45 protein-coding genes and 1 riboswitch (2 of these 46 cut by a window edge) are annotated in these 57,671 nt (G+C 60.4%); of the genes, 32 read left to right on the forward strand and 13 right to left on the reverse strand.

The features are described from left to right. The 7 genes from waaF to ABDX87_RS16300 all read left to right on the forward strand — a co-directional run. A protein-coding gene (gene waaF, locus ABDX87_RS16270) for a lipopolysaccharide heptosyltransferase II (protein ID WP_346828810.1) crosses the window boundary here: on the forward strand, window positions 1-538 show its 3' portion. It extends 497 nt beyond the left edge of the window; the window shows 538 of its 1,035 coding nt (coding positions 498-1,035); its start codon lies off the left edge, out of view; it ends in the stop codon at window positions 536-538. 1 nt (window position 539) lies between these two features. Continuing rightward, window positions 540-1,604 carry a lipopolysaccharide heptosyltransferase I gene (gene waaC, locus ABDX87_RS16275; protein ID WP_346828811.1) on the forward strand — a complete coding sequence of 355 codons (1,065 nt, stop codon included), beginning with the start codon at window positions 540-542 and terminating at the stop codon, window positions 1,602-1,604. Beyond that, window positions 1,604-2,728, forward strand: coding sequence for a glycosyltransferase family 4 protein (locus ABDX87_RS16280; protein ID WP_346828812.1), 1,125 nt, complete (start codon window positions 1,604-1,606; stop codon window positions 2,726-2,728). Before waaC ends, ABDX87_RS16280 begins: the two co-directional genes overlap by 1 nt. Continuing rightward, window positions 2,725-3,531, forward strand: coding sequence for a lipopolysaccharide core heptose(I) kinase RfaP (gene rfaP, locus ABDX87_RS16285; RefSeq protein ID WP_346828813.1), 807 nt, complete (start codon window positions 2,725-2,727; stop codon window positions 3,529-3,531). The genes ABDX87_RS16280 and rfaP overlap by 4 nt, the downstream gene beginning before the upstream one ends. After that, window positions 3,531-4,265 carry a lipopolysaccharide kinase InaA family protein gene (locus ABDX87_RS16290; protein WP_346828814.1) on the forward strand — a complete coding sequence of 245 codons (735 nt, stop codon included), beginning with the start codon at window positions 3,531-3,533 and terminating at the stop codon, window positions 4,263-4,265. Before rfaP ends, ABDX87_RS16290 begins: the two co-directional genes overlap by 1 nt. Then, the gene (locus ABDX87_RS16295; protein ID WP_346828815.1) at window positions 4,262-5,017 is read left to right on the forward strand and encodes a lipopolysaccharide kinase InaA family protein; all 756 of its coding nucleotides are present in this window, start codon (window positions 4,262-4,264) and stop codon (window positions 5,015-5,017) included. The genes ABDX87_RS16290 and ABDX87_RS16295 overlap by 4 nt, the downstream gene beginning before the upstream one ends. A gap of 77 nt (window positions 5,018-5,094) precedes the next feature. Further along, on the forward strand, window positions 5,095-6,534 hold the full coding sequence (locus tag ABDX87_RS16300) for a lipopolysaccharide kinase InaA family protein (RefSeq protein ID WP_346828816.1): 1,440 nt from the start codon (window positions 5,095-5,097) through the stop codon (window positions 6,532-6,534). A gap of 57 nt (window positions 6,535-6,591) precedes the next feature. On the opposite strand, the gene ABDX87_RS16305 is transcribed toward ABDX87_RS16300, so the two are convergent. Further along, window positions 6,592-12,501, reverse strand: a complete 5,910-nt coding sequence (locus tag ABDX87_RS16305; protein ID WP_346828817.1) for a membrane-targeted effector domain-containing toxin — start codon at window positions 12,499-12,501, stop codon at window positions 6,592-6,594. A gap of 241 nt (window positions 12,502-12,742) precedes the next feature. Between ABDX87_RS16305 and ABDX87_RS16310 the strand changes: the two genes are divergently transcribed. The 7 genes from ABDX87_RS16310 (at window position 12,743) to ABDX87_RS16340 (ending at window position 21,191) form a co-directional block, all read left to right on the forward strand. Then, entirely contained in the window at window positions 12,743-14,500 is a 1,758-nt protein-coding gene (locus ABDX87_RS16310; RefSeq protein ID WP_346828818.1) for a carbamoyltransferase family protein, read from the forward strand. Next, complete coding sequence (locus tag ABDX87_RS16315) at window positions 14,484-15,614, forward strand: glycosyltransferase (protein ID WP_346828819.1); 1,131 nt, start codon at window positions 14,484-14,486, stop codon at window positions 15,612-15,614. The genes ABDX87_RS16310 and ABDX87_RS16315 overlap by 17 nt, the downstream gene beginning before the upstream one ends. Continuing rightward, window positions 15,614-16,510, forward strand: a complete 897-nt coding sequence (locus ABDX87_RS16320; protein ID WP_346828820.1) for an antimicrobial resistance protein Mig-14 — start codon at window positions 15,614-15,616, stop codon at window positions 16,508-16,510. Before ABDX87_RS16315 ends, ABDX87_RS16320 begins: the two co-directional genes overlap by 1 nt. Continuing rightward, on the forward strand, window positions 16,507-17,916 hold the full coding sequence (locus ABDX87_RS16325) for a PIG-L deacetylase family protein (RefSeq protein WP_346833537.1): 1,410 nt from the start codon (window positions 16,507-16,509) through the stop codon (window positions 17,914-17,916). Before ABDX87_RS16320 ends, ABDX87_RS16325 begins: the two co-directional genes overlap by 4 nt. Window positions 17,917-17,982: 66 nt before the next feature. Beyond that, complete coding sequence (locus tag ABDX87_RS16330) at window positions 17,983-18,939, forward strand: glycosyltransferase family protein (protein ID WP_346828821.1); 957 nt, start codon at window positions 17,983-17,985, stop codon at window positions 18,937-18,939. A gap of 156 nt (window positions 18,940-19,095) precedes the next feature. After that, window positions 19,096-19,980, forward strand: coding sequence for a glycosyltransferase (locus ABDX87_RS16335; RefSeq protein WP_346828822.1), 885 nt, complete (start codon window positions 19,096-19,098; stop codon window positions 19,978-19,980). Window positions 19,981-20,003: 23 nt separating this feature from the next. Next, window positions 20,004-21,191 (forward strand): O-antigen ligase family protein, encoded by a 1,188-nt coding sequence (locus ABDX87_RS16340; RefSeq protein ID WP_346828823.1) that lies wholly within the window; start codon window positions 20,004-20,006, stop codon window positions 21,189-21,191. Between the two features lie 3 nt (window positions 21,192-21,194). On the opposite strand, the gene ABDX87_RS16345 is transcribed toward ABDX87_RS16340, so the two are convergent. Beyond that, window positions 21,195-21,857, reverse strand: a complete 663-nt coding sequence (locus ABDX87_RS16345) for a phosphotransferase (RefSeq protein ID WP_346828824.1) — start codon at window positions 21,855-21,857, stop codon at window positions 21,195-21,197. Window positions 21,858-21,963: 106 nt separating this feature from the next. Between ABDX87_RS16345 and msbA the strand changes: the two genes are divergently transcribed. Together msbA and hldE are read left to right on the forward strand one after the other, a co-directional pair. Beyond that, window positions 21,964-23,766 carry a lipid A export permease/ATP-binding protein MsbA gene (gene msbA, locus ABDX87_RS16350; protein WP_346828825.1) on the forward strand — a complete coding sequence of 601 codons (1,803 nt, stop codon included), beginning with the start codon at window positions 21,964-21,966 and terminating at the stop codon, window positions 23,764-23,766. A 310-nt stretch (window positions 23,767-24,076) separates the two neighbouring features. Continuing rightward, the gene (gene hldE / locus ABDX87_RS16355) at window positions 24,077-25,498 is read left to right on the forward strand and encodes a bifunctional D-glycero-beta-D-manno-heptose-7-phosphate kinase/D-glycero-beta-D-manno-heptose 1-phosphate adenylyltransferase HldE (RefSeq protein WP_346828826.1); all 1,422 of its coding nucleotides are present in this window, start codon (window positions 24,077-24,079) and stop codon (window positions 25,496-25,498) included. A 127-nt stretch (window positions 25,499-25,625) separates the two neighbouring features. On the opposite strand, the gene ABDX87_RS16360 is transcribed toward hldE, so the two are convergent. From ABDX87_RS16360 to ABDX87_RS16375, 4 genes are all read right to left on the reverse strand, one after another. Beyond that, entirely contained in the window at window positions 25,626-26,597 is a 972-nt protein-coding gene (locus tag ABDX87_RS16360) for a metal ABC transporter ATPase (RefSeq protein ID WP_346828827.1), read from the reverse strand. Between the two features lie 36 nt (window positions 26,598-26,633). Further along, window positions 26,634-27,443 carry an aldo/keto reductase gene (locus ABDX87_RS16365; protein WP_346828828.1) on the reverse strand — a complete coding sequence of 270 codons (810 nt, stop codon included), beginning with the start codon at window positions 27,441-27,443 and terminating at the stop codon, window positions 26,634-26,636. After that, the gene (locus ABDX87_RS16370) at window positions 27,440-28,615 is read right to left on the reverse strand and encodes an NAD(P)/FAD-dependent oxidoreductase (RefSeq protein WP_346828829.1); all 1,176 of its coding nucleotides are present in this window, start codon (window positions 28,613-28,615) and stop codon (window positions 27,440-27,442) included. The genes ABDX87_RS16365 and ABDX87_RS16370 overlap by 4 nt, the downstream gene beginning before the upstream one ends. A 65-nt stretch (window positions 28,616-28,680) precedes the next feature. Continuing rightward, entirely contained in the window at window positions 28,681-29,013 is a 333-nt protein-coding gene (locus ABDX87_RS16375; protein ID WP_346833538.1) for a DMT family transporter, read from the reverse strand. Window positions 29,014-29,107: 94 nt separating this feature from the next. Between ABDX87_RS16375 and ABDX87_RS16380 the strand changes: the two genes are divergently transcribed. Then, window positions 29,108-29,992: a LysR family transcriptional regulator gene (locus tag ABDX87_RS16380; RefSeq protein ID WP_346828830.1), complete on the forward strand. Its 885-nt coding sequence runs from the start codon at window positions 29,108-29,110 to the stop codon at window positions 29,990-29,992. 14 nt (window positions 29,993-30,006) lie between these two features. Beyond that, a complete protein-coding gene (waaA, locus tag ABDX87_RS16385) occupies window positions 30,007-31,284 on the forward strand; it encodes a lipid IV(A) 3-deoxy-D-manno-octulosonic acid transferase (protein WP_346828831.1) in 1,278 nt (425 codons plus the stop codon). A gap of 146 nt (window positions 31,285-31,430) precedes the next feature. Here waaA and ABDX87_RS16390 read toward each other — a convergent pair whose 3' ends face one another. Continuing rightward, complete coding sequence (locus tag ABDX87_RS16390; RefSeq protein ID WP_346828832.1) at window positions 31,431-32,870, reverse strand: TolC family outer membrane protein; 1,440 nt, start codon at window positions 32,868-32,870, stop codon at window positions 31,431-31,433. A gap of 166 nt (window positions 32,871-33,036) precedes the next feature. Continuing rightward, window positions 33,037-33,141: riboswitch (TPP riboswitch) on the forward strand. Between the two features lie 170 nt (window positions 33,142-33,311). On the opposite strand from ABDX87_RS16390, the gene thiC reads away from it, so the two are divergent. Next, entirely contained in the window at window positions 33,312-35,198 is a 1,887-nt protein-coding gene (gene thiC / locus ABDX87_RS16395; protein WP_346828833.1) for a phosphomethylpyrimidine synthase ThiC, read from the forward strand. Window positions 35,199-35,727: 529 nt separating this feature from the next. Continuing rightward, window positions 35,728-37,017 carry a putative hydroxymethylpyrimidine transporter CytX gene (cytX, locus tag ABDX87_RS16400; protein ID WP_346828834.1) on the forward strand — a complete coding sequence of 430 codons (1,290 nt, stop codon included), beginning with the start codon at window positions 35,728-35,730 and terminating at the stop codon, window positions 37,015-37,017. Here the strand turns inward: cytX and ABDX87_RS16405 are convergent. Then, the gene (locus ABDX87_RS16405; RefSeq protein ID WP_346828835.1) at window positions 36,986-37,732 is read right to left on the reverse strand and encodes an RsiV family protein; all 747 of its coding nucleotides are present in this window, start codon (window positions 37,730-37,732) and stop codon (window positions 36,986-36,988) included. The genes cytX and ABDX87_RS16405 overlap by 32 nt on opposite strands. A 220-nt stretch (window positions 37,733-37,952) precedes the next feature. Here ABDX87_RS16405 and ABDX87_RS16410 point away from each other — a divergent pair, with 220 nt between their 5' ends. From ABDX87_RS16410 to ABDX87_RS16455, 10 genes are all read left to right on the forward strand, one after another. Beyond that, complete coding sequence (locus ABDX87_RS16410) at window positions 37,953-38,570, forward strand: NUDIX domain-containing protein (protein ID WP_346828836.1); 618 nt, start codon at window positions 37,953-37,955, stop codon at window positions 38,568-38,570. Next, entirely contained in the window at window positions 38,561-39,013 is a 453-nt protein-coding gene (locus ABDX87_RS16415; protein ID WP_074751781.1) for a DUF1249 domain-containing protein, read from the forward strand. The genes ABDX87_RS16410 and ABDX87_RS16415 overlap by 10 nt, the downstream gene beginning before the upstream one ends. Window positions 39,014-39,560: 547 nt before the next feature. After that, complete coding sequence (locus ABDX87_RS16420; protein WP_346828837.1) at window positions 39,561-39,947, forward strand: hypothetical protein; 387 nt, start codon at window positions 39,561-39,563, stop codon at window positions 39,945-39,947. Between the two features lie 80 nt (window positions 39,948-40,027). Next, entirely contained in the window at window positions 40,028-40,837 is an 810-nt protein-coding gene (gene cpdA / locus ABDX87_RS16425; RefSeq protein WP_346828838.1) for a 3',5'-cyclic-AMP phosphodiesterase, read from the forward strand. 111 nt (window positions 40,838-40,948) lie between these two features. After that, window positions 40,949-41,569, forward strand: a complete 621-nt coding sequence (locus ABDX87_RS16430; protein WP_431061155.1) for a YqiA/YcfP family alpha/beta fold hydrolase — start codon at window positions 40,949-40,951, stop codon at window positions 41,567-41,569. 89 nt (window positions 41,570-41,658) lie between these two features. Continuing rightward, window positions 41,659-43,563: a DNA topoisomerase IV subunit B gene (parE, locus tag ABDX87_RS16435; protein ID WP_346828839.1), complete on the forward strand. Its 1,905-nt coding sequence runs from the start codon at window positions 41,659-41,661 to the stop codon at window positions 43,561-43,563. Continuing rightward, on the forward strand, window positions 43,560-44,540 hold the full coding sequence (locus ABDX87_RS16440; RefSeq protein WP_431061156.1) for an esterase-like activity of phytase family protein: 981 nt from the start codon (window positions 43,560-43,562) through the stop codon (window positions 44,538-44,540). The genes parE and ABDX87_RS16440 overlap by 4 nt, the downstream gene beginning before the upstream one ends. Before the next feature lie 35 nt (window positions 44,541-44,575). Beyond that, window positions 44,576-45,058 (forward strand): retropepsin-like aspartic protease family protein, encoded by a 483-nt coding sequence (locus ABDX87_RS16445; protein ID WP_346833540.1) that lies wholly within the window; start codon window positions 44,576-44,578, stop codon window positions 45,056-45,058. 10 nt (window positions 45,059-45,068) lie between these two features. After that, entirely contained in the window at window positions 45,069-47,327 is a 2,259-nt protein-coding gene (gene parC, locus ABDX87_RS16450; protein WP_346828841.1) for a DNA topoisomerase IV subunit A, read from the forward strand. Between the two features lie 181 nt (window positions 47,328-47,508). Next, window positions 47,509-48,216, forward strand: coding sequence for a PqiC family protein (locus ABDX87_RS16455; RefSeq protein WP_346833541.1), 708 nt, complete (start codon window positions 47,509-47,511; stop codon window positions 48,214-48,216). 101 nt (window positions 48,217-48,317) lie between these two features. On the opposite strand, the gene ABDX87_RS16460 is transcribed toward ABDX87_RS16455, so the two are convergent. Further along, window positions 48,318-49,847: a histidine kinase gene (locus ABDX87_RS16460; protein WP_346828842.1), complete on the reverse strand. Its 1,530-nt coding sequence runs from the start codon at window positions 49,845-49,847 to the stop codon at window positions 48,318-48,320. 131 nt (window positions 49,848-49,978) lie between these two features. On the opposite strand from ABDX87_RS16460, the gene serB reads away from it, so the two are divergent. Then, the gene (serB, locus tag ABDX87_RS16465; RefSeq protein ID WP_346828843.1) at window positions 49,979-51,196 is read left to right on the forward strand and encodes a phosphoserine phosphatase SerB; all 1,218 of its coding nucleotides are present in this window, start codon (window positions 49,979-49,981) and stop codon (window positions 51,194-51,196) included. 135 nt (window positions 51,197-51,331) lie between these two features. Here the strand turns inward: serB and ABDX87_RS16470 are convergent, their stop codons facing one another. The 4 genes from ABDX87_RS16470 to ABDX87_RS16485 form a co-directional block, all read right to left on the reverse strand. Further along, window positions 51,332-53,116 (reverse strand): molecular chaperone, encoded by a 1,785-nt coding sequence (locus ABDX87_RS16470; protein ID WP_346828844.1) that lies wholly within the window; start codon window positions 53,114-53,116, stop codon window positions 51,332-51,334. Window positions 53,117-53,396: 280 nt separating this feature from the next. Next, a complete protein-coding gene (gene asd, locus ABDX87_RS16475; RefSeq protein ID WP_346833542.1) occupies window positions 53,397-54,266 on the reverse strand; it encodes an archaetidylserine decarboxylase in 870 nt (289 codons plus the stop codon). Between the two features lie 63 nt (window positions 54,267-54,329). Next, on the reverse strand, window positions 54,330-55,145 hold the full coding sequence (gene rhdA / locus ABDX87_RS16480; RefSeq protein WP_346828845.1) for a thiosulfate sulfurtransferase: 816 nt from the start codon (window positions 55,143-55,145) through the stop codon (window positions 54,330-54,332). Between the two features lie 45 nt (window positions 55,146-55,190). Beyond that, complete coding sequence (locus tag ABDX87_RS16485; RefSeq protein WP_346828846.1) at window positions 55,191-56,726, reverse strand: HDOD domain-containing protein; 1,536 nt, start codon at window positions 56,724-56,726, stop codon at window positions 55,191-55,193. 211 nt (window positions 56,727-56,937) lie between these two features. On the opposite strand from ABDX87_RS16485, the gene motA reads away from it, so the two are divergent. Further along, window positions 56,938-57,671 carry the 5' portion of a flagellar motor stator protein MotA gene (gene motA, locus ABDX87_RS16490; protein ID WP_093465081.1) on the forward strand. It continues 118 nt past the right edge of the window, so 734 of the gene's 852 nt are visible here — the first part of the coding sequence; the start codon lies at window positions 56,938-56,940; its stop codon lies beyond the right edge, outside the window.

Below are 57,671 nucleotides of genomic sequence, written 5' to 3' on the forward strand. Positions count from 1 at the left end.
CAAGTTCGGTCTGAGCCTGGATCGCCCGGTATTGGCGCTCTGCCCAGGCGCAGAGTTTGGCGAGTCCAAGCGCTGGCCTTCCGAACATTACGCCAAAGTCGCCGAAGCGAAGATTCGCGAAGGCTGGCAGGTCTGGCTGTTCGGCTCCAAGAACGATCATCCCGTGGGTGAAAGCATTCGCGAGCGGCTGATTCCCGGCCTGCGGGAAGAGTCGGTCAACCTCAGTGGCGGCACCTCGCTGGCTGAAGCCATTGACCTGCTGTCCTGCGCCGACGCGGTCGTGTCGAACGACTCCGGCCTGATGCACGTGGCCGCTGCGCTGAATCGCCCGCTGGTGGCAGTGTACGGTTCGACCTCGCCGGGCTTTACGCCGCCGCTGGCCGATCATGTGGAGATCGTTCAATTGGGCATCGAATGCAGTCCCTGCTTCGAGCGCACTTGCCGTTTCGGTCACTACAACTGCCTGCGCCTGCTGGAACCGGACTCGGTGATCCAGGCCCTGAGCCAGTTGGGCGGCACCCCGGTAGAGGTTGCCTGACTTGCGGGTATTGCTGATCAAGACCTCGTCGCTGGGTGACGTTATTCATACCCTGCCTGCGCTGACCGATGCCATGCGTGCCCTGCCGGGCATCCAGTTCGACTGGGTCGTCGAAGAAGGCTTCGCGGAGATACCGACCTGGCACCCGGCGGTTTCGGGCGTGATACCGGTCGCGATCCGCCGCTGGCGCAAGAACCTCTGGCAGACCTTCAAGAATGGCCAGTGGCGGCAGTTCAAACAGCGTTTGCGCGACACCCGTTACGATCTGGTGATTGACGCCCAGGGTCTGCTGAAAAGCGCCTGGCTGACCCGTTACGTCAAAGCGCCCATCGCCGGCCTGGACAGGAACTCCGCGCGCGAGCCATTGGCCGCCCGGTTTTACGACCGGGCGTACCCTGTGGCTCGCGGTCAACATGCGGTCGAGCGGTTGCGGCAGTTGTTCGCCCAGGCGCTGGGTTATGAAGTGCCCGCCGGCCTTGGCGATTACGGGCTGGACCGCAGTCGTTTGCTGCACGCCGGTACCGGCGCGCCGTTTGTCTTGTTCCTGCACGGCACGACCTGGGTGACCAAGCACTGGCCTGAGGTGTACTGGCGGCAATTGGCCGAGCGCATGATCGATCAGGGACTTGAGGTTCACTTGCCTTGGGGCAACCCGGCAGAGAAAGCCCGGGCCGAGCGAATTGCGTCAGGCCTTGATAAAGCCGTGGTGCTCCCCAAACTCAATCTCGCAGGCGTCGCCAAAGTGCTGGCCAGCGCACAAGGGTGCGTTGCCGTTGACACCGGCCTTGGGCATCTGGCGGCTGCGCTCGACGTGCCGACCCTGTCGTTGTTCGGCCCGACCAATCCGGGCCTGACCGGCGCGTACGGCAAGTCACAGGTTCATCTGGCCGGCGATTACCCGGCCTGTGCGCCGTGTCTGCAAAAGAAATGCACCTATCAACCCACGGCAGAAGACAAGCGCCAGGTTGATACCGAACGCGAGTGGCCCATGTGCTTCACTCGCCTGAATCCCGAGCGAGTGGCGAGCCAGTTGAGCGCGCTGTTGCCGGCAAAGGAACATCCGTAATGCAATTGGCATTCGTGCTTTATAAATACTTCCCCTTCGGCGGCCTGCAACGCGACTTCATGCGCATCGCCCTGGAGTGTCAGCAGCGTGGGCACACGATCCGTGTCTACACGCTGATCTGGGAAGGCGACGTGCCACCGGGCTTCGAAGTGCTGGTGGCGCCGGTCAAGGCGATCTTCAACCATCGCCGCAATGAGAAGCTCACCGACTGGATGAATGCCGATCTGGCCAAACGGCCTGTCGACCGTTTGATCGGCTTCAACAAAATGCCGGGCCTGGACGTGTATTACGCCGCCGACGGCTGCTACGAAGACAAAGCGCAGAACCTGCGCCATGGCTTGTACAAGTACTGGGGCCGCTATCGCCACTTCGCCGACTATGAGCGTGCAGTGTTCGCCAAGGATGCGAAGACAGAAGTGCTGATGATTTCCGAAGTGCAGCAGCCCTTGTTCATCAAGCATTACGACACCCCGCTCAAGCGTTTTCACCTGTTGCCGCCCGGTATCTCCCAGGATCGCCGCGCCCCGGACAACGCCGCAGAGATTCGTGCCGATTTCCGCCGCGAGTTCGAGTTGGGTGAAGAGGATCTGCTGCTGGTGCAGATTGGCTCCGGGTTCAAGACCAAGGGCGTCGATCGCAGCCTCAAGGCGCTGGCCGCGTTGCCGTCGGAACTGAGAAAACGCACGCGACTGTTTGTCATCGGTCAGGACGACCCCAAAGTATTTCAGCTGCAAAGCACGGCGCTGGGGTTGAGCGACAACGTGACGTTCATGAAAGGGCGCAGCGACATCCCGCGCTTCCTGTTGGGCGCCGACCTGTTGATCCACCCGGCCTACAACGAAAACACCGGCACGGTGCTGCTGGAGGCGCTGGTCGCCGGATTGCCGGTGCTGGTCAGCGCGGTGTGCGGCTACGCCCACTACATCGCCGAGGCCGACAGCGGTCTAGTGCTCGATGAGCCGTTCGAACAGAACCAGCTCAACCAATACCTGGCCCGCATGCTCAAGGACGATGCCGCGCGCGTCACCTGGGCGCGAAACGGTCTGGCATTCGCCGACACGGCTGACCTTTACAGCATGCCGCAGCACGCTGCGGATGTGATTCTGGCGGAGCACCACGGATGAAACTGATCCTTGCTGAACCCTTCAAGAGCCTCTGGGCCGGGCGTGATGCGTTCGAGGCCGTCGAGGCGCTGGACGGTCAGGTTTATCGCGAACTGGAAAACCGCCGTACCCTGCGCACCTCAGTCGACGGGCGTGGTTATTTCGTCAAGATTCATCGCGGTATCGGTTGGGGCGAAGTCGCCAAAAACCTGCTGACCGCCAAGCTGCCGGTGCTCGGTGCCGGTCAGGAGTGGGAGGCAATCAACCGATTGCATGAAGCCGGTGTGCCGACCATGACCGCGGTGGCGTATGGCGAGCGTGGCAGCAACCCGGCCGCGCAGCACTCGTTCATCGTGACCGAAGAACTGGCGCCGACCGAAAGCCTGGAAGACGTCAGCATCAATTGGGTGAAAGAGCCGCCCGAGCCGCGCATGAAACGTGCGTACATCGCTGAAGTGGCGAGGCTGGTCGGCATGATGCACCGCGCAGGCGTGAATCACCGCGATTGCTACATCTGTCATTTCCTGCTGCACACCGACAAGCCGGTCACCCCCGAGGACTTCAAGTTGTCGGTCATCGACCTGCACCGTGCCCAGACCCGCCCGGCGATTACCCAGCGTTGGCGCAACAAGGATCTGGCCGCGCTGTACTTTTCGGCGATGGACATCGGCCTGACGCGCCGCGACAAGCTGCGTTTCCTCAAGGGCTATTTCCAGCAACCGCTGCGCAAGATCCTGGCTGAAGAAGCGGCGCTGCTGAGCTGGCTGGAAGGCAAGGCCGAGAAGCTCTATCAGCGCAAATTGCGGTACGGGGATGCGCTCTGATGGCAGGTTGGAACCTTGAACCTGAATACGCTGCGCTGGGCGATGATTTCGGCTCGCTCGATGCTGTGTTTGCCTTGAAGGGCGAGCGGCTGACCCGCGATCCGTTGTCCGAGGTGATCCGGGTCGAGCGCGGCGGCGTGAACTATTACGTCAAACGTTATGTGGCCGCTGGCAAAGGTCTGCGCCGTTACCTGGGGCGCCCTCGGGTCAAATCCGAGTGGCAGAACCTCAAGCGTTTCGCCAAGTGGGGCATCCCGACGGCGGAAGTCGTGGCGTGGGGCCTTGAACGCAATGGCGCTGCCTATGATCGCGGCGCATTGATCACGCGGGAACTGCCGCGTACCGAGGATTTGTCCGAGTTGGCGCGGACTCATGACACGCGGTTGGCAGACCGCTCCTGGGTCAACGCGATCAGCCAGCAGGTCGCGCGTTACACCCGGACCATGCACGATCATCACTTCACCCATAACGACCTGAAGTGGCGCAATCTGTTGGTGGACGATCACTCGACCGTATTCCTGATCGACTGCCCCAACGGCGCGTTCTGGGTCAGCTTCATGCTGCGTTATCGCATCACCAAGGACCTGGCCTGTCTGGACAAGGTCGCCAAATATCACCTGTCCGCCACCCAGCGCCTGCGTTTTTATCTGCAATACCGTGGGCGCGAGCGCCTGAATGATTCAGACAAGAAACGCATTCGACACATCGTCAGCTTTTTCGAGGGGCGCGAATGAGCGTTTTCATTGCCGATGCCGACCGCGCCTTGCTTGAGCGCCACGGTCTGGCCGATTTCGATTCGTTATGGGAGGTCGAACTCGACGCCGTCGACGAGCCGAACACCGGGCGTGGCGGCTGGAGCAGCGTGTTTCGTCTGGAGCTGGAAGGCTCCGGCTATTACCTCAAGCGTCAGAGCAATTACCTGACCCGCACCTTGCATCACCCGCTGGGCGAGCCTTCTTTCTCCCGCGAGTTTCGCAACATCAGCCTGTATCAGAAGCTCGGGATTCCGGCGTTGCATGCGGTGTTCTATGGTGAGAAGAAGGTCGATGGCGAACGTCGGGCGATTCTGATGACCCGGGCACTCGATGGCTGGACCGATCTGGACACGTTGCTGACGCAATGGGGTGAGTTGTCCGCAACTCAGCGTCTGGCGATTCTGCAGGCCTGCGGGCAACTGGCGCGCACGCTGCACAAGGCAGGTCAGGTGCACGGCTGCTTCTACCCGAAACACATTTTCCTCAAGGCACGCGGTGGCGCTTATCTGGCGCAACTGATTGACCTGGAGAAAACCCGCAAGGCGATCTTCGGTCAGCGTGACCGGGTCAAGGACCTGGAACCGCTGCTGCGCCGCGCGCCGGTCTGGAACGACGCTGAAATCCGCGAGATGCTCGCTGCGTATCTGCACGCACCCGGAAACAGCGGGTTGGTCGAGGCCTGGTGGCAACGGTTGGCCAAACGCGGTAGCCATAAACGTAGCAATCGATAGGCCGCGTCTCAGTGAATGCAAACCTCCCACAGGTCATCACTGGCGGTTGAATTCATGATGGGTTGAAGAGGGCGCCGATGCGTTTGTCTGAACTGAAAAACGCCGGTCGCACGCCAGCGCTGCCGATGAGCATCACGCTGGCCGATGCTGCCGGTCCTGCTGAGTTGCAACTGCTCAGCCTGCTGCGGGTTTTGCCGGGGCATCGGTATGTGGGCGCGGGCATCTGGCGCGGGCGTCCGGTGCTGGCCAAGTTGCTGGTCGGGCAAAAGGCCCCTCGGCATTTCCAGCGTGAGCGCGCCGGTGTCCAGTTGCTCGCCGAGCAAGGCCTGACCACACCGCTGTTGCTGGCCGAGGGTCTGCAAGAGGGTGAAGGCGGCTGGTTGTTGTTCGAGTATCTGGACAAGGCGCAAAGCCTCGGCGATGCCTGGAAATCGGTGGAAAGCCTGCCGCCGCTGGCGGACGAACAACAGGTTGTGCTCGGCGAGGCGCTGGCTGCGATCGGTCAAATGCACGCCAAGGGTCTGTGGCAAGAAGACCTGCACCTGGACAACCTGCTGCGTCACGACGGCAAGCTGTACCTGATTGATGGCGCGGGTATTCGTGTGGAGGACGCCGGGAAACCGTTGTCCCGCCAGAAAGTGCTCGAAAATCTGGGCGTGTTCTTTGCGCAACTGCCCAAGTCGCTCGAGCCGTTCACCGAAGAGCTGTTGGTCCATTACCTCCTGAGCAATGGCGAACACGGCTTGCCGGTCGAGGCCCTGCAAAAACAGATCGATAAGGTCAGCATCTGGCGCCTCAAGGATTATCTGATCAAGGTCGGACGCGAGTGCAGCCTGTTCAGCGTCAAGGACGGACCGTTTGGCTTGCGCGCGATTCGTCGCGAAGAAGAGGCCGCGATGGTGCCGGTGCTGGACAGGGCAGACGCGTTGATCGACAGCGGCCATTTGTACAAGACCGGTGGCGCGGCGAGTGTCGCCAAGGCGGACGTCGCGGGCCGGGCGCTGGTCATCAAGCGCTACAACATCAAGAACTTCGCCCATTGGCTCAAGCGCTTCTGGCGCCCGAGCCGTGCATGGCATTCATGGCGTGAAGGCAATCGCCTGATGTTCCTCGGCATTGCCACACCCAAGCCGTTGGCGTTGCTGGAACAGCGGTTTTTCTGGCTGCGCCGCAAGGCGTACCTGGTCACCGAGTACCTGCCGGGACCCGACATCATCGAGCGTTTCGCGCCCTACGTGGCCTCAGGCGATGCACCGGAAAGCGAGTTGCAGGCGCTGGACACGCTGTTTGCGCAGCTGCGGCGAGAGCGCATCAGCCATGGCGATCTGAAAGGGCATAACGTGTTCTGGCAGCAAGATCGTTGGGCGCTGATCGACCTCGATGCCATGTGTCAGCACACCTCGGCAGGCACCTTTGCTGCGGCCTATGCCAAGGACCGCGCGCGGTTCATGCGCAACTGGCCCGCCGACAGCGCGCTGCACCAGTTGCTGGAACAGCGATTGCCAAAGGCGCCTTGAATCGGTTCCGTGGGTAGAAGGCCGTCTGCGATGACGGCCTTCCCGCGACGTATGGCCTTAACCCACCCGGGTCAGGTTGATTTCCTCCAGTGCCAACACCAGCGCGTCCATGTCCTCATAGGGACGCCGATGGATGGCGGTCCAGCTTGGGCGCTCCACAAATACATTGCCCACCGCGTTAAGCCGAACAGGCGTGTGATGGATCTCGTTGTCTCGCGACCTGTGAACGATGACGTATTCGCTGCCTTCCTTCTGCTCGGTCAGGAACATCCCGGGCCGTGAGAGACGGTCCTCGATCGTCAGCGGTTGAGGTGCCCTGATTGCCGAAGGGCTTCTGTGGACTTCCAGCTCTACGACGAAATCGCCCTTCAGAAATTCCTCACGATTACGCAATGGAATTCGCACATTCTCACCGGGGTCCAGCGTGATACCCCGTGAGCTGCCCGGCGAAACATCGAGCACGCGCAAACCGATGCCGCCCTCCAGTTCGGCCAGCCCGGGCACGATGTCGGCGTAGGTGTTGGAGTGGCTGTTGCCGACCAGTGCAACCCAGCGATGGCTCCCCATTACCGCCTGATGGCGCCGGATGGTGCGCGAGGCAAAGTAATTCATCATCTGTTGGCGAGTGGTGAGCGTGGCCTGCGAAAGCCCTTTGAGGTGATAGCTTGCGGCGCAGTCGATGGCGCGAATTTCAAGCCCGTGCTGCTGTGCCTTGATTACCAGCGCTTCAAAGGAATAGACACCGTCGGGGTCGGTCACATGGCCTTGATCCAGTGCTTTGAGATCGTGCAACAGCCGTTTGCTCATCTGGCCGCTGTCCATGAATCGGTCGAGGTCGGCCTGATGCAGATCGGTCAACAGGTGCTCCATGTACAAGGTTTTGACGTGCTGCTCTGCAAGCAGCGGCAGGTTATCGATGATGAGCTTCTTGCTGGCGATGGAGGCGTGAAACTCGCCAATGACCATCCCGTCGGTGTGTTCGTACAGTCGCGGGATGAATGTCTGCAGGTCCATTTGCGGCTCTGGCACCGGCATCGTCGGTCGAGGAGGGAGCGGGGCCGATACGATGCTTCGGGCATCCTTTTCAAGCTGGTTGCGTCGCACGAAGAACTCGGATCTCGCCGACTCCAGATCAGATTCTTCGAATTGATATTCCTGATTCAGCCCCTTGCGTTCGAAATTGGCGAGTTCATGAACCGTTGTCCGCGCATCTGCAGGCACCTCGTACGCAGGATCGGTGAAGGATTGCTGAAGCGCGGTGGGCGGGCTTTCGGGCAGCCAGTCTTCGGCATCGATTCGTTGCCAGCCTGCCTCGGTGTCCCAACGAAATCCGTGGTCGCCGGTGTGCGTGCCGCCCATGGATGCGCTGTCCATTTTTTGCCGCAAGGCGTCATCCAGCCGGGTCGGCTTGAGGGCGATGGTCGGTGTTTCGGCGAGGTCCGGATTTGCGAATTCAATTTTGAAATCGCAGACGCTCAGTTGAGTGTCTGCGCCCGTGGATTCAGGCTTGGGACGGATTCGTGTGACACGTCCAGCGGGCACGTCCTTGATTTCCACGCTGATCGCACCCTGAAGTTCGGCAATGCCGGGGACGCCATCGTGGGTAGTCGCCAGCTTATGGTCGAGCAATGCGACCCAGCGCCGGGCCGGATGAGCGGCCACGTCACCGCTGATGAGTGTGTGGCCGAAAAAGTTGCTCATTTTTTGAGCCGCGGTGCTGTCTTCGGCGGCGATTGCCACAGGATGCTCAAGCATCGGATAGCTCACTGACGAGCTGAAAGGGCGCACTTCGATGTTGTGTCGATGGGCTTGCTTGATCAGGTGGTAATAATCGTATTCGCCGTTGTGATTGCTCAACGCGCCATCGTTCAGGTGCTCGAGATGGTCCTTTATTTCGTGGGACCCGGCGCGGATTCTGGAGCCTTGCGCCTTGTACTTGGCCAGCTTGTTCAGGTGCTTGTCGGTAAACAAGTGCTCGATGTAAATCACGTCGACGCGTTGCTGCGCCAGCAGCGGCATATTGAGCAGCAGCAAGCGTTTGCTGGCCACCGACTGGATCGATTCGCTCAGTACCAGGCCATTGCTGTGGGCAAACACCTGTTCGACGAACGCGCTTATTGTCGTTGAAGGCTTCACTGCGGGCAGTGTCGGTCTGGGCGGCAATGCAGGTTGTATGAAGAACGCCTGAGCGTCCCGGTAGAGCTTTTCTCTGAGGGTGGCGTAGGTTTGGCGAGCCTGGCTGAAGACCATTTCGAAGTATTCCTCCAGGCCAAGGTTGGTCGGATCCTGGGGACTCGCTCCCAAAATACGCGTCATCACGGGCTGGAGATGGACAGGGAGCTCATACTCAAGCACATCAGTGGTCGTCGCGGTCGCGCCGGACGGCGTTTCCTGCAAAGGGGTAAAACCGGCACGACCGTCCAGGCCGCCTCCGCGCAGGTTTGTGCGGTTCAGCAACGTCCAGTTTCCGTTTTCATCGAGCCGAACCGGCTGCTTGCCGTAGAAGGCGAACGGGTTGGCGGGATCGACGATATTCCAGCACCGCAATTGGGCATCGTATTGCACCTGATACGTTTGGCCATCCATCGTGATGCAGTGCCTTCCGTTTTCCTGGGTGACACCGTCGGCATGGTTGCCCATACGGGCCGTGGCCTCGGGCAGCGCCGGGGTCACAGCCCGGTCAGGGATGACCTCGTCGAGCGCGTGCGTGACGGCGCGGTCCATCGACTGAGTGTCGGGTGTCAGCGGCGTCCATCCGGACCGGGCAGCGGGGTGTTTTTCCAGCTTGCGCACCAAGCCGCCAAAGCCTTTCAACCCCGACGCGGCGTCACCTGCGGCGCCCAGTGCATTGAAAATCGAGGCGAGGATCAGTGCGTTGGCGTCTTCCGGGTGCTCGCCCGTCAGTGCCTTGACCGCGAGGAGACTGTCACGCAGCGAAAGGGCTGCGCCGACAGCGAAGCTGGCCGGTGGGAACGGCAAGGTCAGGACCGTCGCGATGATCTCGACGCTGCTCCAGACCAATTGCGTGATCATGTCGCTGCGGCTTGTCGTCGTGTCATCGACATCACGCAACTTGCGCTCGATGACCCGGTTGAAACAGGCATCGCTGAAGTGGGTGATCGGTTCGCGCGGCAGAAACGGGGCTTTGTTGGCTTTGCCGTCTTTCATGTCGTTGAGAAAGAACGACAGCGTGCGGCGCGCAGCGACACGGCAACGGTCTTTGTAGTAATCGATCATCCCGCTGTTTTTCAGTGACTCCGTAAAATGGCGGAACAGCCGGAACTCAATGCCATCCGGCGCCTGCGGGGTGTACAGCAGTGCCGCCACTCTGACGTTGGTCGGTAGCAGGGCAAAGCAGCCCTGCACGGTCTCGACGTGGATCAGCGTAGTGTCGGGAATGACAATCTGGTCAATGCCTGTCAGTCCCGAGCCAATGAATGGCTTGTCCACATGAAGGTGCAGTGGGTAGACCGGGTAGCGCTCACGCGTGGCGCTGTCGTCGCGATTCAGGAAAGCGATCGACTTGTAGAGCCATTGATATTGAATCGGGCTGACATGCCCTTTCAGCAGGCTTTTCAGTGCGGCGGCTTTCATCTGTAACTGAGTGATCAGCGTGCTGGCCTTGCGTCGGTAGTCGTAGCCTGGGGATTGAGGATCGAGCAAGGAGCGTTTGACCAGCGCGCTGTAGTCGTCCGCCAGCCATTTGCCGCGCACCGAGCCCGTGACGATGGCCGGCGTCAGCGCGCTCAGGTCGATGCCTTCCGGCCCGCTGAAGCTGGCCGTGGAGTCGGTGCCTTCATTGATGAAGTCGAGGCTGTCGTCGTAACCGTCGCGCACCATCTGGGTGTATGTCTGCGTCTGGCGCGGCGAAGTGATAACGACGCTGTCGGGGTCGACCGTGCCAGCGCTGACGCCCAGCAGCTGGTTGATTTTCTGGCGCGCACGCTCATGGACATAGGCTTCGAACGGCTGAACATGGGTGTGCGGATGCGCTGCGTAGTTGTGCAACGCCCCTTCGGCATCGCGTTCGAACTTCGTCAGTTGCTGGCGTTGGTCTGCACTGGCCTGGGTGTACCAGTCCGGGGTATGGATGTTCTGATCGGCAAGCGTGACTCGCACGTGCTCGCTGACCATGACGCGCAGCGCCTTGTCGTAGGAACTCGGTTCCGACAACTGAACGAAGCCCGTGCCGCGATCGGGACGGCGGGCCTGCGCGTTGAGCGCTTCCATGAGTGTCGATCGTTCAGACGCGTCCACTTGTCGGAGCACGTACTCGCTCATCGGCGCATTGGCACCCCACGTGATCAGTTCGTCGCGCAACTGGGTTTCGTTGTTGAAGGCCTGAAACACCTGATTGCGAGGGGCGTCGGCGGTGAACATGATCAGTCGCTGGAGCTGACCGCTCGCGTCTTCTTTCCTGAATACCAGAATGTTGCCCAGCGTTTCCTGCTGGTTGAGGGTGATGTGCTGTACGCGGCTGAGGGTGACATCTTGTGCCGAGTGCGTGATGGACTCGAGCAGGCCGAAATCTTCGTCCGTCAGGTGGCCCTGCATTTTCGCCGCATACCCCAACGCAGTGACCTGATGGCGGATGGCCTCTGCCATCAATGCCTGGTTGGCTTCCTTGCTGTAAAGGGTGCGCTGGTATTCGCCGAAACCTGAGCGGGCGTTCAGCGCGTCGATCACGTCGGCCACGTAGTCGGGAGTGAGCTGCGGATAGCGGGTCGTTGCGGCTACGCCATCGATCGAAATGGAGGTCTGGGTCAGGAAGTCCGACCCCTCCAGGCGATCTCCGGGATGCAGGCCGTAAAGGGCAAGCAAGGTCAGAGACTGGCTTGCGGTGTAGGTTTCGTCGGTCACCGGCAAGCGGCGTTGGGTGCTCACGGTAATGACAGACGGGTCCAGGTCGTAGCCGTGATCATTCGCCAGTCTGGCTTGCAGGCACAGTCGGGCGTAGGTCTCAGGTGTCGTCGCGCCGTTCAGAGCGGTATGAAGCCTCTGGCGAGCCTCCTCGTAACGGGTCATCCGGGAGTGGTATTCCCGACGATCATGGGCATTGGCCAGCTTCATCCAGTAGGGCCAGCTCGCCCGGAGTTGAAACTCGAGGTGGGCCTGCTTGCGTCGTTCGATCATGGCGGCAGTGCCAAACAGACCGGGCATCTGGAGGGCGTTTACAAGCGCATGCGCGCGCACTTCCGGTTGCCAGTTATGGCCCTCAATGCAGGCGTGCCTGACATCGCTGCGTTGCTTGTCCAGCTGACGGCTGACGGCGTAGGCATACGGATTGCCTGATACAGGCGCCAACTTGATGTCAGTTGCGGCAAACGTTTCCAGCATCAGGTCAGGATCATCAACGATGGCGCGCACTGCATCCCGATACAGGCGATCGGCGTTGACGAGTAGCGCATTGCGCAAACGATCGTCGTTGAGCCACTGAACGACCGTTGCGGTCAGCGCCTTCTGATCGGGGTGCTGAGTCAGACCCATGCCCGGCAAGGCCAGCAGCCCAGGGCCGGTCGCCGCGCTTAGAAACAGCGCCCCTTTGATCTCGGCCCATGTTCGCTCGCCCAGCTTGATGTGCAGTGAGTATGACCGCACGGTTGACGGCTGCTCTGTCGCGCAGAGCGTCGCAACGTCCGGCCAGAGGTCGCGCTCGTGGACCTTGAGGGCGATTTCCTGTTGCAGGGCCTGTTGAAGGCTAGACGTGAACAGTGCCTGTCGACTGTTTCCTTGTGCAGACGGGGCGGTCCAGAACGCGTCGACACGTTCCAGAAGGGCCGTGAGTTCTCGTTCCAGTTCAAGGCTGTCGTTGCCTTGTATCGCGTCCAGCAATGCGGTTGAGGCGTGCGGCAGGGCGCGAAGTTCTTCGGCCAGTGCTGTATTCAATCGACCGAGTTCTTTCAGCGCGGCCCGCGCAATGTCCTGTTCAGGGTTGGCGGCCGTTGAAGCGGGGTTTCGTGCATCCATGTGGGGTTCCTGATCCGTCCTCTGGCGACGGACACGAGTGGTGCGGGTTGCCCGCGTGATTGATGACCCCAATCAATCAGCACTCGACAGGCATTGAGCGGTACATATCTATTGCCCTGCGCCATATGGCGCTTCATTACGCTATAATCCCGCCCTTTAGCTGCCGGCCGCCCAAGCGCCAGGCACACCTTATCGATCAGGCGCACGCCGCCTGCACGCAGACTTAAGAGGCTAGACCCTAGTGGCATTGACGATCCTTGGCCTGTCCGGCGCCCTTAGCCATGATCCTTCCGCGGCCCTGTACATCGACGGCAAGCTGGTAGCAGCCGCCGAAGAAGAGCGCTTCGTTCGTGACAAGCACGCAAAGAACCGCATGCCTTACGAATCGGCGAAGTTCTGTCTGGAACAGGCCGGCATCAAGCCTTCCGACGTCGACGTGGTCGCCATTCCGTTTGCCCCGATCAGCCTGTTCGGCGAGGCGCGCTGGCACTACGCCAAGCGTTACTGGTACGCCCCGGACCGCGCGCTCGACGCCATCCTGATGGGCAACCGTCGCTACAAGCGCTACCGCAACAAGATCGTCTGGTGCCTGGAGCAACTGGGCTTCGACCCGAAGAAGATCAAGATCGAGCCGGTCGAGCACCACTTGGCTCACGCCTCCAGCGCCTACCACTGCTCCGGTTTCAAAGAGAAAACCGCGATCCTGGGTATCGATGGCAAGGGCGAGTACGCCACCACGTTCTTCGGCTATGGCGAAAACGGCAAGATCCACAAGATCAAGGAATTCTACGATCCGGATTCCCTCGGCGGTCTGTACGGCGCGATCACCGAGTTCCTCGGTTTCGAAATGCTCGACGGCGAATTCAAGGTCATGGGCATGGCGCCGTACGGCGACGCCAGCAAATACGACTTCTCGCGTCTGGCCAGCTTTGAGAACGGCGAACTGGTGATCAACACCGAATACGCCAACGTCATCGGCCTGCGTCGTTATAAAGAGAAGGGCAAGGGTTTCTACTTCTCGCCAAAACTCATCGAGTGGCTGGGTCCCAAGCGCGAAGGCGATATCGCCGACGAGCCGTACATCCACTACGCCGCCAGCATGCAGGCGCTGTTCGAGAAGCTGGCGCTGCAGATGATGGATCACTACCTGGGCGACATCCTCAAGGAAACCGGCAAGATCGCGTTCGCGGGCGGTTGCGCGCTGAACGTCAAGCTGAACCAGAAAATCATCGCGCGTCCGGAAGTCAAAGAATTGTTCGTTCAGCCGGCTTCCGGTGACGCCGGTACGGCGGTCGGTGCTGCGGCCTACGTTTCCCACGCCCGTGGCGTACCGGTCGAGAAGATGGAGCACGTCTACCTCGGCCCGTCGTACAGCAACGAGGACGTGATCGCGGCCTGTGCCCGTCATCCGAGCCAGCCAAAATGGCGCAAGCTCGACAACATGCCGGAGCAGATCGCCAAGATCATGGTCGACGGCAACCCGGTCGCCTGGTTCCAGGGGCGAATGGAGTTCGGTCCGCGTGCACTGGGTGGTCGTTCGATCATCGGTTGCCCGAGCGTGGCCGGCGTGGCCGACCGCATCAACCACCAGATCAAGTTCCGCGAGCGCTGGAGGCCTTTCTGCCCGTCGATGCTCGACACCGTCGCGCCGCAGATGATCAAGATCGATCATCCGGCGCCGTTTATGACGTTCACCTTTGAAGTCGCCGAAGAGTGGAAGACCCGCGTGCCGGAAGTCGTTCACGAGGACGGCACGTCCCGTGCCCAGGTGCTCAAGCGCCAGTACAACCCGCGCTACTACGACATGATGAAGGCGCTGGAAAACCTGACCGGCAACGGCGTGTCGCTGAACACCTCGCTCAACCGTCGTGGCGAACCGATGATCTGCTCGCCGACCGATGCCCTGAACATGTTCTTCGGCTCGGATCTGCAGTACCTGATCATGGAGGACATCCTGGTGGTCAAAGACGGCGCGGACACCTATGACACGCTCGGCTGAGCGGCATGTGTTGCAGTTCTGCCACGGCTATGACGGGCCGTTTCTCGACTGTGCCCGTCAATACGCCAGCCTCTTCGCGGGCAAGGGATACCGGGTCACCACGGTATTCCTGACCGGCACCGCAGACGCCGAGGTGGCCGAAAGCTGCGCCTCGGACGAAGTACTGTTCATGGAGTACAGCTCCAAGGCCATCCGTGGCTTGAAGCTGGGTGCCATTCGCGACCTGCGCAAAATCGCGGCTTCCAGAAATTTCTCGTTCTGCATCGCTCATCGCTTCAAACCGATCTACATCGCGTTGCTGGCGACCCGCTTGCCGGTGATCGGTGTGCATCACGCATTTGGCGATTACCAGCGCCGCAGTCGCAAGCTGTTCGCCCATCTGTTTCGCATGCGCCTGAGCCTGCTCGGCGTGTCGGATGCGGTGCGTGACGACATGCGCGAATGCCTGCCGAAGTGGCCGACCGGGCGTATTCAGACGCTCTATAACCGCATTGATGTCGAAGCGCTCGCGGCCATGCAATTGCCGCGCGAAGAGGCCCGCGAAGCGCTGGGTCTGCCGCAGGACGCGTGGATTGTGGGTAACGTCGGGCGTCTGCACCCGGACAAGGACCAGGCCACGCTCTTGCGCGGATTCGCTCACGCATTGCCCAACCTGCCCGCCAACAGCCAACTGGTGATCATGGGCAAGGGCCGTCTGGAGCAGGACCTCAGAGAGCAGGCGATGGAGTTGGGCGTTGTCCGCGAGGTCATGCTGCTGGGGCAAGTGCCCCAGGCCAGTCGCTATTTCAAGGCGTTCGACGCCTTTGCCCTGAGCTCCGATCACGAACCGTTCGGCATGGTGTTGCTGGAGGCGATGGTCGCCGGCGTGCCGCTGATCGCCACCTCGTGCGGCGGCGCCAAGGAAGTGGTCGAGGGCGTCGGTATTCTGTTTCCGTTGAAGGATGCCGAGCACCTGGCTCAAGGTCTGGTTCATCTGTCGCGGCTGGACGCCGGGCAGCGCGAATCCTGCGCCGAGATGATGCTGGACCGCCTGCGTGATCGCTTCTCCGATGAGGCTGTGCGCTCGGTGTTCTGGCGTCTGCCGCAAGTCACCGACCTGACTGCGGAGTCCTGATGCTCAATCGTTTTCAAGCCTGGCGTGAACGTGGCTGGACGCAGATCGATGCGGCCGCCTATCAGCACGCCTGGCAACGTTTTGGCGGCAGTGTCGCCACGCATCCCCTGGTGATCGAGCGGCTGGCGGGTCTGGCGCAAATCCCGGTGCGTTACCTGGGTTGGCATCGGGACGGCGACCTTAAAGCCGCGATCCCGACATGGGGGCGCTCGCTCGCTTTGTCCAAGGACGTGCTTAAACGTCATGGCAAGAAGGGTCTGTACGATCTGGGTAACGCAGAGTTGATCCTGCCGGTTGCCGCTGATGCCCAGGTTCCGCTGCGCCATCACGGTCGCTACCTGTCAGAGCTGAGTCAGGGACGCATCGCGACACTCAAGCCGCAGGCCGAGTCGCTGGCCATGGCCCGCACGCCCGAAGACCTGTCGAAAAAATTCCGCTACAACCAGCGTCGCGAGCTGCGGCTGCTTGAAGAGGCCGGTGGCGTCGTTCGTCCCGTCACGGACTTCACCAGCGCTGAACTGGCAAGCATGTACTGCGACCTTTTCCAGCGTCGCTGGGGGTTCGCGGCCACTGGCGCCGAGCGGATGGCCGATGTCATCGAGCTGCTGCGCGAGCTGCTGATCGGTTCAGTGATCTTCCTCAATGATGCGCCGGTTGCCATTCAACTGGTGTACCGCGTCGAAGCGCCTGAGTGGATCAGCGTCGAATACATCAACGGTGGCGTGGACCCCCAGACCCGTGATTTCAGCCCTGGCAGCGTGTTGAGTTTTCTCAATACGCAAAGCGCCTGGGAGCATGCTCGGGCGCTGGGCAAGCCGCTGCGTTTCTCCTTTGGTCGCGCCGATCGTGAATACAAGGATCGTTGGTGCAACCCCGTTCCGGTGTTTCAGGTGTGAGCCGCAAGCAGGCGTTGCTCAAGCGTCACCGCCGTAACAAGCGCGTGGCGTTGCTGGTGTCGTTGGTCGTTCTGATTGTGCTCGGCGTCCTGTTGGCCTGGTGGCTGCCGCTGATTCTGGCGGTGCTGGGTTGGGTGGCTCACGAGGCGTGGTTCTCCGACCACCTGTTTTATTCGCCCGGTGATGACTACCAGTACCAGTTCCCTGCACAAAACGAGGTGCCGGGCGCTGTCCTGCGTGGCGACCTGCTGCATGTTGATACGCCATTGACGCTGGACGGATCCGAGACGCTGGTCCTGGCGTTGTCGATCAAAAGCACATGGCTGGGGCGTTTCCTCGACCCGTCCGTCGAACTGGTCGGCGGTGAGATCCACGACAGTCAGGCCTTCGAGCGCGGCGTGAACGGTTTGCGCTACCTCAATCTCACCGGGTTTTACGACGCGTTGAACGCAGGCACGCTGCGCATTCGCGGGCGTCGTTGCGGTATTCAGGGAGCGCTGCGGTTGTGGTCGTTCCGCCATGAGGATGCGCGACGTCAGCGGGTCATGGTTATCGCGCCGCATGCCGATGATGCCGAGCTGGCAGCGTTTGGCTTGTACGCCGAGGCCGAGGAAAGCTGGATCGTGACGCTCACCGCTGGCGAAATCGAAGCCGAGCATTACCAGCAGATGGGGATGAATCGCGCCGATGCTGCGCGGATCAAAGGCCGGCTGCGTGCCTGGGACAGCATCGCCGTGCCGCGTTGGGCTGGCGTGCCGGAATCCCGTTGCGTGCAGCTGGGTTATTTCTGTTTGCAACTGCCTGCCATGCAAGCCGCGCCTGATCAGCCTGTCGCCTCCCGTGAAGCCGATCTGAGCGACACGCGGCTGTTTCGACAATTCAACGCCATGGCGCTGCCCGGCGATGCCGACGGTGCGCCCACGTGGAACAACCTGATCGCGGACCTGCGGGCTTTGTTGCTGCAGGCACGACCTCAAGTGGTGGTGATGCCTCATGCCACCATTGACCCTCATCCGGACCACATCTGCTCCCAGGCAGCGATTCTGGAGGCATTGACGGGACTGGAATGGCAGCCGAGCGTGATTCTCGGGTACGCCAATCACTTGCACGACAACGACCGCTGGCCGATGGGCAATGCCTACAGTGGCGTGGCCCTGCCCCCGGTATTCGATGCCTCGGAAGCGTTGGTACCTTACAGTGTCCAGCTCAATACCGAACAACAGCGAGACAAGGCCATGGCCTTGGGTATGATGCATGACCTGCAGCCGCCTGCTCCGCTCAAGCGCCGGATCCGGCGATGGTTGCAGAAGGTCTTGGCTGGCCGGCGATGGCCTGCGGAAGGTGAGAACGAGTTTTTCAGGAAGGCCGTGCGTCGTCACGAGCTGTTCTGGCGCAAGGAGCTCTGATAGCCCTCGACGCCTTCAGGGTGTTGAGCGGCCGGGCAGGCATGATCAGGTTTTATAAGGAAGTCCATGAAGGTTTTATTTCTGGTCCAGAAAGAGCAGCGTGCGATTCTGGATCGCCTCTATGAAGGCGTCGCCGCCAACTGCGATTGCGACCTGCGCTGGTTGACCTCGGACGAACAGCGCCATTTGCGTCGTTACTTTCGCCAGCATGTCGACGTCACGAAATACGACCGTATTGTGTTCTTCCTGAGGTTCAAGCAGGAGATCCGTCAGGCGAGCTTCATTCGCACTATCCCTAATCTGGTGATCCTCGAGCACGATGCCTACCAGAACTACATTCCGTGCAAATACACCGGCAAGTTCAGTGCTCACTATCGCAAGTTGCCTTGGGTGCGTGTCATCAGCTCCGGTTTCATGGTCAGCGAACGTCTGCGCCAGGAGGGCTTCGACGCCGTTTTCGTCCCCAAGGGCTACGATCAGACGCTCTTGAGTGACCAGGGACGCGAGCGGGACATCGAACTGGCGTTCGTCGGCAGCACCAACAGTGTGGCTTACAGCGGGCGCAAGGCATTGCTCGATGAGCTTGGCCAGGTGGAAAAACTGGTCGTGACCCGTACCAAGTCAGGCGAGGAATACTGTGACACGTTGAATCGGATCCGGTTTTTCGTCAGTGCCGATGTGGGCATGGGCGAATACATGATCAAGAATTTCGAGGCGATGGCGTGCGGGTGCGTGCTGTTTGCCTATGATCAGGGAGAGGCGGAAAACCAGGCGCTGGGCTTGCAGGACATGCACAACGTGGTGTTTTACAGCGACATCCCGCAATTGCAGAAGAAACTCGCGGTGCTGCGAGATGATCCAATGCTCGCTCAGCGTATTGCGGTCAACGGTCGCGATCTGGCAGTGTCTCAGTTTGGCTTCGGGGCAATCGGTGCGCGGATCGTGCGTGAGCTTGAACCGGCGTTGCGAGCACAAGCACCATCAAGCTTGTTCGAAAAGTTGCGGGCAGCGCTAGGGATTTGATTTGAACGGTTTATGCGCTGAAAATAATGATATCAATTTGAATCTAGATAGCGTCCGCATGTCATTTTTTTCAATGACGGGTTGTGTTGAGCTCCGCTGCCGTTTCCCAGGGTGGCAAGTGAGTGCGCAGCCGGAAGCCAGGGATTGGGTGCGTACATGAACTGGCCATTAGTCTCGGTACTGGTGCCGTGCTTCAACCACGATCTGTATATCGAAGAGTGCCTGCTCAGCATCCTTCAGCAGGACTACGACAATTTCGAACTCATTGTCGTCAATGATGGGTCGACCGATCTGAGCGCGCAGAAAATCGAGGCGCTACGCCAGATTCATGGCTTTCAGTTCTATCAGCAAGAAAACATGGGCGTCAGTGCTGCGCTGAACAACGCGCTGGGCCATGCGCGCGGCGAATTCATCATTACCCATGATTCCGATGACGTGATGCTCGCCGGGCGGATTCGTCGTCAAGTCAGCTACATGCAGGAACATCCCGAAGTCGGCTTGCTCGGCGCCAAAGTTATCTACATCGACGCCACCGGCAAACCGCTCAAGCACAAACCCGTGACCAACCCTCAAGTCCAGCGCTGGACCTTCGACGAGTTACTCGCCGATGCCTATGCGGTGGGTGCGCCAGTGGCCATGTACAGGCGGACGGCGATCGACAAGGTGGGCGGGTACGACCCTTCCATCAAGGTCCAGGATTTCCAGATGACCCTCCGTGTCGCTGAGGCGGGCTATCAGGTCGACATCCTGCCCGACCGTGTCACGCTGTACCGTCGGCATGCAACGAACATCTCAAAGACTGCTTATAAGAGCCAGCTGATCTACGACCTGAAGGTCATCGAGGCGTACAAGGATAATCCTGCCTACGAGGCCGGGCGTCTGGCGATCATCAACAAGGCACTGAAAGAGTCGGTGGTGGCAGACAAGAAGTTCGCAAGCGCCTTGTTCGCCAGCGTGCCTGTGCATCGATGGAATCGCCTGACATGGAAGAGATTCAGGCACTTCGTTTTTAAATATCGCAAACCCAAAGGTGCGCAGTGATTCAGCCTTTACAGGATCAGCAATTGATAAGCAGGGTCGTTTCACAGGGAAGTGCGCGGTTACGCTCGATAGTTGATCATCTGGGTATTGCCGGCGTGGTGCTGGCCTTCGGCTTGTTCTGGAGTGTCGCAGGTGTCCTGCTGACCCCCACGATGAAGTTCTACAGCTGGCTGCTCACGGCGTTTGTCTACCTGCCAGGCTTTTATCTGGTGGCGCGTTATTTCTCCGAGTTTCGCCATACGGTTCTCAACCGGCGGGAGCTTTGGCTCTTTCTGTTGCTGTTTTTCTGGTCACTGATTTCGCTGTCCTGGAGTCACGATGCCGAGCGATACCTCACGATCATCAAGCGTGAGGTGTTCTTCCTTCTGCTGATTCTTGGGTGGATTGTCTGGGGCCGCACCTTCAATCGCCCTTTGCAGACCATGATGATTCTCTGGGGCGGGCTGGCCGGGCTGTATTCCCTAGCGGCGCTGATCGCCTATCCAATGCGCGGCATCGATCGCATGTACGGGTTCGGCGGGTTTATGGATAACCCCAATCCGGCAGGCTATACGATCGCTGCACTCATCGTGCTCAGTTGCACCTGGTGGCCACAGAAGCTGAGTGGTCGCGTTATCTGGGGCCTGCTCCAGGCGTGCTCGTTGACGTTCGTGATACTGACGGGGAGCCGGGGTTCGATGGTATCGCTCATGGCGGTAGCGGCCGTCGTGGTGCTCCTCGGTGGCGGGCGCTTCTACCGTGCGTTAGGGGTTTTGGCGCTGGTCGCTGCGGCGGTGTTCGCGATATTCGAACCGTCGATATTTCTGCGTGGAGACTCCGAGCGCAGCATCCTCATTAGGGGGGCAATCGATCTGATTCAGCAACGCCCCTGGCTGGGTATCGGTCTGAGCAGTGACTATGAGGTTTCTGCCGGTGGCCAGGTCTTCGGGCACTGCCACAACATGATCCTCGACACCGCTGTGCAATACGGGTTGCCCTTTACGGTGCTCTGGATCTGGTTGTGGTGCTGGCTTGGGCTGCGCGCCTGGCGCCACCGCGCTGAAACATTGGGCATGACCATTCTGATGGTCTGGGTGTTCGCAACCGTCGCCCAGCAGTTCGATGTGTTTACCGTGTTTGGCCGTGCGCGCGCGATGTGGATGGTGGTGTGGATGCCGTTCGTTCTGTCGCTGTGCCTCGGAAAGTCCGAGAAAAAGCCGGCAATCAGCTGAAGCTCAAGCCTGTTCGGCCAGCGCCAGATGTTCGTGGAGTGTCTGGCGTTTCCATTGATGCTTGCTGTGCTCGATGTAGCTCTCGAAAAACAGGTCCCCGTTACGCTGCAGCAACCACGCGTGGTCGTTCTGATAACGGCGCATGTGTTGAAAGTTGCGCAGGCACAGGCTTTTGCGCAAAGGGCGGCGCAGGGTTTTCATGTCGGCAATGTCGATGAGCCCCAGCGCGTGCTCGGGCGTCATCACCACATTGCCTAAATGCAACGAACGGAAATAGATCCCCTGATTGTGCAATTCGGCCACGAAGCGTCCGAATTGTCGGATCAGGGCGGGGTCGTTGAACTGTTCGTCCTCGGCGATAAGCTGACGCAGCGTCTTCCCAGGTAGCGGCTCATAATGGACGACATCGCGTGCGATATCGCTGACCCTGTAGGTGGCGAGCACCTGTGGGCAAGGGATGCCCCGCTTCCGGAGGATGGATGCGTTGTTGGCAAAGCGTTTCGCATAGGGGAAGAAGGCGGCTGACGAGATCAGCCTCTTGCGCCGGAACAGCTTCATGAAATTGCCATCGGCCAAGCGTAGAACCTTGTCTCCGAAGAAGTCTGCTTCTATGACTTCAGCATCTCTGCGTAAGGCTTGGTAGTCAGAGTAGGCGAGTGCGCGCATGCGGGCTCCTTCGAAAATGGCGGCCATGATACCTCAGCCGGCCATCTGAGGCCCAATGCTCAAGCCGTGTGTTAGTATTTCGGCTCTTTCTACCGTATCGATGACTATGAGCACGCCAGAAAAAAGCGAATCCTCCAGCCTGAAAATCTATCTTCGACTGCTGACCTACGTGAAACCTTACGTGGGCATCTTTCTGCTCAGCATCGTTGGCTTCGTGATCTTCGCCTCGACCCAGCCGATGCTGGCCGGCATCCTCAAATATTTTGTCGACGGCCTGACTAACCCTGAAGCGGCCTTGTTCCCCAATGTGCCCTATCTGAGGGATCTGCAGTTGCTGCAGGCAGTGCCGCTGCTGATCGTATTGATCGCGGCCTGGCAGGGCCTGGGTTCGTATCTGGGTAACTACTTCCTGGCCAAGGTCTCTCTGGGCCTTGTGCATGACTTGCGCGTCCAGCTCTTCAACAAGCTGCTGGTTCTGCCGAACCGGTATTTCGATACGCACAACTCGGGGCATCTGATTTCCCGCATCACCTTCAACGTGACCATGGTCACAGGGGCTGCGACCGATGCGATCAAGGTCGTCATCCGCGAAGGCCTGACCATCGTTTTCCTGTTCCTTTATCTGGTGTGGATGAACTGGAAGCTGACCATCGTCATGCTGGCGATCCTGCCCTTGATCGCGTTCATGGTGGGCAGCTCCAGCAAGAAGTTTCGCAAGCAGAGCAAGAAAATCCAGGTGGCGATGGGTGACGTGACCCACGTCGCGTCGGAAACCATTCAGGGCTATCGCGTCGTTCGCAGCTTTGGTGGCGAGAAGTACGAAGAAGAGCGCTTCGCCAAGGCCAGCACCAGCAACACCGACAAGCAGCTGCGCATGACCAAGACCGGCGCGGTCTACACCCCCATGCTGCAACTGGTGATCTACACCGCCATGGCCGTGCTGATGTTCCTCGTCCTGTGGCTGAGGGGCGACGCATCTGCCGGTGATCTGGTGGCTTACATCACCGCAGCCGGTCTGCTCCCGAAGCCGATTCGTCAGCTGTCCGAAGTCAGCTCGACGATCCAGAAAGGGGTCGCGGGCGCCGAGAGCATCTTCGAACAGCTTGATGTCGAGCCGGAAGTCGACACCGGCACCGTCGAGCGGGATCGGGTCGAAGGGCGTCTGGAGGTTCGCAACCTGAACTTCACCTACCCTGAAACCGAGCGTCAGGTGCTGCATGACATCAGCTTCTCGGCGGCGCCGGGTCAGATGATTGCACTGGTTGGACGGTCCGGCAGTGGCAAGTCCACGCTGGCGAACCTGATTCCTCGCTTCTATCACCACACATCCGGGCAGATCCTGCTCGATGGCGTCGAGATCGAGGATTATCGCCTGCGTAACCTGCGCAAGCATGTCGCTCAGGTGAACCAGAACGTGACCCTGTTCAACGACAGCGTGGCCAACAACATCGCTTACGGCGATCTGGCCGGCGCGCCGCGTGCCGACATTGAGGCCGCCGCAGCCGATGCCTACGCGAAAGAGTTTATCGAGCAGTTGCCGGAAGGCTTCGACACTCAGGTGGGCGAAAACGGTGTATTGCTCTCCGGTGGCCAACGTCAGCGTCTGGCCATTGCCCGCGCACTGCTGAAGAACGCGCCCTTGCTTATTCTGGACGAGGCGACGTCGGCGCTGGACACCGAGTCCGAGCGTCACATTCAGGCAGCGCTCGACCATGTGATGAAAGGCCGCACCACGCTGGTGATCGCTCACCGCCTGTCGACCATCGAGCGGGCCGACCTGATTCTGGTCATGGATCAGGGACGCATCGTCGAACGTGGCACGCATTCCGAGTTGCTGGCACAGAACGGCTACTACGCTCGCCTTCACGCGATGGGGCTGGACGAGCCGGCACCGGTGGGCGCCGTTTAACGCACAAGTCCAGCGACAGGCGCTTTAAATGTGTGCCGCCTTGCAGGCGAATACGGTGGGTCAGCGGCTTCCATAGTGACTGAGCCACCGCCTTCGCTGCCCTCGTAACCTCGGACGTCTCCTACAGAGACCGGGTTGATGCAGGAGCCTATGTCCAGACCTCGGGCCTGTGGGAGCCATCTTGCCTCAAGCAGTTCCCACTGTTTTTTCGTACGCCTGCCGTTGCATCGACTTTTCCCCAAGGCCTCAAGCCTTTGCGAACCCTGTGCTAAGATTCCGCCCCTGTTCATTCTTAGTTACGGGTTGTTCGATGAAGTTGTCCATGCCGCGTTTCGATCAGGCACCAGTGCTGGTAGTGGGCGATGTCATGCTCGACCGCTACTGGCATGGCGGTACCTCCAGGATTTCCCCTGAAGCCCCGGTGCCGGTGGTCAAGGTCGATCAGATCGAAGACCGTCCGGGCGGCGCCGCCAACGTTGCCTTGAACATCGCCGCACTGGGCGCCAAAGCCTCCCTCGTGGGCGTTACCGGCCAGGACGAAGCGGCTGAAAGCCTGAGCAACAGCCTTCACGCTGCGGGCGTAACGGCGCGTTTCCAGCGCATTGCTCACCAGCCCACCATCGTCAAATTGCGGGTCATGAGCCGCCACCAGCAGCTGCTGCGTATCGACTTCGAAGAACCGTTTGCGACCGACGCGCTGTCGTTGAGCCAGGAAGTGGATTCGTTGCTCGAAGGCGTCAAGGTGCTGGTGCTGTCCGACTACGGCAAAGGCGCGTTGAAGAACCATCAGGTGTTGATCAAAGCGGCGCGCGACCGTGGCATCCCTGTCCTGGCCGATCCGAAGGGCAAGGATTTTGCGATCTATCGCGGCGCCAGCGTCATCACGCCAAACCTGAGCGAATTTGAAGCCATCGTCGGACATTGTGTCGATGAAGCCGAGTTGGTCGCCAAAGGTGCGCAACTGATGGCTGAGCTCGAGCTGGGTGCTTTGCTGGTGACCCGTGGTGAGCACGGCATGACACTGCTGCGCCCTGACCAGCCAGCGCTGCATCTGCCTGCGCGTGCTCGCGAAGTGTTCGACGTCACCGGTGCCGGTGACACGGTGATTTCCACCCTGGCGGCGGCCATTGCAGCGGGCGAAGAGTTACCGCATGCCGTGGCGTTGGCCAACCTGGCGGCGGGTATCGTCGTCGGCAAGCTAGGTACGGCGGCCATCAGCGCCCCTGAACTGCGTCGCGCCATTCAGCGCGCCGAGGGTTCCGAGCGAGGCGTGCTAAGCCTGGATCAGTTGCTGCTGGCCATCGACGACGCGCGCGCGCACAACGAGAAGATCGTCTTCACCAACGGTTGCTTCGACATCCTGCATGCGGGCCATGTGACCTACCTCGAACAGGCTCGCGCCCAAGGCGATCGTCTGATCGTCGCGGTCAACGACGATGCCTCCGTCAGCCGCCTCAAGGGTCCGGGCCGTCCGATCAACAGCGTGGACCGGCGGATGGCGGTTCTGGCGGGTCTGGGTGCGGTGGATTGGGTCATCAGCTTCCCTGAAGGCACGCCGGAAAACCTGCTGACTCACGTCAAGCCAGACGTGCTGGTCAAGGGCGGCGATTACGGTGTCGATCAGGTGGTTGGCGCCGAGATCGTCAAGGCGTATGGCGGCGAAGTGCGGGTACTGGGCCTGGTGGCTAACAGCTCTACGACTGCGATTGTCGAGAAGATTCGCGGGCAGTAAACAGGCCGCCTTGTTGTAGGAGCGCGCTTGCCCGCGTTTGCGCCAGGTCAACCGACAAGTGTCTTGCGGCCAAAAAGCAATCGCGGGCAGGCTTGCTCCTTCAGCGAGCAAGCTCCGCGACGCTGGATCAAGTCTTATGCAGCTTCTGGCGTGCAATGCGCAGCAGTTGCTTGGCACCCACTTTCAATCGACGCTTGATGCCGGTCTTCTTTGGCTTCGGCGGTGTCATTCCCTGTTGTAACAGCCAGTCCTTCCAGCGAATGCGTTCGTCCCTCACCACCCATCCGTCCTGAGCTGCAAAGCTTTCAGCCAGATACAGCCCGCGCGTGCCAGCAGGTGACAGCTTGTCATTCTTGAGCGTGTAAAGCTCCGGCAGCGGCGAGCCGTTTTCCAGCGGCATCAAGTACAGATCCGGTTTGCTGCGGTTGAGCCGCGCCACCAGTTGGTCGTTCTCCAGCGCTTCGTCCACATGAAACAGGCTCAGCGGGCGGGCTTCTTTCGGGACTTCCAGGCGCATGTCGTAGATCAGCTGCAACGACGCGGTGGGCAAATGAACGTAGGCGTGCGGGCGCTCGATCAACGTCATGCTGCCGCACCGTACAGGCCGCGCGGCACCCGACAGCGGGCTCAAACGAAAGGGCATGGCTTCGCGATAATGAAGCGCAGCGGCATACGGCGCAGGCAGCCATGTGTCGTTGAAACGCCCGCCGAGCCAGCCTTGTGGTGTTTCGATCAGGCATTCCTCGGCGACTTCCTGGATGGCCGTGTGCAACGGCAGGTTCAGTTCATGTGCCGGTACGTACCCGGAAATCAGTTTCAGCACGACGTCGCCACGGTCTTGGCGACGCTGACGCACCAGCACCCAGTAATCGCGATTCTGCCAGTTGAGGGTCAGCCGTACCGACACGCCGAGGTTGGCCAGTTCTGTGGAAAAACGCTCGCTGTTCTCCACCTCGATCTTGCGACGACGCAGCAGGGTCTGGGAGAAGTTCAGCGGCATCCCGACGCTCTGGTAGCTCAGACTCTCGGGAGTGGCTTCGACGAATAACGGCAGGGTTTTGAAGTTGTTGGGGTTTTTCCGAATCAGGGTTCTCGGCATATCGGCTCCTTCTTGCGTTGGGGTCGGCCGCCCGGATCAGGCTCGACGGCGAATCACTTCAGCGGCAGTTGCCACGTTATGGGCCAGATGCAGTGGATTGATGGTCCCGACGATAGCACCGGTGACGCCAGGATGCTCAAACAGCAGCTCGAAACTGGCCTGCACTGGATCGACACCGGGACTCAGGCAAACGTGCCCGCTGGCCAACGCTTTTTTGATCAAAATCCCTTTGTGGTGTGCAGCAGCGTAGTCGAGGACCGGTTTTTCGGCGTGTTCATTGAGGTTGTAGGTGACCATCGCGCAATCGCCTTCCTGCAACGCCAGCAGACCGCCCTCGACGGTTTTACCTGAAAAGCCGAAGCCACGAATTTTGCCTTCGCGTTTGAGGTCGGCCAGCGTTTGGTACACATCACATTCGTTCAGGACATGCAGGTCGTTGCCGTCGGAATGCACCAGCACCAGATCGATGAAGTCGGTCTCCAGACGTTTGAGACTGCGCTCCACCGAGAACCGCGTGTGAGCCGCGCTGAAGTCGTGGCGCGACTGTCCTGCTTCGAACTCCTCGCCGACCTTGCTGACGATGACCCAGTCCTGACGCTGGCCGCGCAACAGCGGGCCCAGGCGCTCTTCGCTGCGACCGTAGGCGGGCGCGGTGTCGATCAGGTTGATGCCCAGATCCCGTGCCTGCTTGAGCAGCATCTGCGCTTCATGGTCGTCCGGGATCGTGAAGCCGCTGGGGTATTTGACGCCCTGGTCGCGGCCTAGCTTGACCGTCCCCAGCCCGAGGGGGGAAACAGTGATGCCCAGGCTGCCCAACGGTCGGTGCAGATCGTGCAGGGTTTTCATGGCAGCAAGACATCCCAGACAGGTTTGGCGAGTGGCGGTTTGGGCAGATCCTTGTAGGGCGGTTGCGGGATCGGGTGAATGTCATCCCGCGACAGCGAGGCCAGTACACGATCGGCAAAGTCGGGCGCCAGTGCCAGCTTGGTCGGCCAGCCCACCATCAGCCGACCCTGAGCATCAAGAAACGCATTGTCCGGGCGCACCAGGCCGGTTTGTTGAGGCTCGGCACGGTCCACGCGCAACGTGGCGAACTGCGCCTGACTGAGGTCGACCCAAGGCAGCAGATGAGAGAGTTCTTTCCTGGCCGCCGCGATTTGTTCGGCAGGTTCGCGGGCGACACCTTCCGCTTCGGAAATATCGCCACCCAGGTACCAGACCCACTCGCCATTGGCCGCCGGGTGCGTGGTCACCGTGATCCGCGGCTTTGGACCTCCGCCCAGGCAGTGCGCGTACAACGGCTTGAGCATCGGGCCTTTGACCATGACCATGTGCAGCGGACGCCGCTGCATCGCGGGATGGCTGACGTTCAGCGCCTTGAGCAGGTCGGCGGTGCCTTCGCCTGCGCTCAACACCACACGCTGGGCATGGATGTCACGACCATCGACGCGCAGGCCGACCAGTTCACCTTCGTGCAGCAGCGGTTCGATTTTTTCGCCGGCCAGCAAGCTGTCTCCGGCCAGTTCTGCGAGTCGTTCGATCAGGCTCGGGACGTCGATCACCAGCTCTGCGAGGCGATAGACCTTGCCCTTGAAGCGCGGATCCTGAAGGGCGGGAGGCAAGTCAGTGCCTTTGACCTGATCGACACGGCCACGCACGGCCTTGCTGGCGAAGAAGCTGGTGAGGTTGCCGGCGATGGTGCCCGGCGACCAGAGATAGTGGGCTTCGGAAAGCAGGCGTACACCCGACAGGTTCAACTCACCCTTGCCGGACAAGGCTTCACGCCAGCGGCGCGGCATGTCAGCGATGGCTTCGGAGGCACCCGACAATGCCCCGTGCAACGCATATTTGGCGCCGCCGTGAATGATCCCCTGGGATTTGACCGTCTGCCCGCCGCCGAGGCTGGCGCGTTCCACCACGACTGTCGAGAAACCCTGGCGACGCAGGCGGGCATTGAGCCAGAGACCGGCAACGCCTGCGCCGACAATCAGAACGTCAGTGGAAATCGCGGATGGCATGAGCACCTCAAATGGCGAAACGAATCGCGCCATTATAGGGGAAGCCGCTTTTCAATGACCCCCCTTTAATGCCCCGCTGTTTTTGAGAACAACTGAATGACCACAACCCCCGCCACGATCAGGCCCATGCCGGCGATGGCGGGCAGGTCGAGTTTCTGGCCGTAGATGAGCAGCGCGGCGATGCTCACCATGACGATGCCCATGCCCGCCCAGACCGCGTAGGCCACGCCCACCGGGATGCTGCGCACCACCAGCGTCAGCATCCAGAACGCCACGGCGTAACCGACGATCACCAGCAGCAAAGGCAGCGGCGTGCTGAGGCCTTTAACGGCTTTCATGGAAACGGTGGCGATGACTTCAGCGCAGATGGCGATGGCGAGCAGGTAGTAGGCAGACATCATGAGCACTCCTCTTCAATGACGGCAGATTCTAGAGGTTGCCGAGATGGGGTAAAGTCATTACCCATCTCTCTGGTAGATAGGTTGCGTGGTCATGCAATGGAACCTCGAACAGATCCGGCTGTTTGTGAGCGTCGCCGAACAGCGCTCGTTTTCCGCGGTGGCGCGGGATTCCAGGCGCGCGCAATCGGCAGTGAGCAGTGCGATTGCCCTGCTGGAAACCGACCTTGGGGTGAGCCTGTTCGATCGCAGCAGCGGGCGTCAGCCGCGCCTGACTGAGGCGGGCGGTGCGTTGCTGGAAGAAGCGCGGGAGTTGTTGCGCCAATGCGAACGCCTCGACGGCCGTGCGCTGGCGTTGATGCGCGGGCAGGAAGCGCGGCTGCGGCTCGCACACGACGAGGCCATGCCTTACCAGCCTGTGCTCGACAGTCTGGAGGCTCTGGACGAGCGTTTCCCCAGCGTCGAAGTGCAACTGGCCAGCGGCGCTCAGGGGGATGTCGCGCGCAAGCTGTTGGAGCGGCGCGCCGACCTCGGTCTGCTTTTTCATCACGAACAAATGCCCGAAGCGCTCGAACGGCGGGTGCTGGGCAGCGTGGAGATGGTCACGGTGTGTGCGGTCGATCACCCGCTGGCCAGCGAACCGCTGATCAACCGTCAACAATTGGCGCGGCATCGGCAATTGCTTATCGCGCCGCAGCAAAGTGGTTATCCCGGCGGCGAACAGTTGAGCCCGCAGGTGTGGCGAGCCGACAGCTTTTACGTCATGGCCGAGTTGCTGATGCGAGGTCTGGGCTGGGCCTGGCTGCCCCGTCACGTGGTGCAATACCCGGCCTACCAGAATCAGATGATCGAGTTGAGCAGCGAGTGGACGCCGCCCGCGCTGGTGGTCGAAATGGTCTGGCGCCGTGACGAACCGTTGGGGCCGGCCGCACGTTGGCTGGCAGAGTGTTTCACTCATCATCTGAAGGCCATTGGCTGATAAACTCCGCGCCCATGAATAGAACCCTCTATACCGTCCTGTTTCACCTTGGCCTGCCCCTCATTGCGCTGCGTCTGTGGCTTCGTGCCCGCAAGGCGCCTGCTTACGCACAACGTATCGGCGAGCGTTTCGCCCGTGGGCTGCCACCGATGCAGCGTGGCGGCATCTGGGTCCACGCGGTCTCGGTGGGGGAGAGCATCGCGGCCGCGCCGATGATTCGGGCCTTGCTGGCGCGTTATCCACAGCTGCCGATCACCATCACCTGCATGACGCCCACTGGTTCGGAGCGCATCCAGTCGATGTTTGCCAGCGAGCCGCGCGTTCAGCACTGCTATCTGCCGTATGACTTTCCGTGGGCGGCGGGACGTTTTCTCGATCACATCCAGCCCAAAATCGGCGTCATCATGGAAACGGAACTGTGGCCGAATCACATTCATCAGTGTGCGAAACGTGGGATTGCGACAGTTCTCGCCAACGCGCGACTGTCAGAGCGTTCCGCGCGAGGTTATGGACGCTTCGCCGGGCTGACCCGGCCGATGCTGGCGGAAATGAGCCTGATCGCGGTGCAGACCGAAACCGAAGCACAGCGTTTCCGTGATCTGGGCGCGCGCCCAGAGTGCGTGACTGTGACAGGCTCGATCAAATTCGACCTGACCATCGACCCGCAATTGCTGGCGCGTGCAGCGCAGCAGCGTGAAGCGTGGCAGACCGCGCAACGTCCGGTCTGGATCGCGGCCAGCACCCATGCCGGAGAGGATGAAGTGATTCTCGCGGCCCATCGCAAGCTGTTGGAAAGTCATTCGGACGCGCTGCTGATCCTCGTGCCGCGTCATCCCGAGCGCTTCAACAGCGTGTTCGAATTGAGCCAGCAACAAGGCTTCAACAGCGTTCGCCGTTCGAAGGCGGAAGCCGTGGTCAGCGAAACCTCCGTGCTGGTGGGCGACACCATGGGTGAGCTGCTGTTTCTCTATGCGTTGGCCGACATCGCGTTCGTCGGCGGCAGCCTGGTGCCCAATGGTGGCCACAACCTGCTGGAGCCTGCCGCGCTGGATAAGCCTGTGCTGAGCGGCCCGCACCTGTTCAACTTCCTCGAAATCGCCGCGATGCTGCGCAATGCTGGCGCGTTGGAAGAGGTCAGTGATGCGGCAGGGTTGGCGGCCACGGTGCAGCGCCTGATCGAGCAGCCAGAACAAGCGAAGACCATGGCCGACGCCGGATTGGCCGTCATGAAGGCCAATCAGGGCGCGTTGCAGAAGTTGTTGGACGGAATCGGGCGGTTGATTGAAGCCTGACCCGGTCGTCCGAATGTAGGAATAGCCCGTGGGAGCGGATTCATTCGCGATGCGGTTGTACAGCCAATAGAGATCTATCGCCTGTACGGCCCCTCGCGAATGAATTCGCTCCCACTGGGCGCTGCGTGTGTTCCAGCAATATCGTTTTACCGCTCAGTCGGCCGCTCGAAATTCTTCGCCGCTTCCTTCGCCAGGTCCGGCGGCAGGAAGTCTTTGTCCGGGTTGTAGTCGGGCTTGAGGTAACGCGAAAGGTCCTGCAAATCCCCTGGACTCAACGTCCCGGCGGCTTGCTTCAAGCGCAGGTTGTCGAGGATGTAGTCATAGCGGGTGTTGTTGTAATCGCGCACCGACGCATACAGCTGGCGCTGCGCGTCGAGCACGTCGACGATGTTGCGAGTCCCCACCTGATAACCGATTTCCGTGGCTTCCAGCGCGCTCTGGTTGGAGATGATCGACTGTTTGCGCGCCTGGACCTGCTCGACATCGGTGTTCACCGCGCGATGCAGGTTTCGCGTGTTTTCCACCACCTGACGACGCAGCCCTTCGCGCTGTTGCTCGGTCTGGCCGAGGCGTGCATAGGCTTCGCGTACTTGTGAACTGGTCAGGCCGCCACTGTAGATCGGGATGTTGACCTGCAGGCCGATGGTGCGTTGTTCGACGCTGCCGTGGAAGTTCTGCCCGGTGTAGTTCGGGTTGGTGAAACCCAATGGGTCGTTGTCGCCTTTTTCGTATTGGGCGACCGCATCGACCGTCGGCGCATGCCCGGCCTTGCGCTGACGCAGGGTTTCTTCGGCCGCGCTGACAGCGTAATTGCTGGCCAGCAGATTCAGGTTTTGTTGAGCGGCCGTGTCGACCCACGACTTGGCGTCATTGGGCGAGGGCGCAAGCACGGGCAGCGTGTGCACGATGCCTTCAATGGCGTTGTACTCGCGGTTGGTCAGGGTTACCAAAGCCTGAAAGGCGTCGTCCACCTGACGCTTGGCGACAATCCGTGCGGCGCGCGCAGTGTCATAGCTGGCCTGCGCCTGAAGCACGTCGGTCTTGTCCGAGAGGCCGACGTCGAAACGCTCGTTGGCCTGATCCAGCTGGCGTTTAAACGCCGCTTCTTCGGCTTTGGTCGAGGCCAGGTTGTCCTGAGCACGCAGGACCGAAAAATAATCCTCGGCGCTCTGCAAAATCAGATTTTGTTCCGTGGCCGAGAGCTGCAGCATGGCCTGTTCGTTGACATCCTTGGCGGCCTTGAGCTGGAACCAGCGGTCGGCGCGGAAGATCGGCTGGCTCAACGTCGCGCGATACACGGTGCCACTGCGGTTGATGACCGCAGACGGCTCGTCGATCTTGGTGCGGGTGTTGTTCACATCGGCGCCGCCGGAAATATTCGGCAGCAACCCGGCGCGGGCCTGAGGCACGATTTCTTTCTGGGCGTCGTAGCTGGCGCGGGCAGCGGCCAGATCGGCGTTGTTGTTCACCGCTTCCTGATAGACGCTGACCAGACCGGTTTTGGTCGGCAGCGGCATGTCGGCTGCCCCGGCCATTGCACTCGAAGCACAGGATACGGCAATGGCCAGTGAAAGTTTGCGCAGCATACACATTCCCTAGTAGTAGTTGTCGCCAAATCTGATCCAGACGGCTTTGGCGTCGCGTAGCGAGTGTAGTTCCGAGAGATCGCGACAACAATCGGGTAAATCGGCCATTTAACGCGCGTTTGAATTCCCCGCTTGGCGTTTGCCCTGCCGCGCGACTAGACTGACGCCGTTCTTGTCGGGGTGCCTTGCTATGAGGCTGAGATCGGATAATCCGGATCCCGTTGAACCTGATCAGGTTAGCGCCTGCGTAGGGAACAAGATTTCTCGTCTCCCGGCGAGTCCTCTTGAGTGTCGTCCGGGGTCGTCATTGTTCATTTTCTGAACAGTCCTCGTTATTCGATTCTCAGCATCCATGTCGTCTCAGGGTGCCTCCGTCCGTTCGAATCAGGCTCAAGCTCCGACAATCCATTGCGCCGCAATATGATGTCTGGAGAGCCCGTGATGAGCACAACACTAAAAAACGCCAATCTGAGTGAGTCCGCCCAGGTCGATTCGGGGTCGGTTCAGCCGTTCACCCGCTCGCAAAAGATCTATGTTCAAGGTTCGCGCCCGGACATCCGCGTGCCGATGCGTGAAATCAGCCTTGATGTGACACCCACAGACTTCGGCGGCGAGATCAACGCGCCAGTTTGCGTCTACGACACCTCGGGCCCATACACCGACCCCAATGTCGTCATTGATGTACGCAAGGGCTTGGGCGAGGTGCGCTCGGCGTGGATCAACGACCGTGGCGACACCGAGCGTCTTGATGGTTTGAGTTCCGATTTCGGCCAGCAGCGCCTGGCCGATGCCGAGCTGACCAAGTTGCGCTTTGCTCATGTGCGCAATCCGCGCCGCGCCAAGGCCGGTGCCAACGTCAGCCAGATGCACTATGCGCGTCAGGGCATCATCACCGCCGAGATGGAATACGTCGCCATCCGCGAAAACATGAAGCTGCAAGAGGCCCGCGCCGCCGGCCTGTTGAAGCAGCAGCACGCCGGTCACAGCTTCGGCGCGAGCATTCCGAAAGAGATCACCCCTGAGTTCGTGCGCGAGGAAATCGCCCGTGGTCGCGCGATCATTCCGGCCAACATCAACCACGTCGAGCTTGAGCCAATGATCATCGGCCGTAACTTCCTGGTGAAGATCAACGGCAACATCGGCAACAGTGCGCTGGGTTCGTCCATCGAAGAGGAAGTGGCCAAACTGACGTGGGGCATCCGTTGGGGTTCCGACACCGTGATGGACCTGTCCACCGGCAAACACATTCACGAAACTCGCGAGTGGATCATCCGCAACTCGCCGGTGCCGATCGGCACGGTGCCGATTTATCAAGCGCTGGAAAAGGTCGGCGGTGTGGCCGAGGACCTGACTTGGGAGCTGTTCCGCGACACGCTGATCGAGCAGGCGGAGCAGGGTGTCGACTACTTCACCATCCACGCTGGCGTTCTGCTGCGCTACGTGCCGCTGACTGCCAAGCGCGTCACCGGGATCGTCAGCCGGGGCGGTTCGATCATGGCCAAATGGTGCCTGGCGCACCACAAGGAAAACTTCCTCTACACGCACTTCGACGAGATTTGCGAAATCATGAAGGCCTACGACGTCAGCTTCTCGCTGGGCGACGGGCTGCGCCCGGGTTCGATTGCCGATGCCAACGATGAAGCGCAATTCGGCGAGCTGGAGACCCTTGGCGAACTGACCAAGATCGCCTGGAAGCACGACGTGCAATGCATGATCGAAGGCCCGGGCCACGTACCGATGCAGTTGATCAAAGAGAACATGGACAAGCAGCTGGAGTGCTGTGACGAGGCACCGTTCTACACCCTCGGGCCGCTGACTACCGACATTGCACCGGGTTACGACCACATCACCTCGGGCATCGGCGCGGCCATGATCGGCTGGTTCGGTTGCGCGATGCTGTGCTACGTGACGCCGAAGGAACACTTGGGTCTGCCGAACAAGGAGGACGTGAAGACCGGGATCATCACCTACAAGATCGCGGCCCACGCCGCGGACCTGGCGAAAGGGCATCCGGGCGCGCAGATTCGCGATAACGCCTTGAGCAAGGCACGCTTCGAATTCCGTTGGGAAGACCAGTTCAACCTCGGTCTGGACCCTGACACCGCACGTGCCTATCACGACGAAACCCTGCCAAAGGACTCGGCCAAGGTCGCGCATTTTTGCTCGATGTGCGGGCCGAAATTCTGCTCCATGAAGATCACCCAGGAAGTCCGCGAATACGCGGCCAACCAGAAGATCGAGGCGGTGGATCTGTCGGTGGCCGAAGGCATGCGCGAGCAGGCCGAGCGGTTCAGGCAGGAAGGCAGTCAGCTTTACAAGAAGGTTTAAGGCCTGACGATTGATCGTTCCCACGCTCTGCGTGGTAATGCCTTCGGTAACGCTCCGCGTCACAGTGGACGCGGAGCGTCCGGGTATGCGTTCCCACGCGGAGCGTGGGAACGATCAAACCGCGTCGCTTGATTCGCGAGCAAGCTCGCTCCCACAGGTGTTGTGTGCGCCTCGAAGCCGGGCAACAGAACACGCCCATGTGGGAGCGAGCTTGCCCGCGAAGACGCCGGTAATCGCGCTGCAAGAACTTGATGATCGTTCCCACGCTCCGCGTGGTAATGCCTTAGGTGACGCTCCGCGTCACAGTGGACGCGGAGCGTCCGGGTATGCGATCCCACGCGGAGCGTGGGAACGATCAAATACGGCCGAACCACTGTGGGAGCGAATTCATTCGCGATGCGGTGGTACATCCGATGAATATCTGTCGGATGTCCCCGCCCCTCGCGAATGAATTCGCTCCCACAGGTTCGTTGATCATCAGGCGGATTTTCCGTCAATAACTAACAATGCTCTTCTGAGATCACACCCTGTGAACACACCCGGCACTTACTCACCCGATATCCCCGTCCCCGCCGCCAAGCGGGTCTTTGGCGGGCGCGACCTGTTTTCCCTGTGGTTCTCCCTCGGCATCGGCCTGATGGTCCTGCAGACCGGCGCGTTGCTGGCGCCGGGGCTGGGCATGTCCGGCTCGATGCTGGCGATCTTCCTCGGCACGCTGGTGGGCGTTCTGCTGCTCGCGGCGGTCGGCGTGATCGGCAGCGACACCGGCCTCTCATCCATGGCCGCACTCAAGCTCAGCCTGGGGAGCAAAGGCGCGGCGCTGCCTGCGATTCTCAACCTGCTGCAACTGGTGGGCTGGGGCTCGTTCGAAATCATCGTCATGCGCGATGCGGCCAGTCTGCTCGGCGCAGGTGCTTTTTCAGAATCCAGCCTGTGGGCCAACCCGCTGCTCTGGACGCTGATCTTTGGCGCGCTCGCCACGCTGCTCGCCGTCAGCGGACCGCTCACCTTCGTGCGGCAGATCCTGCGAAAGTGGGGCATCTGGTTGCTGCTCGCCGCGTGCGTCTGGCTGACCTGGAATCTCTTCGCCAAAGCTGACCTGTCGGCATTGTGGGCACGCGCCGGAGACGGTTCGCTGCCGTTCGCCGTCGGTTTCGACATCGCCATTGCCATGCCGCTCTCCTGGTTGCCGCTGATTGCCGACTATTCCCGGTTCGGCAAGCGCGCGACCGGCGTGTTCGGCGGCACCGTGCTGGGCTTTTTCCTGGGTAACTTCTGGCTGATGACACTGGGCGTCGCCTACACCCTGGCGTTCGCGCCAAGCGGTGAAGCCAATGCGTTACTCCTGGCGCTGGCCGGCGCGGGCATGGGCATTCCGTTGCTGTTGATCCTGCTCGACGAATCGGAAAACGCGTTTGCCGACATTCACTCCGCAGCAGTTTCAAGCGGGATCCTGTTGAAAGCCAAGGTCGAGCATCTGGCGTTGGCCATCGGCGTTCTCTGCACGTTGATCGCCTGCTTCGCGCCATTGGCGCAGTACCAGAATTTCCTGCTGCTAATCGGCTCGGTGTTCGCGCCGCTGTTCGGCGTGGTGCTGGTGGATCACTTCATCCTGCGTCGTCGCAGCCATGGCGCCGCGACAGTGGGGTTACGCTGGATGACCTTGTTGGCCTGGGTGGGTGGTATCGCCACCTATCATCTGCTGGCGAATCTGTACCCGAACGTCGGAGCAACACTGCCGGCCCTCATCGTGGCCGGCGTGTTGCAACTGGTGTTGAGCAAAGCGATCAGCCCCGGCCAGGGAACAGTTCCGGCTTGATGATGCCATTGAGCTGAGGGTACGGAATCTTCAGCTCGATGTGGCCCATGGCGTATGGGGCGATGGTGGTGACCGGGTATTTCAGGATCACGGCACCGTACGTCAGGGCGACGTTGGAAGTTCGCTTGAATGGCCACATCTTCTGGAACTCGGCATCCTTGTCCACCTTGGTGCTGATCTGCCAGGCCTGGTGCGCCAGTTGGGCTTTGTCCCAGAACGCCGCTTCCTGGCCCGGCACCAGCATGTCGCTCAGCGTCAACACGCGTTGCTGTTGACGGGAGTAGTTGATGAACGCGCGACCGGGATTGCCCTGAGCACCGCCGGTGTCCAGGTAGCTCGACAGCTCGACCACCACGATACCGTCATGCTGCTCACGTACTTTGGCCTGCAAATAGCTGCTGTTGCGGCCTTGAGCGCGGCTCAGGAATTGTTCCTGATAGTCCTTGAGCGTCGGTGGTACCGGGCCGTCGGTGTCGCTGCGCGTCAGCTGCAGCAGGGTCCGCTGGGTGATGGCGTCCAGTTTCGGCTCGTCCGGGAAGTGAACGGTGTCGATGTTCACCAGCGGGCAGTCGTCCGTACTGCAGCCGGGTTTGACCAATTCGGATGCGTCGCGCTGAACGGTCAGCGGACTGCGATAATTGGGCTGGAAAAGGCTCTGGCAGGCGCCCAGTATCAGGGCCAGGCAGGCCAGCGAAATGATCTTCAGAAACGACATGTTGATCCTTGGCGTTGGCATAAAGGGCCATCACTGAGCAGTAACGGCAACCAGCTTCGACTGTAGGTGGCGCAATCAGTTCGCCACTGGACGGATTAGAGTGCCTTTCGCTTGCCCTCGTCTACCCTGACTGCCTGTTTTGCCCGAACGAGGGGCTGCATCCAGCGTGTTGGCACGTTAGGATGGCGCGAAGACTCAAGTGCTCTGCAGTGAGAAATGTATGACTGACACGACTAAATCGACGCCGACGAAGCACGAGATCACCCAGCGCGAAACCTGCTTCAAGGGGTTCTATCAGCTGGACCGTCTGCACCTGCGCCATGAGCTGTTCGACGGCGGCATGAGCCCGGAAATCAAGCGCGAGCTGTTCGTGCGTCATGACGCTGTCTGCGTTCTGCCCTACGACGCCAAGCGAGACGAAGTGGTGTTGATCGAGCAGTTCCGTGTCGGCGTGATCGGCAAGCATCCCAACCCGTGGCTGATCGAAATGGTCGCTGGCCTGATCGATAAAAAAGAGGAGCCTGAAGAGGTTGCTCACCGCGAAGGAGAGGAGGAAGCTGGGCTTGTTTTCAGCGCGTTGTGGCCGATCACCAAATACTTTCCGTCGCCCGGTGGCAGTAACGAATTCGTTCACTTGTACCTGGGTAAATGTGAAAGCGAGGGGGCGGGAGGGCTGCACGGTCTGGAGGAAGAGGCTGAAGACATCCGTGTGTCGGTCTGGTCATTCGATGACGCGATGCAAGCCGTGAAAGACGGACGCATCGTCAACGCGGCAGCTATCATCGCAATACAGTGGCTGGCGCTTAACCGCGCCGAAATCAGGGGGCTGTGGTCGTGAATCTTCTGCGCGAGCGCTACCGTGTCGACCTTGCCGGGCTGCAAGCAGCCTGTGAGGCGAACTACGCGCGCTTGATGCGTTTGTTACCTGACATGCGCAATGAACAACGTTCCCGCCGGGTGGCCGTCACCCAAGGCGATCAAATGCTGGGCGTGCTGGCGGTCGAGGTGATTCTCGACTGTCCCTACACCACCACGCTGCAGGTGCGCCAGGAGCACAGCCTGCCATGGCTGCCGGTGCCCGTGCTGGAAGTACAGGTTTACCACGACGCGCGCATGGCGGAAGTCATCGGCGCCGAACACGCACGGCGTTTCCGCGGTATCTACCCGTATCCCAATGCCGACATGCATCAGCCGGATGAAAAGGCCCAGCTCAATCTGTTCCTGGGGGAGTGGTTGAGTCACTGCCTGGCGTGTGGGCATGAGTTCGAGTCGGTGCGCTGAAGTTGTAGGGTTTTTCCATTAGCCTGGTTCTTGAGTCTTTTGGCCTTGTAGGCCGTTTCTGAAAGTTCTGTTTTTATGATTTTTGGCTTTATTTTTTAGCCTTCCGAAAGCTAGGTTTGCACGATCTTTTCTATGAGGTCGTGCTCATGGCTTATCTCGGAACTCATCTTTATTCTTGTCATGCGATTCCGTTCAATTGGAGTGACACTTGGTTGGTAGTTGTGAGTGGGGATGGGATTAATTTTTGTGGCCATGCTTTGCTAAAGGCTGGCTATCACTATTTTCACGTTCATGGTTGGAATCGGCCCTTTCACCTCACTGAGTCGGGCTACCAAAGATATGTGAAAGAGGGAGGGAAGACAGAACTGTTTAGGCGTAGGGTTTATATTCCCAATCCAGAGGGTGCTCAAAGAAAGATTGAATCGCTTAGTGCAAATATTTGGTATTGGCTCGCTATTCCCAGTAATTGCGTGAGTTATGTAGAGGACGTTTTCCTTGCGGGTGGTGCAGATGACTCCATCTTTACCAATTGTCCTGCGAGGTGGGAATGAAAGTAATAAAGTTAATTGTCTATGGCATCGTCATAGGAGCGGTCATCAATTTTTTCTTCGAGATTTTCTTTGTTCCTCCTGGTGAGCCTGCTTCGGCGCTCGCTACCGGATCTGTATTCCTCACGGGCTTTCTATTGGGCGCATCAATATCACGTTATGTCTCATGGGGCTGGTCATTGGGAGGGATAGGCGGGATGTCGGCCGGGTTGATGGGGCCGACACCCCTTATGTTCTTTTTTCCTGATACCAGCTATGAAAAAGTCTTGCCTTGGCTTTTTCTAATTGCAGCAATTGGCTTTCCCCTTGGTGGCTACTACGTCGATAAAATGTTCCAGCGGTTAAGCGATTATTGGCGTGCACGATCTGCCGACCACGATAACTGAGAGCTGGCACTCATTTCGGCATTTGCCCGTCGACGCTCCAGCCACCATAATCCGGCCATACCCGCTCAAGGAGATGGCCATTGCCGAGCACACCTCTGAATTCGTCCTCCGTCCTGGTGGTGCAACTGTCGGACAGTCACCTGTTTGCTGAAGCGGACGGCGAGCTGTTGGGCATGGCCACACGGGCCAGCCTCAACGCAGTCGTCGATCGGGTGCTGGCCGAGCAGCCGGATATCGACCTGGTGCTCGCCACGGGCGATTTGTCCCAGGACGGCTCCGTCGAGTCTTATCAGGCGTTTCGCGAATCGAGTGAGCGCCTGTCCGCGCCCAAACGCTGGCTGCCTGGCAACCATGACGAACTTCGGGAAATGGCGATCGCCGCTCAGCAGAGTGACTTTCTTGAGCCCGTCGTGGACGTCGGAAACTGGCGTATCACGATGCTGGACTCTGCCGTTTCGGGCTCGGTGCCGGGTTATCTGGAAGACAAACAACTGCAACTGCTCGCTCAGGCATTGAGTGAGGCCCCGCAACGTCATCATCTGATCTGCCTGCACCATCATCCGGTGCCGATTGGCGCGGCGTGGATGGAGCCAATCGGGCTGCGTAATCCCGAGGCGCTGTTCGCGGTGCTGGAACGTTTTCCACAAACCAGAGCGCTGCTCTGGGGCCATGTGCATCAGGAATACGATCAGCAGCGTGACGGCCTGAGGTTGATGGCATCGCCGTCCACCTGCATTCAGTTCGCGCCCAACAGCGAGGATTTCAAGCTCGACGAACGGGCGCCGGGCTATCGCTGGTTGCGGCTGCATGATGACGGCCGGATCGAAACGGGCGTCTCGCGGATCGACGCCAGCCTGTTTCCGGTCGACCTCAGCGGTGCCGGTTACTGACGGGAAATGTTTCGAACCCCCAGCGAATGATCAACAAGCGAGTTTTCCCTCGGTTGTCCCTGTAAACTGCGTGGCTTTGCGTGTTGATGCGCCGCTTCTGGAGATAACCGCGTGAACCAGGATCACTCGACGCTTCTTTATATACATGGCTTGAACAGCTCGGCGATGTCAAAAAAAGCCACACAGCTGGCTGAGCTGATGAAAACCCTGGGGTTGAGCGAGCAGTTGCGGGTGCCGGAACTGCACCATCATCCGCGTCAGGCAATGGTTCAGCTGGAGAGCGCCATCGACGAACTGGGCGGTCGGCCACTGCTGGTCGGCAGCTCGCTCGGCGGCTACTATGCGACTCACCTGGCTGAGCACCATGGCCTGAAGGCTGTGCTGATGAACCCTGCAGTCAACCCGCATCAGCTGTTCGACGGTTTTCTGGGCACCCAACAAAACCTGTACACCGGCGAACGCTGGGAGCTGACGCACGATCACGTCGACGCGCTGGCCGAGCTTGAGGTGCCCGCGCCCCAAGATCCGCAGCGCATTCAGGTGTGGTTGCAGACCGGTGACGAGACGCTGGATTATCGGCGCGCCCAAGCGTTTTATCGGGCCTGCGCCCTGCGCATAGAAGGTGGCGGTGATCACGGCTTTCAGGGGTTTGCCTCAAAACTGCCTGCTTTGCTGAGCTTTGCCGGTTTCGCCCCGGCGCTTTTGCAGGCGATCGACGTGTCGGCGCTGTGAATAACGCGCCCGGATCGAGCTTTTGCTGAAACAAACATGTAGAACAGTGTCACTCCGAAATTTCATGAACGACTTGATGACGAGACCCCATGGCCAATCCCAGCGCTAGCTCTTATAACGCAGACGCCATCGAAGTCCTCTCGGGCCTCGACCCGGTCCGCAAGCGGCCGGGCATGTACACCGACACCACGCGGCCGAACCACCTCGCTCAGGAAGTCATCGACAACAGCGTCGACGAAGCCCTGGCTGGCCACGCCAAATCGGTTCAGGTAATCCTCCACGCCGACAACTCCCTGGAAGTGGCCGATGACGGTCGCGGCATGCCGGTGGACATTCACCCGGAAGAAGGTGTGTCGGGCGTCGAACTGATCCTCACCAAACTCCACGCGGGCGGTAAGTTCTCCAACAAGAACTACCAGTTCTCCGGCGGTCTGCACGGTGTGGGGATCTCCGTGGTCAACGCGCTCTCGACCCAGGTGCGGGTGCGGGTCAAGCGTGACGGCAATGAATACGAAATGACCTTTGCCGACGGCTTCAAAGCTAGTGAACTGGCGGTCATCGGCACCGTGGGCAAACGCAACACCGGCACCAGCGTGTATTTCGCGCCGGATCCGAAGTACTTCGACAGTCCGAAGTTTTCCGTCAGCCGCCTCAAGCACGTCCTGAAAGCCAAGGCGGTCCTGTGCCCGGGGTTGCTGGTCAGCTTCGAAGACAAAAGCACCGGCGAGAAAGTCGAGTGGCATTACGAAGACGGCCTGCGCTCGTATCTGCAGGATTCGGTCACCGACTTCCTTCGCCTGCCGGACGAGCCCTTCTGTGGCGCATTCGCGGGCAACAAGGAAGCGGTCGACTGGGCATTGCTATGGCTGCCGGAAGGCGGCGACAGCGTTCAGGAAAGCTACGTCAACCTGATCCCGACAGCGCAGGGCGGTACGCACGTCAACGGCTTGCGTCAGGGCCTGCTCGATGCAATGCGCGAATTCTGCGAGTTCCGCAACCTGCTGCCGCGTGGCGTCAAGCTGGCGCCGGAGGACGTCTGGGAGCGCATCGCGTTCGTGCTGTCGATGAAGATGCAGGAGCCGCAGTTCTCTGGCCAGACCAAAGAGCGACTGTCGTCCCGCGAAGCGGCGGCGTTCGTGTCCGGTGTGGTCAAGGACGCCTTCAGCCTGTGGCTCAACGGGCACCCGGAAATGGGCATGCAGCTGGCCGAACTGGCGATCAACAACGCCGGTCGTCGTCTCAAGGCGAGCAAGAAGGTCGAACGCAAGCGCATCACCCAGGGTCCTGCACTGCCGGGCAAACTGGCGGATTGCGCGGGGCAGGACCCGATGCGCGCCGAGCTGTTTCTGGTTGAGGGTGATTCCGCAGGCGGTTCCGCCAAACAGGCACGGGACAAAGAATTCCAGGCCATCCTGCCGCTGCGCGGGAAAATTCTGAACACCTGGGAAGTCGATGGCGGCGAAGTGCTCGCCAGTCAGGAAGTGCACAACATTGCGGTCGCGATCGGTGTCGATCCGGGCGCAGCGGACATGAGCCAGCTGCGTTACGGCAAGATCTGCATCCTCGCGGACGCCGACTCCGACGGCCTGCACATCGCGACGCTGTTGTGCGCCTTGTTCGTCCAGCATTTCCGTCCTCTGGTCGATGCTGGTCACGTTTACGTCGCGATGCCGCCGCTGTATCGCATCGACCTGGGCAAAGACATCTATTACGCCCTCGACGAGGCCGAGCGGGACGGCATTCTTGATCGCCTGGTCGCTGAGAAGAAGCGCGGCAAGCCACAGGTCACGCGATTCAAAGGCCTGGGTGAAATGAACCCGCCGCAGTTGCGTGAAACCACCATGGACCCGAACACCCGTCGACTGGTCCAGCTGACGCTGGATGATTTCGAAGCGACGTCGGAGATGATGGACATGCTGCTGGCTAAAAAACGTGCGGGCGACCGCAAGACCTGGCTTGAGTCCAAAGGCAACCTCGCCGAGGTGCTGGTTTGATGCGAGGCGGATGGGCCGCGTTGTTGCTGGTCGCCACTCCCGTCTTCGCTGCACCGCTGCCGGAGCTCAAACTGCTTTCCGAGCACCCGGTCGACGACATGATCGGCGGAAACCTGTCCGGTCTGGCGTCGTGTAACGGTGTGCTATGGACGGTATCGGATCGCGATGACACGTTGCTGTACAGCCTCGATACCTCAGCGACCGTCTGGAAAGCCCGGGCGCAGGTCCTTGAGATTCCGCCGATTCCTGACAGCGGCTTGTCACCGACGCTGCGCGCCATGGCCAAGGCGTCAGCCCTGGTTCGCGGTGGCGATCTGGATTTCGAAGGCGTGAGCTGTGACGCGGCAGGCAATCGCTATCTGGTGAGCGAGGCCTACGCGACGGTGCTGAAGGTCCCGGTCAATGGCGCGCCGATCTGGCTGGAGCTGCCGAAAAAGGTGGTTCAGGAGGCGCAGTCCGCCGGCATGCTGCAGCATTTCAACGCCATATTCGAAGGCATTGCCGTGAGTCCGGCTGGCGACAGGTTATGGCTGGCCGCCGAGCGCGAGAAACGCGGGCTGTTGACCGCGCATCTGGGCAAAGACGGTTGGACCTGTGATGCCAGCTGTATTCTGCGCGTGGAGTCCGGCAACGACGTCTTGCCTCCGCAGTTGGGTGGAAAGTCAGTGGCCAAGGACTTTTCCGACATCTCGCTGTACAAAGGCAAGCTGTTCACCCTTGAGCGCGCGGCGTATCGCATCTGTCGGCGCACCCTGGAAACGGGTCAATTGGAGACCTGCTGGTCGTTTGCAAAGGAAGCGCTGCAACCCAACCGGCTTTACGATCAGAAATACGGCCTGACCGAAGCGCTGATCGTGGACGACAAGGGCGCCTGGGTCGGAACCGACAACAACTTCGGTGTCCGCGCCGATGGTGAAAAACGCCCCATCGTCTGGCGCTTTGCCGCGCCTGAAGGTGGCTGGAGTGCGAAACCTTGACTCAGGCGCCTCCCGGCAAGCGCGCCGGGCGCCTGATGTTGATCATTGCCTGGGCCGCGGCGCTGTTTCTGGCGACGCGGTTTTTTGGTGAGTGGGAGCAACGTCAGGAGAACCCGAACACCAACGTCAGCTCTGAACACGGTGACGGTTACGTCGAAGTGCAACTGGCGAGCAATCGCCAAGGGCATTTCGTCATGACGGGGCAGATCAATGCGCGTCCCGTGCAGTTCATGCTCGATACCGGCGCGACCAACGTTGCGATCCCGGAGGCGGTTGCGGACACACTGCGGCTCGAACGAGGCGCCAGGGTCGAGGTCAGCACGGCCAATGGTCGTACCGAAGCCTTCCGGACCACGCTGGAGCGAGTGCAGATCGGCGATATCGTCCTGAATAACGTGCGCGCCCTGGTGGTGCCCGGTCTGGACGGAGAAGAGGTGCTGCTGGGTATGAGTGCCGTCAAACAACTCGAATTCACACAGCGCGGCGGCACATTGCTGCTGCGTCAGACGACAAAATGATGAGGCCCGCATGAGCGACTCCCTTGACCTCAGCCTGGACGGCGTAGAACGCCGGTCACTGGCTGACTTCACCGAACAGGCCTATCTCAACTACTCCATGTACGTGATCATGGACCGGGCCCTGCCGCATATCGGCGACGGTCTGAAGCCCGTACAGCGGCGCATTATCTACGCCATGAGCGAGTTGGGCCTGGACGCCGACGCCAAACACAAGAAATCGGCGCGTACCGTCGGTGATGTGCTCGGTAAGTTTCACCCGCACGGCGATTCGGCCTGCTACGAAGCCATGGTGCTGATGGCGCAGTCCTTCAGCTATCGCTACACGCTGGTGGACGGCCAGGGCAACTGGGGTGCGCCGGATGATCCCAAATCCTTTGCGGCCATGCGTTACACCGAAGCCCGTCTGTCGCGCTACTCCGAAGTGCTGCTCACCGAGCTGGGCCAAGGCACGGCAGACTGGGTGCCGAACTTCGACGGCACGCTCGATGAACCTGCCGTTTTGCCGGCGCGTTTGCCGAATATCCTGCTCAACGGCACCACCGGCATCGCCGTGGGCATGGCGACCGACGTTCCGCCGCACAACCTGCGCGAAGTCGCTTCGGCCTGTGTGCGCCTGCTGGACGAGCCAAAAGCCACCATCGAGCAGCTGTGCGAGCACATTCAAGGCCCGGATTATCCGACCGAAGCCGAAATCATCACGCCGCGCGCCGACCTGTTGAAAATCTACGAAACCGGCCGTGGCTCGGTGCGCATGCGCGCCGTGTATCGCGTTGAAGATGGCGACATCGTGGTCACTGCGTTGCCACATCAGGTGTCCGGCGCCAAGGTGCTGGAACAGATCGCCGCGCAGATGCAGGCCAAAAAGCTGCCGATGGTCGCCGACCTGCGTGACGAATCCGACCACGAGCATCCGTGCCGGATCGTGATCATTCCGCGTTCCAACCGCGTCGATCCTGAAGAGCTGATGCAGCACCTGTTCGCGACCACGGAGCTTGAATCCAGCTACCGCGTGAACATCAATATCATCGGTCTGGACGGCAAGCCGCAGCTGAAGAACCTGAAAGCGCTGCTCTCCGAGTGGTTGCAGTTCCGGATCACCACCGTGCGCCGTCGTCTGCAGTTCCGTCTGGACAAGGTCGAACGCCGCCTGCACCTGTTGGACGGTTTGCTCACCGCGTACCTGAACCTGGACGAAGTGATCCACATCATCCGCACCGCCGAGCACCCGAAAGCAGAGCTGATCGCGCGCTTTGAACTGTCGGAAATCCAGGCGGACTACATCCTTGACACCCGTCTGCGTCAATTGGCGCGTCTGGAAGAGATGAAGCTGCGCAGTGAGCAGGATGAGCTGCTCAAGGAACAAGCCAAGCTGCTGGCCCTGCTGGGCAGCGAGACCAAGCTGCGCAAGCTGGTCCGTACCGAGCTGATCGCCGACGCCCAAACCTATGGCGATGACCGCCGCTCGCCGATTGTCGAGCGTGCTGAAGCCAAGGCGCTGTCCGAAAACGAACTCATGCCGACTGAACCTGTGACCGTCGTGCTGTCGGAAAAAGGCTGGGTGCGTTGCGCCAAGGGCCACGACATCGACGCAACCGGGCTTTCGTACAAAGCGGGGGATGGCTTCAAAGCGGCGGCGGCAGGACGTTCCAACCAGTTTGCCGTGTTCATCGACTCCACCGGGCGCAGCTACTCGCTGGCCGCCCACACGCTGCCGTCGGCACGAGGGCAGGGCGATCCATTGACCGGTCGCCTGACACCGCCTCCTGCCGCAACCTTCGAGTGCGTGTTGTTGCCGGATGACGAGGCGCTGTACGTCATCGCCTCCGATGCGGGCTACGGCTTTGTGGTCAAAGGCGAAGACTTGCAGGCCAAGAACAAGGCGGGCAAGGCGCTGTTGAGCCTTCCGAACGGCGCCAAAGTCATCCTGCCGCGGCCGGTTCCTGATCGTGAGCAGAACTGGTTGGCCGCTGTCACGACGGAAGGTCGTCTGCTGGTGTTCAAAATCAGCGACCTGCCGCAACTGGGCAAAGGCAAGGGCAACAAAATCATCGGTATTCCTGGCGAGCGCGTCGCGAGTCGTGAGGAATACGTGACGGACCTGGCCGTCATTCCCGAGGGCGCGACCCTGGTGCTGCAAGCGGGCAAGCGAACGCTGTCTCTGAAGCCGGACGACCTCGAACACTACAAAGGCGAGCGTGGGCGACGTGGCAATAAGCTACCGCGGGGCTTCCAGCGCGTTGACGCGTTGTTAGTGGAAAGCACTACGTAAACAAGAGATTTCAGTGCTCGATCTTCGTTTCGTCACGAAGATCGACGCAGAATCGCTGGAGTCATCGCGCATATTCACGGATGATATGTCGTCTTGAGGTGCGGGCGTGGCTGTGTGCCTTCATGTTTTCTTGAGTATTTGACAGTGTGGCGCGCCGTGCGGCGTCCACTTGGACGGAATGATGAATTTTCTACGCGTTCCATTTGTTCTGTTGTTGACCGGCGTTCTGGGTTTGGCCGGGTGCAGCGTTCATCAACCTACATCGCTTTACCAACTGGACAGTGGCAATCCTGGGCAACCTAAGCAAAGTGCCGGGGTTGCGGTTTTGCTGGGCCCGGTCTCCGTTGCTGACTATCTGCAACGTGAAACATTACTGCAGCGTCAAGCTGATGGCAGCCTGACCGCGTCGACAGACGGTCGTTGGGCGGGCAGTCTGTCTGCTGATATCGATCAACTGCTCCTGCGCCAATTGGCGTGGAAGCTCGACAGCCAGCGCGTGGTCATGGCGCCAGCAGCGGCCAACTTCACGCCGGACGTTCAAGTCGTATTGTCGATCACGCGTCTGGATTCTGGTGAGAATCAGCCAGCGGTCCTCGACGCGCAATGGCGCCTGTTGGACCGTCGCGGCACTGTCCGTGACAGCAAGCTGATTCACCTGGAAGAGCCGCATGCCGGCACCTCGGCCGCACAGGTCAAGGCGCAGGGCGTGTTGTTGCAACGTCTGGCCGAGCAACTGAGCGCGGCGGTCAAACCGGTTGCGAGTCAGCCATGGGTTGCTGAAGAGCCTAAGAAAGCCGCTCAGCCTGCCAAGACCCGCACCGATCAGGACAAGCCGAAGATTCCGATGGCCTCTCCGATCCGCACCGATCTGGAAGTGTTCCGCTTCTAACTCAAGCGCAAACAAAAAAGCCCGCAGCGATGCGGGCTTTTTTGTGGGTGTCGATCCGTCCTGATATGGCAGCTCCCCCAAAGGAGGTGGCTGCCGAGGTATCAGGCCTTACGCGCCTCGTGCATGCGCGCGAGCTGGCGTTCCAGCATCGATGGGTACGGCTCCATGAGTCGCTCCACACAGCTGGCGCCTTCGGGGCTTGCGATCGGGCGGATGCGGGCGCGCTGACGGATGGTGTGGTCTTCACTGATCTTGCGCTCGACCAGCAGCAGGTTGCGGCTGTGTTGAGACAAGGCCAGCGCATCCTGTGCGGTTTCGGTCAGCAGCAGGTCGATCTGGTTCATGCCGTGCAGACCTTCACCCAGTGTCAGACCCAGCTGCAATTGCAGCGTGATGCCACTGTCCGCGACCTCAATCTGCAGCGCGTGGCTGAGGGCGCGCAACAGCTCACCGCAGCAAATCGCGTTGGTCAGGTAATCGTCGCCGCTGTCCTGGGTGCTGAAAACCATCAGGGAGCTGCCGTCGTTCAGCGTGTGCAGTTCGCTGTCGTAGAGCGATGCAGCCTGATCGATGCAGTCGCGGTATCGCTCCAGCAGCTCGGTCAGCCGGGCGCGGGGCAGGCGACGAAGCTGTTCTTGCGAGCCCAGCTGGACGGCCAGCACCGCGCTGTATTGCGGCTGGGACGGCACGACAGGCAGCACAGGGCGTGGAGCAGGCTTCTGGGCGGCGGGCGAGTTGTCACGAAGGTCGGCGAACGGGTCTTCTTCGTCCTCCTCATCTTCCTCGGCCATGATCCGGCGGGCAGGGATCGCCGTGGCGCGCGGCTTGGGCGCGTCGTCGAATTCCGGGTCGTTCAGGTCGCTGGCGTCGAACTCGGGCGAAGCGTCGTCGTCTTCGTCGACGGGCTCAGGCTCCGGAACCGGGGCGGGTTCCGGCTCAGGCGGCGCGTAGGACGCCTTGAGCTGGCGCGCCAGGTCGCCGATCTCGTCCTGACGGTCGGTCGCCGGGGTGTACGGGTCGATGTAACGCAGCCACATGCGCAGTTGCAGCATGGGCGTCGAAATATGCCGCCCCAGGCGCAGGCTCAAGGCCAGTGCAAGCGCGAGCAGAATCCCGGCGAGAATCCCCATGCTTTGAAGGCTGATGGTCAACGGCTGCTGGAACTGGCTCATGTCCAGGCTGATGCGAAGCGTGCCGGCGACGACGTCCTGGAAGGTGACCTTGATCTCGTAAAGACCTTCGGCCTCACCCAGAAGCCCGTTTTTCGGGCGCTGACCGGCTTCCGCGAGAATACGGTTGTCGACGCTGTAAATGGCGGCGTGAGCGACCAGCGGATTCTTCACCAGGTTGCCCAGCAACACGTTGAGGCTGAGGATGTCGTTGGACACCAGCAGCTCCGTGGCGGAGGTCGCGGTTTGCGTAGTCAGGGCCTGTCCCAGCGCGTCCGCCTGTTCGTGCATGGCTTGCTTGAACTGCAAGCCCATCACGCAGGCGTAGATCACCAGCGCCAGCGCGACGAGGATCACGTTGTGGCTGGCGATACGCAAAGCAATCGGAACACGTCGGTGACGCAATGCCCGGAAGATCAGCAAGAAGAAGTTATCGGTTTTTACTGGCGTGGGCCGGTTCACTGAGCACGGCTCTCTTGGAAGAAGTTGGGGCGCAGTATAGCGAGCGACCCAGTAGCGGCAAAGCGCTCACTGTGCCCGGCGGTCACTGAAAGTGAGTAGAATGCGGTTTTTTTCCACTGCGGGGGTGCGCCTTGCGCGAAATTGTCCTGATAAACATCACCGGTGAAGACCGTCCGGGTCTCACCGCGGCCATCACTGGCGTGCTGGCCGACGGTGGCGTCGATGTTCTGGATATTGGTCAGGCCGTGATCCATGACACGCTGTCGTTCGGCATTCTGGTCGTGATTCCGGACACCGAAAGCGGTGCGACGGTACTGGATCGGGTCCAGGCAAAGGCAGACGAGTTGGGGCAGCAGGTCCTGTTTACCCACGTCAGCGAAGACGACTACCAGCATTGGGTCGACGATCAGGGCAAGGACCGGCACATCGTCACGCTGCTGACCCGCAAGGTCACTGCCGAGCAATTGCAGACGGTCAGCTCGATCACCGCAAAGTACGGGCTGAACATTGACCGCATCGATCGCCTCTCCGGCCGTATGCCGCTGGACATGCCGAGCGGCAAGGGCAAGGGCTGCATCGAGTTTTCCGTGCGCGGCGAGCCTGCCGACGCTCAGCAGATGCGCGCCGAATTTCTGCACGTCGCACAGGAATTGAACGTCGATATCGCGTTTCAGCAGGATTCACTGTTTCGTCGCAATCGCCGTCTGGCGGTGTTCGACATGGACTCGACACTGATTGAGGCCGAAGTGATCGACGAACTGGCCAAGGCCCATGGGGTTGGCGACCGTGTGTCAGAAATCACCGAGCGCGCCATGCGCGGTGAGCTGGATTTCCGCGCCAGCTTCAAAGAGCGTCTGGCGTTGCTCAAAGGCCTGGATATCAAGGTTCTTGACGAGATCGGCGCGTCGTTGCGGCTGACCGAAGGTGCCGAAACCCTGTTCGCCGAGCTCAAGCGTCTGGGTTACAAAACCGCGATTCTGTCGGGTGGTTTCACCTACTTCGCCCGTCAGCTGCAAGCCAAGCTGGGTATCGACTACATCTTCGCTAACGAGCTGGAAGTGGTCGATGGCAAATGCACGGGCGTCGCGGTCGAGCCTATCGTCGATGCTCAGCGCAAAGCCGATCTGCTGCGCGAACTGGCCAGCAAGGAAGGTTTGAGCCTGGAGCAAACGATCGCGGTCGGTGACGGGGCGAACGATCTGCCGATGCTGGCGATAGCCGGGCTGGGCGTTGCGTTCCGAGCCAAGCCGTTGGTGAAACAATCGGCCAAACAGGCGATCTCGACGCTGGGTCTGGATGGCGTGCTCTATCTGCTGGGTTTCCGCGATCGGGAAGGGCGAAGCGCTTAACGCCATCGCTGAGTGCTCATTCCTACTCTAAGGCGTGAGCTTGCTCGCGATGGCGTCAGATCAGGTGCCACGATGGCGATGGCTCTATCGAATCGCGGGCAAGTTCACTCCACAGAGCTGAGGGTGGGTGCAGAATTACAGCACGGTCCACAACGAATCGAATTCCTGCTCCGGGCCCGCTTCCGGCGCGCTCTTTTTCGGCCCTTCCAGCACTTCATATTCGAATTGGTTGTAGCTGCCTGTCGTCGCGCGGCGATTGCTCAGGCTGGCGCGACGTTCATCGCCGCTGGTGTTGATCATCACCTTGCTGCCGTCTTCAAACGGCAAGCGGGGGGCGATCACGGTGGCCGGCACATCGATCGCACGGACCTCGGGTAGCAGCAGGGCGCGCAAGTATTGACTGCTTTGCTCGGCACGCAGCAATTGCATGCCGCAGGCCTGTGCAAACGGGGCAATCAACTCGACGCCCATCTGCGTTCCGCCGCTTCGCACCTGACGCACCCAGCGCACGACGGCAATACTCCAGCCGTGGCCGTGGTCCTGAATCCCGATCATTTCTCCGGCCTGCAACTGGTCCGGTACGTCTTTCGGCCAGGCCAGGCAGTAGCCGCCGGGGCTGTGATTGACGATGTGCAGTGCGTAGGTGGGAAAGCTCTTCTGGCCGTCAGCCGCTGCGGCTGCTTCGGACTCGCTGCCCTGATATTCGATTTCTTCAAACGGCAGCATGCTGCTTGAGCTGCCGCTGCGTTGCACATCCATGGCTTGTGCCCATGGGTCATGACGAGTCGGTTCCAGTGGCTGCAACGTGTACTCGGCAACCCTGCTCACCGTCGTCGCGGGGACCAACAGCAAGTCGCTGAAGCATTTCTGGCCGCCGACAAAATAGTGCAGGGCGCTCATGCCGACGCAGACGGTCAGCGTGCCTTGGCCGGGCGTGCGTTGAAAGGCGCGCTCCGACACGTCGCCCCAGGCCGCCGCGAGGTGTTGCAATACGTCAATCGACAGACCGGGTGGCACGTGCAGGTACGACTGCGAGCGCTGTTCGATCGGCAGTTCCATGTAGCGGTTCAGCGCGGCGGACAGGGCTTGCGGGTTGATACCCAGCAAACTGGCGCGCTGGTCCTCGGCATACAGCGAGGTGTAGCGCGGCGCGGTGTCCGTGCTGGGGGATACCGCGTACAGGCTGGTCTCGTCCAGCGGTTGCTGCAACGTCACCATCGCGCTCCAGGCGTCCAGCGCATCGGCCAGCTTGCCGATGTTGTGCTGACGCATCTGATTGCAGCGCGAGCAACCCATCAACAGGGCAACGAGGTAGGTCTGTTCTACCGTCAGCGTGCGCGTGTGATGCGCCTGGTTGTCGGCGACAGGAATGTGATGCAGCTGGTTTTGACGGGCGATCTGGTAGATCTGGTGAAGCTCCAGCCACAAACCATCCTGCACAGGGCAATACAGCTGGTTGGCTCGAATCAGCGGGCCATTGAGGCAATGCATCGCCCTTTGCAGGGCGGTGGTCAAAAGCGTGGTGCGATCCCTGGTGAGCCGTGGCGCGACGCGCGCGATGATCTGTTTATAGCCAATGGCAAGATGGTTTTGCAGGGCCTGGCACAGGTTGGCAACTTTGCGCGGGCGCTCTTCCAGGACCACCGACTGATTGAGGAAATGCCGCTCCAGGTGCTTGCACACGAAAGACACTTCCGGGCGCAGCAGCTCAAGCAGTTGCAGGCGGTTTTCGCTGGGCGTGAGGAGTTGGTTGAGTTCACCCAGGCCCTGATAAAGCTGGCGGGCCATTTCGCCGAGGTTGGCTTTGGGGAGCGTGGAGATCCAGCGCTTCAGGTCTTTGGGCGTCGCGTCACAGAACGACAGGCTCGACTGCGTCGGCACAGGTGCGCGCAACAACAGTGGGAGACTTAAATTACTCATGTGACAGGCAAACCCCAACAACTACTGGCTCGGACGGCTTGGTGGACACTGCGGTGCAGTGGCACGCGGTCAAGCGAAACGAGCGAGTGTACGTCAATTGAAAGCGAAGTTTCCTACAACACCGATGGACGACTTTAGCAGCATCAGTTCCTGATCGCAGCCTTTAATATCAAAGTGACACCGTATCAGTCTTGATACATCAGGGGTGAGGCGGCCAGCGACGGCCTGCAAGACTTTGCAGGCGCGCCAGAAAACCGTTTCAGAATTTAACAAGCAATAATCAGGCCTGGACGGGCGCCGCCAGCAATTGACCCATTTGCACAGGCGAACCTGCCGCCAGATGCTCCGCCCACTTCACCTGGTTTGGCCCGAACAGCACGATGGCGGTCGAGCCCAGCTTGAAGCGGCCCAGCTCTGCGCCCTTCTCCAGATGGATCGGAGCCCGCGCGGCCTCGTCGTAGCGGAACGTTTTCAGCTCGCGTTTCGGGGGTGTGACGAGGCCGGCCCACACGGTTTCGATGGACGCAACGATCATCGCGCCGACCAGAACCACGGCCATCGGGCCGCGCTCGGTGTCGAACAGGCAGACCACGCGCTCGTTGCGGGCAAACAGTTCGGGAACGTTTTCGGCGGTCGTCTGGTTCACCGAGAACAGGCGACCCGGGACGTACACCATCTCGCGCAGCGTCCCTGCCAGCGGCATGTGGACGCGGTGATAGTCCTTTGGCGACAGGTACACGGTCGCGAATTCGCCACCCATGAACGGCGCTGACAGGCGGGCATCGCCGCCCAGCAGTTCCAGTGCGCTGTAGCTGTGGCCTTTGGCCTGGAAGATACGACCGTGCTCAATCGGACCCAACTGGCTGACCGCGCCGTCGGCAGGGCAGAGAATCGCACCGGGCGTTTCGTCCAGCGGACGCGCACCCGGTTTCAAGGCGCGGGTGAAGAAGTCGTTGAAGTGCGGGTACGCGGTGAAGTCTTCGACCAGTGCCTGCGACATGTCGACCTGATAACGGCGCACGAACCACTGCGTGAATGCGTTCTTGAACCAGCGCACGCGGCATTCGGCAACGCAGCCGGCCAGGCGTGACAGCAGATGGTGGGGAAGCAGGTATTGGAAAAGAATAAACAGACGCTGTTTCATCAAGATTCCTAAAACGTTCAAAAAGGGCTTTTCGACAGGTGAAACCAGTGGGGCAGCGGGAGTGCCCGGTTATTTCTCGATCGGCGTATCCGGGTGGTTGCCCCATTCGCCCCACGAGCCGGCATAGCCTTTGATTCGTGGGTAACCCAGGGCCTTGGCCACCAGATAGGTGAAGCCGGAACGGTGGTGGGTCTGGCAATGGGTGATGACTTCTTTGTCCGGCGTGATGCCCAGGCTTTCCAGAATCTGCGGCATGTCTTTGCGGATGCGCAAGTTGCGCGCCTGATCCATGCCCGCGGTCCATTCAAAGTTGACGGCGCCGGGGATGTGTCCACCTTTGGCCGCCACTACTTTCTCCCCCGAATACTCGGTCGGACCGCGCGCATCCCAGACCGCGAGATCAGCGGCGCCCAATCGGCTTTGCAGGTATTCACGGGTGGCGGTGGGTTCGTCGTGGAGCGTCAGCGGGACGGGACCGCCAACCGGTGCCGGTACGTCGGTGGACAATGGCAGGCCTTCGGCTTGCCAAGACAGCAGGCCGCCGTCCAGATAGTGATATTTCGAATGCCCGATCACGTCCAGCAGCCAGATGAAACGACCAGCCCAACCGCCGCCTTCGTCGTCGTAGACCACGTAGACCGCATCAGGGTTGTGCCCCAACTCACCGAACAGGGCTTCCAGCTGTGCCTTGGTCGGCAGCAGGCCCGGAGCTGGAGGTTGACCCAGTTGCGTAAGCTTGGGGTCAACGAACCGTGCGCCCGGAATGTGACCGGCCTCATAACGAGGTGCGCTGGTCAGATCAACCAGAATCAGGTCTGAAGCGCCGAGGCGTGCCTGCAGTTCTGCGGGCTCGATCACCAGCGGCAAGCTTGAGAAGGCAGACATGTGAGTCTCCAGATCACGAAAAAGAGGCGAATTGTAGCTCAGCCGTCAGGCATTGCGATGGCTAAAGGTCGTCAGCGCTTTCTCTATGCATTGGCCTGTTTTACCAAAGGCCTGGACGGTGACTTCCGAGAACGGACCGCCGCCCTGGTCTGCAACGATCAGCATCACCACGCGGCCATTGCTCGCCAGTGAACGAATCAGCAGGTTTTCCCCCGTGAACAGGTTGCGCAGTTGAGGTGGCAGCAGGGCCGAGAATTGAGCGTTGTTGGCAGGTGTCAGGCGCAACTGCGTCGCTTGGGCCAGTAATCGCTGCAGCACGGTGCTGTCTTTATAAGGAATCAGCAGGGCCGCTGCGGATTTATCCACCCCCGCGATCTGGTGCACGCGCAAGCTGTCGCTTTTGCGGTCGATCATTAGCAGCACTGCACGCTGCATGCCCGAGGCCAGCAAGGCATCACGTGCGCAGGTGGTCAGGTGCATGGCGTTGGTGAATGCGCTCGGCTCCCTGAGCAGGTCGCCGCAGTGCTTGCGCCAGAGCTGCAACGCCTCGGCGGAAGGGGGCGGCGCGGGTAGCAAGCCTTTATGCACCCGGCGCGCGTCCCATGGCCAGAGCAAGGCTTCGGCCGGATGCCAGACGCCCGGCGCCGCGTGTTGGCGCGCACTGGCCGCGGCATTCTGGTGCACCTGCTGCTGCAACTCCATCAAGGGTTGTTGCCGGTAAAGGCTTGTCAGCAACTGCCAGCGCAGGTTGTGTGGCGTGTCCCAGGCCTGTTGCGCCGATAACGCCAGACCGTTTGCCAGCAGGATGGTGTTGGCGGGTTGGTTGAGCCAGCGCTGCAACGGCAAATCGGCGTCCAGGGATTGCTGCTGTTTAAGGGGATCTTCGTTTTCGTGAGCAATGCGCAACACTTTCACCAGGTTGCGCTGTTCGCGGATCAGCAACTGATAGCCCTGTGTCACCCAGATCGGCAGTCGCCAGTGCTCGGCCAGCGCCTGGCACAGGCAAAGCAGACGAACGCCAAACAAGGACTTTTCGACACTCCGCGCCGACTCTCCTTTATGAATGACACGCAGCTCCCACTCTTCCAGCAGTTTGGGGTGGGCCAGCGCCATCGGCCACAACGGCGCGAGAAACAGCAGGCTGCCCAGGTGAATGTCCTGCCAGAGACGCGCCAGCTGGTTGGCGAACAAACCATAGGCCTGTTGGGTGGCGTGCTGGCTGATCATTTGAAGCTGGCGCAGCGCGACAGGGATGTCCTGCAATGCGACGCTGGGCAGGCGAGTGAGCAGGGTGGCCGTTCGGGCCAGTCCCAGTCGGTTCAGTGCGACCTCAAGACTTTCGGCCGGCTCAGCCAGGTCACTGCCGTGGACATTGGCCTCGCGCAGCACGCTCAGCACCAGCGCAGGGCTGTCTTGCATCAATTCGGCGATGTCCCGAAGCGAGCGGCGGCTGTCATTCAGCGCCGCGTTGACCTTCGCATGCGCGATTGCCGGGACAGGCAAGGCAATGCTGTCCAGTTGTTTGACCCAGGTGTCGAGTGTCTGCGGAACGGGGAGCGATGAGGCTTTATCTGATTGCATTCACAAGGCCCATACGGCTGGGAGGTTTTGATCGGCGTCGAATGATGGCATCATGCTGGCCTTTGCGCGGGTATGCCCGAGCCAGACGCCAGACAGGATTTTCACGTGATTTGACTATAGTCTGGCGCACTCATGCCGATAAGTAGAACAAGAGTTTTGAACGCTTCTCGCACAATGACCATGAACCCGACTCAGTAAGTATTCTTTATCTATGGCAAAAATCATCGGCATCATCGTCGTTTTCGCGAGCGTCCTCGGCGGCTACGTACTTTCCCACGGTCAGATCGCTGCGTTGATCCAGCCTTTCGAGGTCCTGATCATCGGCGGTGCTGCGTTCGGCGCATTTTTGCAGGCGAACCCGGGCTACATGACCATGCACGTCATCAAGAAATCCTTGAAGATGTTCAGTTCGCGTTTCACTCACGCCTTTTACCTTGAGGTGTTGGGCCTGATCTACGAGATCCTCAACAAGAGCCGTCGTGAAGGCATGATGGCGATTGAAGGCGATATCGAAGAGCCGGAAAACAGCCCGATCTTCGCCAAGTACCCGAGCATCCTCAAAGACACCAAGATGATCGCGTTCATTTGCGACTACTTGCGCATCATGTCGTCCGGCAACATGGCCCCTCACGAGCTGGAAGGCCTGTTCGACATGGAGCTGTTGAGCATGAAGGAAGAGCTGGAGCACCCGTCCCATGCGGTGACCGGCGTGGCCGACGGTATGCCCGGTTTCGGTATCGTCGCGGCGGTACTCGGTATCGTGGTGACCATGGCGTCCCTGGGTTCCGGTGACAAGGCTGCGATCGGGATGCACGTCGGTGCAGCGCTCGTGGGTACCTTCTTCGGTATTCTTGCGGCTTACGGTTTCTTCGGCCCGCTGGCCACCTCCCTGGCGCACGACGCCAAGGAAGAAATGAACGTGTTCGAAGCCATCAAGGCCTCGCT

The organism is Pseudomonas abietaniphila (genome assembly GCF_039697315.1).
Taxonomy (GTDB): Bacteria; Pseudomonadota; Gammaproteobacteria; order Pseudomonadales; family Pseudomonadaceae; genus Aquipseudomonas; species Aquipseudomonas abietaniphila_B.

Bases quoted from the DNA above. Each gene is read 5' to 3' on its own strand.
- ABDX87_RS16280 (WP_346828812.1), top strand. From the start codon at position 1,604: ATGCAATTGGCATTCGTGCTTTATAAATACTTCCCCTTCGGCGGCCTG.
- rfaP (WP_346828813.1), top strand. From the start codon at position 2,725: ATGAAACTGATCCTTGCTGAACCCTTCAAGAGCCTCTGGGCCGGGCGT.
- ABDX87_RS16290 (WP_346828814.1), top strand. From the start codon at position 3,531: ATGGCAGGTTGGAACCTTGAACCTGAATACGCTGCGCTGGGCGATGAT.
- ABDX87_RS16295 (WP_346828815.1), top strand. From the start codon at position 4,262: ATGAGCGTTTTCATTGCCGATGCCGACCGCGCCTTGCTTGAGCGCCAC.
- ABDX87_RS16300 (WP_346828816.1), top strand. From the start codon at position 5,095: ATGCGTTTGTCTGAACTGAAAAACGCCGGTCGCACGCCAGCGCTGCCG.
- ABDX87_RS16305 (WP_346828817.1), bottom strand. From the start codon at position 12,501: ATGGATGCACGAAACCCCGCTTCAACGGCCGCCAACCCTGAACAGGAC.
- ABDX87_RS16315 (WP_346828819.1), top strand. From the start codon at position 14,484: ATGACACGCTCGGCTGAGCGGCATGTGTTGCAGTTCTGCCACGGCTAT.
- ABDX87_RS16320 (WP_346828820.1), top strand. From the start codon at position 15,614: ATGCTCAATCGTTTTCAAGCCTGGCGTGAACGTGGCTGGACGCAGATC.
- ABDX87_RS16330 (WP_346828821.1), top strand. From the start codon at position 17,983: ATGAAGGTTTTATTTCTGGTCCAGAAAGAGCAGCGTGCGATTCTGGAT.
- ABDX87_RS16335 (WP_346828822.1), top strand. From the start codon at position 19,096: ATGAACTGGCCATTAGTCTCGGTACTGGTGCCGTGCTTCAACCACGAT.
- ABDX87_RS16345 (WP_346828824.1), bottom strand. From the start codon at position 21,857: ATGCGCGCACTCGCCTACTCTGACTACCAAGCCTTACGCAGAGATGCT.
- msbA (WP_346828825.1), top strand. From the start codon at position 21,964: ATGAGCACGCCAGAAAAAAGCGAATCCTCCAGCCTGAAAATCTATCTT.
- hldE (WP_346828826.1), top strand. From the start codon at position 24,077: ATGAAGTTGTCCATGCCGCGTTTCGATCAGGCACCAGTGCTGGTAGTG.
- ABDX87_RS16360 (WP_346828827.1), bottom strand. From the start codon at position 26,597: ATGCCGAGAACCCTGATTCGGAAAAACCCCAACAACTTCAAAACCCTG.
- ABDX87_RS16365 (WP_346828828.1), bottom strand. From the start codon at position 27,443: ATGAAAACCCTGCACGATCTGCACCGACCGTTGGGCAGCCTGGGCATC.
- ABDX87_RS16370 (WP_346828829.1), bottom strand. From the start codon at position 28,615: ATGCCATCCGCGATTTCCACTGACGTTCTGATTGTCGGCGCAGGCGTT.
- ABDX87_RS16375 (WP_346833538.1), bottom strand. From the start codon at position 29,013: ATGTCTGCCTACTACCTGCTCGCCATCGCCATCTGCGCTGAAGTCATC.
- ABDX87_RS16380 (WP_346828830.1), top strand. From the start codon at position 29,108: ATGCAATGGAACCTCGAACAGATCCGGCTGTTTGTGAGCGTCGCCGAA.
- waaA (WP_346828831.1), top strand. From the start codon at position 30,007: ATGAATAGAACCCTCTATACCGTCCTGTTTCACCTTGGCCTGCCCCTC.
- ABDX87_RS16390 (WP_346828832.1), bottom strand. From the start codon at position 32,870: ATGCTGCGCAAACTTTCACTGGCCATTGCCGTATCCTGTGCTTCGAGT.
- thiC (WP_346828833.1), top strand. From the start codon at position 33,312: ATGAGCACAACACTAAAAAACGCCAATCTGAGTGAGTCCGCCCAGGTC.
- ABDX87_RS16405 (WP_346828835.1), bottom strand. From the start codon at position 37,732: ATGTCGTTTCTGAAGATCATTTCGCTGGCCTGCCTGGCCCTGATACTG.
- ABDX87_RS16410 (WP_346828836.1), top strand. From the start codon at position 37,953: ATGACTGACACGACTAAATCGACGCCGACGAAGCACGAGATCACCCAG.
- ABDX87_RS16420 (WP_346828837.1), top strand. From the start codon at position 39,561: ATGAAAGTAATAAAGTTAATTGTCTATGGCATCGTCATAGGAGCGGTC.
- parE (WP_346828839.1), top strand. From the start codon at position 41,659: ATGGCCAATCCCAGCGCTAGCTCTTATAACGCAGACGCCATCGAAGTC.
- ABDX87_RS16445 (WP_346833540.1), top strand. From the start codon at position 44,576: ATGTTGATCATTGCCTGGGCCGCGGCGCTGTTTCTGGCGACGCGGTTT.
- parC (WP_346828841.1), top strand. From the start codon at position 45,069: ATGAGCGACTCCCTTGACCTCAGCCTGGACGGCGTAGAACGCCGGTCA.
- ABDX87_RS16455 (WP_346833541.1), top strand. From the start codon at position 47,509: ATGAATTTTCTACGCGTTCCATTTGTTCTGTTGTTGACCGGCGTTCTG.
- ABDX87_RS16470 (WP_346828844.1), bottom strand. From the start codon at position 53,116: ATGAGTAATTTAAGTCTCCCACTGTTGTTGCGCGCACCTGTGCCGACG.
- rhdA (WP_346828845.1), bottom strand. From the start codon at position 55,145: ATGTCTGCCTTCTCAAGCTTGCCGCTGGTGATCGAGCCCGCAGAACTG.
- ABDX87_RS16485 (WP_346828846.1), bottom strand. From the start codon at position 56,726: ATGCAATCAGATAAAGCCTCATCGCTCCCCGTTCCGCAGACACTCGAC.